A 56,273-nucleotide genomic window follows, 5' to 3' on the forward strand; every position below is an offset into this window, starting at 1 on the left:
CGACACCATGGCTTTCGGCGCCATGATCAGCGTGCTGGTGACCTGGTGGATGCAGTCGCATGGCATTCACCTTGGTCCTCTGCCAACCGCGCTTCTGGCGCTGCCTTTCGGCATTCTGGGTTGCATGGCACTGGTTTTGGTCACCGACCGCGCGGTCTATCGCTTTTACCGCGAACAAAAGGCAAAACCGGTGATCCTGGTCATCGTGTCGATGGGCGTCATGTTCATCATGAACGGGCTGGTGCGCTTCGTCATCGGCCCCAATGACCAGAATTTCGCCGATGGCACCCGGTTCCTGATCTCGGCCCGCGATTTCAAGAAGATGACCGGGCTGGACGAGGGGTTGGCGATCAAGACCACCCAGGCGCTGACCGTGGTTGTCGCGGTGATCTGCGTGGCGCTGCTGTTCGGGTTCCTGAACAGGACCCGCACCGGCAAATCCATGCGCGCCTATTCCGATAACGAGGATCTGGCGCTGCTCTCGGGCATCAACCCCGAGCGCGTGGTGATGTACACCTGGCTCATCGTGGCGGCGCTGGCCACCACGGCGGGTGTGCTCTATGGACTGGACAAAAGCTTCAAGCCTTTTGTCTATTTCCAATTGCTGCTGCCCATCTTTGCCTCGGCCATCGTGGGCGGTCTGGGCAGCCCGCTGGGCGCCATCGCGGGCGGTTTCGTCATCGCCTTTTCCGAGGTGACGGTGACCTATGCCTGGAAAAAGGTGCTGGGCTATCTGGCGCCCGAGGGCATGTCACCCGACGGGTTGGTGCAGCTACTCAGCACCGATTACAAATTCGCGGTCAGCTTCGTCATCCTGCTGATCGTGCTGCTGTTCAAGCCTACGGGCCTCTTCAAGGGGAAAGCGGTATGACCGAGACAGTGAAGAACACCGCCCTGTTTCTGGGCGTCGCCGTCCTGATCGTGATCACCGGTTTCATGCAAAGCTGGAACTCGGCCATCCTGATCGTGAACATGGGGCTGATCTCGGCCATCATGGCGATCGGGGTGAACCTGCAATGGGGCTTTGCGGGCCTCTTCAACGTGGGTGTGATGGGCTTTGTCGCGCTGGGCGGTCTTGCCGTGGTGCTTGTGGCCGAGCCGCTTTCGCCCGAGGCGTGGAGCGCGGGCGGCTTCGGCATCGTGCTGGCGCTGCTGTTGGGGGCTGCCACCGTGGTGGCCGCCGTGCTGGTATCGCGCCACATGCCCAAGGGACGCGGGCGTAACCTGGCCATGCTGGCTGTGCTGGTTCTGGGCTTTGTGATCTATCGCGCGGTGTTTGATCCCAACGTGATGGCGGTCGAGGCGATCAACCCGGCCGCGGCGGGCAATATCGGCGGCCTGGGCCTGCCGGTGCTGCTGGCCTGGCCCGCCGGTGGCCTTCTGGCCGCGGGTGCCGCCTGGCTGATCGGCAAGACGGCGCTGGGCCTGCGCTCGGACTATCTGGCGATTGCCACGCTGGGTATCGCCGAGATCATCATCGCGGTGATGAAGAACGAGGACTGGCTGGCGCGCGGGGTCAAGAACGTGATCGGCCTGCCCCGCCCGGTGCCTTACGAGATCGACCTGCAAAACGATGCCGGATTCGTCGAAAGCGCCGCGTCGCTGGGCATCGATCCGGTCACCGCCTCCACGCTTTATGTGAAACTGGGCTATTCGGTCCTGTTCATGGTGGTGCTGCTGGTCCTTCTCTGGATGGCGCAGATGGCACTGAAAAGCCCCTGGGGCCGGATGATGCGCGCCATCCGCGACAACGAGGTTGCGGCCGAGGCGATGGGCAAGGACGTCACCCGCAGACACCTGCAAATCTTCGTGCTGGGATCGGCGGTCTGTGGCATCGCCGGTGCGATGATGACCACGCTCGACGGGCAGCTGACACCGGGCACCTATCAGCCGCTGCGCTTCACCTTCCTGATCTGGGTGATGGTGATCGTGGGCGGCTCGGGCAACAATTTTGGCGCCGTGCTGGGTGCGATGCTGATCTGGTTCCTCTGGGTTCAGGTCGAGCCGCTTGGCCTTTTCCTGATGCAGGTGATTACCAGCGGCATGGCCGAGGGCAGCGCGCTGAAATCGCACCTGATCGACAGCGCCGCCCATATGCGGCTCCTGACCATGGGGATCATCCTGCTCCTGGTGCTCAGGTTCAGCCCACGCGGGTTGATCCCGGAAAAGTAACATCCAGTAAGGCCGCGCCCCACCCGGACGCGGCCTTTCTTCTCTGGCGCGACGCGCCCCTTCCTCTTGCTCCAAATATCCCCGCCGGAGGCATGGGCGTCAGCCCATATCCCGCGTCAAGACACTCACCGCCCCTTGAACAAGCTGCCCAGAATGCCACGCACGATGCGGCGGCCGGTGGTGCCTTTCAGTTCCTTGATCACCGCCTCGCCCATGGCACTGGTCAGCGTGTCCTCGCTGCGGCGCCGGCTGCTGGTCTGGCGCGCGGTCGATCGGCCCACCCTGCTGCCGGAATAGCGGCGGGCCGAGTTGTATTCCCGTTCCCACGGACTGGCCTCCTCGGCGCGTTCCTCGGCCTGTTCGGCCTCTTTCGCGGCCTCCTCGGCCCGTTTCGCCAGGATCTCGAAGGCCGACCTGCGGTCCAGCGGGGTGTCGTACTTCCCCGCCATCTCCGACATGGTCAGGATCGCCTTGCGCTCGGCCTTGGTAATCGGGCCCAGTTGCGACGAGGGTGGGCGGATCAGGGTGCGTTCCACCACTCCCGGCACGCCCTTCTTCATCAGCATCGAGGTCACCGCCTCGCCCACGCCCACCTCGCGGATCGCTTCTTCGGTGTCGAATGCGGGATTCTCGCGATAGGTTTCAGCGGCCAGTCGCAGGTTCTTGCGGTCGCGCGCGGTAAAGGCGCGCAGCGCGTGCTGGATGCGGTTGCCCAGCTGACCCAGCACATCCTCGGGCACATCCGCCGGGTTCTGGGTGATGAAATAGACCCCCACCCCCTTGGACCGGATCAGGCGGGCCACCTGTTCCACCTTGTCGACCAGCGCCTTGGGCGCGTCGTCGAACAACAGATGCGCCTCGTCAAAGAAGAACACCAGTTTCGGCTTGTCGGGGTCGCCCACCTCGGGCAGTTCCTCGAACAGTTCACTGAGCAGCCAGAGCAGGAAGGTCGAGTAAAGCCGCGGCGAGGCCATCAGCGTATCGGCGGCCAGGATGTTGACCATGCCCCGCCCCTGGTCATCCACCCGCATCATGTCGGCCAGATCGAGCGCCGGTTCGCCGAACAGGCGCGCGCCGCCCTGGTTCTCGATCACAAGCAGTCGACGTTGGATCGCGCCCACCGAGGCGGTCGAGATATTGCCATATCGGAGCGACAGTGACTTGCCATTCTCGCCGATCCAGACCAGCAATGCCTGCAAATCCTTGAGATCGAGCAGCGGCAGCCCCTCTTCGTCCGACAGGCGGAAGGCGATGTTCAGGATACCCTCCTGCGCCTCGCTCAGCTCCAGCAACTGCGATAGCAACAGTGGCCCCATCTCGGCCACGGTGGTGCGTACAGGGTGACCCTGTTCGCCGAACAGGTCCCAGAAAGTTACTGGACAGGCACGATATTCATAGTCGGTCAGACCGATCTTTTCGGCGCGCGAGGTAAAGGCCTCATGCAGCTTGTGATCTGCCGATCCCGGTTTGGCCATGCCAGACAGGTCACCTTTGACATCGGCCAGAAATACCGGCACGCCCGCCTCGGCAAAACCCTGGGCCAGGATTTGCAGCGTCACCGTCTTGCCGGTGCCGGTGGCCCCCGCGATCAGCCCGTGCCGGTTGGCATATTTCAGGTCCAGCCCCTGCGCCACACCGTAATCCGGGCCGCCGCCGCCCAGGAAAATCTTTCCATCCATTTGGTTTACGCCTCGAAATTCATCGTTCCACCGCAACCATACAAAGTTAACCTTTGCCTGCGATAGTCCTTATTGCCCCTTAGGCATCTGGTGCTGCGGGGGCACTTCCTCCCTGTCAGACTGGCCGTGCCTTCGGGCACGGCATTTTTCGACCTGACGGTCAAAAATCGAGCATCGCCAATCAATTGCTCCCGAGAGACGAAAAAACCTGCGATAGCTGTTGACCCATTGGCGCACCTCTCGTAACGTCTGCTCACAATACTAAGTCGGCCAGTCCGACGGGGAGACAGATAAGAGGGAATCCGGTTACACGGGTTCCCTTTTTCGTTCCGCTCCGCCCTTATCAAATCGCCGCTGATGCGCCGCTTTGTCCCTGACAGCGCCGAACACTCGTGATAGACGGGCGCGAGCAGCTCATCTTTTGACGAGGCATTCATGACCAAGACCCTGATTACCCTGTCCGCCGCCGCCCTGCTGGCCCTGACCGGCGCCGCGACGGCACAGGACACGACCACACCGGCCGAAACGGCCCCGGCGCAGGAAGAGCAGAAGACGGCCGACCAGATTCTTGATCTGGGCACGCCGGCCGATGGTTCGCCGCAACTGGGCCAGCGTTACTCCAAAGAGAAGATCGGCGATTGGGACATGGCCTGCATCAAGACAGAGGGTGAAACTGACCCCTGTTCGATGCTCCAGATCCTGACCGACGCCCAGGGCAACCCGATGGCCGAGTTCTCGATGTTCCGGCTCGAAGAGGGCGGTGTCGCGGTTGCCGGGGCAACCGTGATCGTTCCGCTGGAAACCCTGTTGCCGGCCCAGCTGACGATCTCGATCGATGGGGCACCCGGCAAGCGGTACAACTACTCGTTCTGCAACCCGATCGGCTGCATCGCGCAAATCGGTCTGACCCAGGCCGATATCGACGCGATGAAGAAAGGTGCCAAGGCAACGGTATCGCTGGTTCCCGCCCCGGCCCCTGATCAGACCGTGTCGCTGGAATTGTCGCTGACGGGCTTCACCGCCAGCTATGACAAGGTGGACGTGGTGAGCAACTGACCGCCATTACAGATGAAGAAAGGCCGCCGGTTCGCTGAAACCTGGCGGCCTTTTCTTTTGTTTCAATGCCTTGAGAATCAAACCTTGCGCAGGGCCAGAACCGCGTTCAGCCCGCCAAAAGCAAAGGCATTGCTCAGCACCACGTCGACCTTGGCGTCGCGCGCCTCGTTCGGAACCACGTCCAACGCGCATTCGGGATCGGGTTCCTCGTAACCGATGGTGGGGGCGATCACCCCGTCGCGCAACGCCATGATACAGGCCAACAGTTCCACGGCGCCGGTGCCGCCGATCAGGTGGCCATGCATCGACTTGGTCGAGGAAATCATCAGGCTGTCGGCATGACGCCCGAACACATCGGCCACCGCGGCGCATTCGGTCTTGTCATTGGCCGCCGTGCCGGTGCCATGGGCGTTGATATACCCCACGTCACCCGGATTGATCCGCGCATCGGCCAGCGCGCCGGCCATCGCCCGCGCCGCCCCCTGTTTCGAGGGCATCACGATATCGGATGCATCCGAGGACATGGCAAAGCCCGCCACCTCGCACAGTATCTCGGCACCGCGCGCCTTGGCATGTTCCATCTCTTCGAACACGAAGATACCCGCGCCCTCGCCCTGGACCATACCGTTGCGATTGGCGCTGAACGGGCGGCAGGCATCCTTGGACATCACTCGCAGCCCTTCCCAGGCCTTGACCCCGCCGAAACACAGCATCGATTCCGATCCGCCGGTTACCATCACCGGCGCCATGCCGCTGCGCACCATGGAAAAGGCCTGCGCCATCGCATGATTCGACGAGGCGCAGGCGGTCGAGACGGTAAAGGACGGACCCTTGAGATTGTGTTCCATCGACACATGGCTGGCGGCCGCGTTGTTCATCAGCTTGGGCACGACAAACGGATGGACCCTGTTCTTGCCCTCTTCATAGACCGAACGGTAATTCTCGTCCCAGGTGCTGACGCCACCGCCTGCAGTGCCCAGCACCACACCCGATTTCGCCGCCAGTTCACCGTGAAAGTTCAGCCCCGACTGGTCGATCGCCTCTTTGGCCGCGGTCAGGGTGAACTGGGTGAAGCGATCATAGAGCGACATTTGCTGGCGGTTGAACCGGCCCTCGGCCTCGAACCCGCGCACCTGGCCGCCGATGCGGATGGCCAGCCGCTCGACATCGCGAAACTCCAGCTCGTCGATGCCGCAATGGCCCTCGCGCATGGCGTGCAGCGTCTCGGGCACCGAATGCCCCAGCGCGTTAATGGTGCCGGCTCCGGTGATGACGACCCGTTTCATGGGCGCTGTCAGACCTTTTCCGCCACCAGTTTCTCGATCCCCGCGATGATCGCGGCCACGTTCGAGATGTCGAAATCGCTCTGGCTGGGTTCGTTGGCGTTGAAGGGGATCGAGATGTCGAATTCCTCTTCGATGGCAAAGATGCTTTCCACCAGGCCCAGGCTGTCGATGCCCAGATCCTCAAGCGTGCTTTCGGGGCTGACGTCGGAGGGCTCCAGCACGGCCTGCTCGGCGATGATGGCGATGACGCGGTCGCTGATGCTCATGTCGATCCTCTGGGTTCTGTCTGGCGCTGATTTACTCGCTCACTCCCGGTTTGGAAACCGCCTTTTTCAGTGCCGCGATGTCGCGCAACAGGCGGGGTAGACGGCGCTGCGCCTTGTAGATCTCGGTGTGCTGGTCCATCTTCACTGCGGGATATCCCATGATCACCCGCCCCGCCGGCACGTTCGACAGGATCTTGGAGCCACCGCCCGCGATCACCCCGTCACCGATAAAGATATTGTCGACCACGCCTGTTTGGCCGCCCAGCACCACGTTGTTGCCGATCTCGACCGAGCCCGACACGCCAGTCTGGCCACACAGCAGACAGTCGCGCCCGACGCGCGTATTGTGGCCCACATGCACGAGGTTGTCGAGCTTGCTGCCATTGCCGATGCTGGTATTGCGGATGGTGCCGTTGTCGACGGTACAGTTTGCGCCGACCTCGACATCGTCGCCGATCTCGACCGCACCCAGCGAGTGGATGCGGGTCCACGCCTGTGCCTTGGCCTCGCCCTGATCGCCCATCGTCTTGCGGGCGTTTTCGGCGCCCGACACCTCGGGCGTGACAAACGAGAACCCGTCGCCGCCGATCCGTGCGCCGGGTTGCGCGATGAAACGGGCGCCAATGGTGGTGCGGGCACCAATGCTGACCATCTCGCGCAGGAAAGCGCCCTCGCCCAGCACAGCATCCATGCCGATCACGCAATGCGGCCCGATCACCGAGCCATCGCCGATCCTGGCCCGCGCGCCCACCACGGTCAGCGGCCCGATGCTGACATCGGCGCCGATCTCGGCGCTGGGGTCGATCACCGCGGAGGGATGGATGCCCGCCGCAACACCCTGACCGGGGTCGAGCATGGCGGTCACGCCAGCCATGGCCAGACGCGGTCGGGTGGCAAAGATCGCGGCCTCGAGCCCCATCGCCTGCCATGCGGCGCCGGGCCACAGGATCGCAGCGCGCGCGCCCCCCTGTGCCAGGGCCTCGGCATATTTCGGCGACATTGCCAGCGCCAGCTGGTCACGCCCGGCATCTCCCGGTTCCGCTGCACCGGTGACGGTCAGGTCAAGATTGCCCGCGGCCTCGGCCCCGAGGGCGTCGGCGATCTGCGAAATGGTATAGGTCATCTGGGGCCTGCTTCTTGTGGTTGGCCCCGTGGATTTAACCCTGAACCGCGCTCAGAACCACCCCTGCCCGGCTGAGCGCCTCCCAAATCTTTGCGTCACGCCCGTAAACGTCGCGCCGATAGCCGGGCTCCCCCCGGTCGTCGACCACTGCCGTGCGATAGATGATATGAACCGGCACATGGCGTTCCAGATCGACCTTGGTTTCGCGGCCGGTATTCAGCACGTTGTGAAAGAAGGCTTTCGGATCGGTCTCTTGCAGGGCCAACAGCGCATAGGCGAATTCAAAGGGTTGCGCCAGACGGATGCAGCCATGTGAATAGGCGCGGACCTCGCGGGCGAACAGGTGTTTCTGCGGCGTGTCGTGCAGGTAGATGTTGTACTTGTTCGGGAACATGAATTTCACCAGCCCCAGTGCGTTGCTCTTGCCCGGCGGCTGGCGCATGGCAAAGGGAAAGCTGCGGCTGGAGAACTGGCTGAAATCCACCGCGCCGCGATTGACCTGACGACCCCGACTGTCGGTGATCTCCAGATGCCGCACCGCATTCGGATTGGCCCGCAGCTTAGGCAGATACTCCTTGGTGATGATCGAGCGAGGCACATACCAGCTCGGGTTGATCACCATATGCTCCATCTCGTCCGAGAATTCGGGGCTGCGCCGGTCGCTGACATTCTTGCCAATGACCGAGCGGGTTTCAAAGGTGACGCGGCCATGATCCACGATCTTGGCGGTGAAATCGGTCTGGTTGACCAGGATATGCCGCTCGCCGCGATCACGCGGAAGCCAGCGCTCGCGCTCCAGCCCGACGATCACCGATTTCAACCGGTCGGCCACGGATTTGTTGATCTCGTCCAGGGTGCCGTCGCCGGCCACCCCGTCGGGCTCCAGCCCATGGGCCAGCTGAAACGCCTGAACCGCCTTTTGCAGCGTGCCATCATAGCTCGCCACCGCGCTGCGCTCCATGTATCCCATGGCGATAAGCCGGTTGCGCAGCGCCACGACCCGCGGGCCGCTGTTGCCTGGTTCCAGCTTGCCGCCCGAAACGGTCGGCCCCCAGCCACCGGTGGCCAGCGCATGTTCAAGGTCGAGCTTGAGTTTCAGCAAGGCACGGTACTGCGCCGTATCCGGCGCCAGCCCACGCATGTAGCGCGCAGGTTGGGACGCCTGCAATTCGGTGAGATACACCTCGGCGCCCCGGCGTTCGACCTCGCGCACCATGCCGTCGTCGATCTGCGAAGGTGTCAGCAGGCCGGTTTGCAGGTCACGGGCAAAGCGGGCGAATTCGCGGCTCAGTGCGACTTCGACCAGCCCCATGTCACGGGTGGTGCGCGCGGACGCCATCTGCGCCCTTAGTCCCTCGATGTCATAGCGTCCGGCGGGCAGGCCATGCACCTCGGCCATGCTCAGCGCCTCGATCAGCGCGACGCGACGGGCGGCGAATTCGGCCCCCTCTCCGGTCCAGACCGGTTGATAGCCGTTCTTGCGGTAAAACGCAGCGACCCCGTCATCGCCATAGCTTGCCTCGGCAACAGCTTGTTTATATGCGGTAACTTGCGCTTCCACCGCGCCGACTGAGCCGAACGCCGCGACACCGGCAAGCAGCAAGGCTGTCAGCGTGAGACGAAGGCGGGGGCGTTTGAGATGCGGCATGTTCGGGTCCTGGTCAAATGCGGTTAATCACGAGCAATGATGTGAATCTATGAAAAACTTCGTGAGAACCAGGGGAAAAAGTCCATTCACAATTGCATCAGGTGCCAACATGACGGCCCGGATGATGCGCAGATGCATCGCCCTTCCGCGCCGAGGGCACGTTGGCTAGCGGCGAATTGCTGCATATGCATCACCTGTTTGGGCGAAAATCTGCCGAAAATTCCCCCTTGGATGACACATTCTGAAAGAAAACTTGGCGAACGAATCCCCCTGTGCCATACCAATGCGCAACCGGGGGATGGTTATTAACAATGTACACGTAACATCGTGTGCAGGCAGGACGACGTACGGGACGAAACAGTCACATGACTCACAACACCTCGACGGGCCTTACTCGGCGCGCACTTCTTCGGGCATTCACCGCAACCGCAGTGGCCGCCGCTCCCACCTACTCGATGGCCGCAGGGTTCCTGCGTGGCGGCGGCGACATCCGCCGTATCCGCATGTATTCCGGCCGCACCGGCGAACGCATCGACATGGTGTATTGGATCGACGGCGACTACATCAAGGACGCGGTGAAGGAGATCAATTACTTCATGCGCGACTGGCGCGTCGATCAGGTCAAGACCATGGACCTGCGCACCATTGACATCATGGCCGCCGCCCACAACCTGATGGACGTGAACGAGCCCTATATGCTGCTGTCCGGCTATCGCAGCCCGCAGACCAATGCCATGCTGCGCAGCCGCTCGCGCGGGGTGGCCCGCAACTCGCTGCACATGCAGGGCCAGGCCGCCGACCTGCGGCTTGCCTCGCGTTCGGTCAGCCAGATGGCAAATGCCGCGATTTCCTGCCGCGCTGGTGGTGTCGGCAAATACTACCGTTCGAATTTCGTTCACATGGATTGCGGCGAGGTCCGCTCCTGGGGCGGCTGACCACCCCGAAAAAGGATTAAGATAGGATGTCCCCCGTGCCGCAGGCTCGGGGGATTTTGTTTTACGAGTGCATACTGGCTCTTCATTCAATCTGGCAGGATAGGCCGCGAGCCGTAGTATGGAGAGGGCCCCGAATTACCCTAAGGCTCATCCCCTTCGGAACCGCCACCCCAGTCCTTAGCATTTTCACGCTGGAACCGCCATCCACGGCACTGTCGCTCATCTCGCGCCCTGCCAACATCGCAAGGCGTTTCGCGTAGCATCTGCCGCGGAGGCTCGGAGCCGTCACGTTCCTGTTAACTCCATGCTCTAGCACGGCGCCAACCGCATCAGCGCGGGCCGGCACACGTGACCCAGGATTCTCTGTCGGGCCGGGTCGATCCGGCGCGTCGCGGGCGCTCGCGCCATGATCACGAGGTTTGGTACATGCCACCCAACATGACCGATCGGCCATCTGCGGCACCTTCCATCTCTATCGTTTCGAGGGTTGATTCCATGCAGTTGACGCAGAGCACCGGCCACGCCGCCATGACGGACAGAACCTATCGCCATCGGCGCCTGTTCTACGATCTGACCCGCAAATACTATCTGTTCGGCCGGAACCGGCTGATCGCGGAACTGGATGCCGCCCCCGGAATGCATGTGCTCGAAATTGCCTGTGGCACCGGGCGAAACCTGCGCGCGGCGGCGCGGCACTATCCCGATTGCCGCTTTTACGGAATCGACAATTCGGAACAGATGCTGGCCACCGCCCGCCGCGCCCTTGGAGGCCAAGCGCATCTGGCGCGCGGCGATGCGTGTGATTTCGATGCCGAACTGCTGTTTGGGCGCCCCCTGTTCGACCGCATCTTTATCTCATACGGGTTGTCGGAGATTCACGACTGGCGCGCGGCGATCGGCATGGCGGCCCACCACCTGGTGCCCGGCGGTCAACTGCATATCGTCGATTTTTCGGACCTAGGCGCTCTGCCTGAAGGGTTCGCCCACGCCATGCATGGCTGGCTCGGCCGGTTCCACGTCACCCCCCGCAACCAGATAGACAGTGCTCTGCACCGCACCGCGCGCGAGATTGGCGGAAGCGCATGGCATGACCAGCTATACTGGCGCTACGCCCAACACGGCGTGTTGAGGAGATAGGCGGCGCTGGCCTCTCGCTCAGTCCAGCACCTCGATCAAAGGGACTCCGGTCGCGCCCGAGGGAGGCTTGGTGCCCAGATAGGCGGCGATGGTCGGCGCCACGTCCACCGTTTCGACATGGCGAGCGATGCGCGCCGGGGGGATGCCCGGCCCGTGAAAGATCACCGGTACATGCGTGTCATAGGTCCAAGGCGACCCATGCGCCGAGGCCACTGTCAGCCCGTCGAAATCGGCAATGAACCAATGCGGTTCGAACACCACATAGATATCGCCCGACCGGTCACGATGAAAGTTGCGGCGCACGGCGTCCACCACCTTGCCCTCGCCGATCTGCCCCTCGCGCAGGCGGCGGCTGGATACCGCATAGGCGATGCCGGGCAGCAGGTCGAGTTCGCGCGCCACCGAATCCTCGACCGTGGCCGGATCGAGCCCCTTTTCGGCGATCAGCTCGCGGTTGAGATAGACATAGGGGCTGGAATAGTTACGGATCAGCGCGCGGGTCTCACCGAATTCGGCGCCCAGACGCACGAAACCGGGCTCTGTATCGACGCGCTCGAAGTCGAAAGTGCCCGCCTTGATGCCATGGGTTGCAAGGTAGCCCGGGTTCTCGGGAGAGCCATGATCGGCGGACAGCACCACCAGCACCTGATCCAGCCCGATCCGGTCATCCACGAAGTCGAGCAGATCGGCGAGCGTCCGGTCGAGGCGGCGCAGATTGTCCTCGGCCTCCAGGCTCGACGGTCCGAAGATATGCCCGACATAATCGGTCGAAGACAGCGAGACCGCCAGGTAGTCGGGCACCACGTCCTGCCCGATGCCCTCGGCCTCGATGAGCGCCTTGGCAAAATCCACGGTGATCTCGTCGCCCGCCGGGCTAAGCGTCAGGCGGGTGGTGTAATACTTGTCGTCCGCTTCCCCCCAGGCATGGGGAAAGCTGCGCCCGAAACCGGGAAATTCGGTCTCCCACGGCTGATCGTCATGGGTGCCGAACATGTAGCTTTCGGGCGCGTCCGAGAGCATCCAGCTTGTCCCGGCATACGAGGCGACCATGCCCGACCCGTTCCAGTCGCTCACCCAGCCGGGGTAGTCGTCGCGGTAAAAGGTCGAGGTTACGAACCGTCCCTCGGATTTCGAGAACCAATAGGCCTGCCCGGTATGGCCCGCCATCGAGATCGCGCCCCGGTCCTTGACCGACACGCCAAAGATCAGCGCCTCGGGGCCAAAGAACATGCCGATCTCGTCGGCGATGGTCGAACTCAGGATGTTGCCGGGCGAGCGGCCATCGGTGGTGGCGGCACGCTGGGTCGGGTCGATCTCGGTCGCCGCATCGACCCCGGCGGCGCCCACCAGCGGATAGTCGGGGTCCTGCACATTGTAGACCTGACCGCCCTCGACCCGGTCGAACCAGACATTGGCGACCATCCCGTGCACCGCTGGATCGGCACCGGTGGCCAGCGTGGTGTGGCCGACGATGGTTTCGGTATTGGCATGGCCGTGATGGGCCTGGGTGAAATGGACACCGCCCCGGATCAGGCGGCGGAACCCGTCCTCGCCAAGTCCCGCACCGAACCTCTCGATCAGGTCGCCGCGCAGTTGATCGACGGTGATCTGCAAGACCAGCTTCGGCCGTTCCTGTGCCAGGGCGGGTGCGGCGGGCGCAATGCAGGCAAGTGCCGCAACCAGCGCGGGCGCCGTCATTCTCGGGCTGCTGTTCACCATCTTGTAAATCCTCCTTGTCAACCGTCCGGACTGCACGCGCCAGCCGTTACTGGTCAGCTACCGAGCGTTTCATCTCGTTGAGCGCCGCACTATGCGGCAGTTTCTCCAACGCCTCGTCAAGCACCCCGGCCGTAGCTTCGGGCCCGTCCATCGCTGCCGCGATGCGCGCCAGCATGATCCAGGCCTCTTCGCGCTGCGGGTCCATCGCGACCACCTGCCGGAACGCACCGCGCGCAGCGGGAATGTTGCGCATGGTCAACGCCATGCCCCCCATCACCATATGGGTTTCCGGGAAATCGACCCGTGCGGCAAGTGCCGCACGCCATTCGGTCATCGCTGCCTGCATTTGCGTCTCGATGCGGGCCGGCAGCCGCGCGATGGGGGCGTCCAGCAGTGCCTTGACCGTCTCCACGCGCACCATGCGCACCGGATCCGCCAGCAGCGGGATCAGCCGCTGCACACGTGCCCGGGGAGGAGCGGCGCGTTGAACCCCGATCGCCGCCGCGCGCACCAGGGGATCGTCATCCTCAAGCAGCCCGGCCAGGAACTCGGCGCTGTTGGCATCGCCCCCCTGAGACAAGAGCCAGAGTGCCGTTGCACGCACCAGCCCGGCCTGGTCCCGATCCTGGGCCAGAATGCGCAGCCCAGGCCCCGCCGCGACCGGATCGGCCCGCCCGGCCGCCAGCACCGTGCCGTAATGCGGACGTTTGGCCGCGTCGGGATACCGCTTGGCGATTTCGGCCGCCGCCCAGCCCGCATTCTGATCCGCATGGCAATCGGTACAGGCATCGGGCCCGCCGTTCACCGCCGCCAGATCCGGGCGCGGGATGCGGAAACTGTGATCGCGCCGACCGTCTATCCCCATGTAATCGCGCTCGATCATGTGGCAGGACTTGCATTCGGCCCCGGCAGAGCCCGCGGGATGGAATGTATGGGCGGGATCGTCGTAAAGCGCTGCTTTCAGGCTGGGAAAGCGCGAGTTCGCCGCCGGGGAATGGCACTGGGTACACAGGCTGTTATCCTCGGCCCGCAGCGTCGCGCTATGCGCGTCATGACAATCCAGACAGCCGACCCCGCGCTGATACATCTTCGATTGCAGGAACGAACCATAGACATAGACCTCGTCCAGGATCTGGCCGTCGGCGTGATAGAGACCGGGCCGCAACAGCGATAGCGTATAGGCGTCGTGATAGGGCGTTCCCGGTATCGGGTTGCCCTGCCCCATCGGCTCGCGCCGGGAATGGCACCCGGCGCATTGCTGGATCATTGCTTCGGTTCCAGCGGTTGCGAAATCCATGGCAAGCCCATAGCCCTCGGGCGGCAGCAGCGGGTCCTGCGGGCTCCGCTCGCGGGCGGTTTCGGCCCAGGCGACGTGTGTCGATCCGGGGCCATGGCAGGCCTCGCAGCCCACGCCGATCTCGGCCTGTTGCGAATGGTAGCTGTCGCTTGCCGCATCGTAATTCTTTTCGAACCCGGTTGCGTGACATTCGGCGCAGCGCCCGTTCCAGTTCTTGTAGGGGCCGGTCCAGTGCAGGCCGTCGTCCGGCGGCAGGTCCTGCTCGGGATAAAGGTGATACCAGCGCGCGCCGTCGACATCCCAGACCACGTCAAAGCTTTGGAGCCGTCCCGGTTGGGTCTCGATCAGGTATTGCTGAAGCGGCGCGATCCCGGCGACCGAGTGGATATCATGGGTCTTTTCGCTGCCGTCGGCCTCGGTGATGGTGACGCGAAACTGTGCGCCCGCGCGGCTGAACCGATAGCGTACCCCGTCATGTTCGAACTGGCTGTTGTCGAAATCGGCCAGCACGGTTTCGGGCGTGGGCAGGGTCCAGGCCAGCGCGTGATGCGAGCCTTGCCAGGCCTTGGCCGCGCCCTCGTGGCAGTTGGCGCAACTGGCCGAGCCGACGTAATCGGCGCTTGCGGTCTCTGTGTCACCGGTCTGCGCCAAAGATGGCATCGCCAGGCTGATACAGGCCAGAACCGCGACAAGGAGGGTACGAAACATGGGCGACTCCGGTTTGCGCGGTCAGCGCGGATTGAGCGGGGGCAACCCGGCCAGGTGATGATGGCCCGCGCGGTCGGGACTGTAAACCGCAAGTGCCCGGTCAAGCGCACGCCAGTCCGCCATATCGCCTCTGGGTGCAGGTCCATAGAGCGCCGCGCCGAGCGCCCTGAGCGCGCTGGCGATGGCCGGATCGCGGCGCGGGTCCGGGTCGCCAAGCCGCGCCGCCCACAGATCGAGTGCGGCCAACGTCGCCGACAGATCGCGCCGCCGCGCCGCGTCGATGGTCAAGGTGCGCGCGTGCGCAGGCGAGGCAAGATAGCGGCTACGCCGGTCCGCGCGCCAGCGTTTCCAGCGCCGCAGCGCTGGCCGGACGGCAAAAGCGACGACACCCAGCGTCAGCACCAGCACCAGTGCGCCCAGGATCAGCAGCTGTGGCGAAAGCTTGGGTGTATGGCGCGCGACGGGCGCGTCCACGGTCAGATCGACCCCTGGCACCGACGCCGTTTCCACCTGACCGGTCTCGAGGTTGTACCAGTCGAGCGTGACCGGCGGTGCCGCGCCGCTGCCGCCGCTTTGCGCCAGATAGGTCACCCGCTCGACCCGGCTGCCGCCCGGTTCGCCGCGCGTTTCGGTTTCGCTCAGCACCGGTTCCGATGGATAGACGGTCAGCCCGGTGACCGGTTCGACAGGCAACAACCCCGGCAGCAGCATCGCCGGTCCGCCCTCGATCGTAGCGGTCACTTCACGGATCACGCTGTCACCGGGGCCAAGGGGCGCTGTTGCCCCACTCAGATCTTGCGTCAACGTCAGCGCGCGGGCGGCGATGAACGGGTCAAGCCCCTCGGTGCCATCGGGCAGGACGCCGGTGATCGTGATTGCCTCAATTGGCACGACCTCTTCACGGGGGGCAGAGCTGTCGGGATCGGCCCAGGTCACGAACAGTTCCTGTGGCGGGATCACGAAGCGGCCCGGCACCAGCGGCGTGATCCGATAGCGCCGCGAGACCCCGGACCAGGTGTCGCGGTCAATCCGTTCGCTGATCGGGTTTGTTGCCCGTTCGGGCAGGCGAACCATCAGGTTCGGCGCCTCGAAGGTTGGGAAAACCACCGGCTTGGGCAACCATGTGGGCACCAGCACCGTGATGCGCAGGTCAAGCGGCTGGCCCGGTATCGTCTCGGCGGTCTCAAGCTCCACCGTCACGCGGGGCGCGTCCTGCGCGCGGGCCGGTCCCGTCACGATAAGCGAGAGCACCGCGAGGATCAGGTACAGCGCGCCTCTCATTGACCCGCCCCCGATGCCTCGAACCGGAACCGATAGCGCAGGAAATCCCCCGTTCGGGTGTCGACCGTGTTCATCCACTGGTCACTGGTCAGAATCGCCTCCTCACCGCGCGGTTGCCGGTCGGTTTGGGTGTCGACGCCCCGGTTGGCCTCGTTGTCAAACACCACGTCATCGGCGCCGATGCCGGTTTCTTCGCCCGTGTCCGAGGCCTCGCGGGCATCCTCGACATAGGTCACGATGCGCCGCGCAGTTTCCAGGTTCTCTGCCGCGCCGGGAAAGTCCGGGTCGCGCTCCATCGTGGCTTCAAAAGCGCGCACGCCGTCGCGATACTGGCGGTTCTTGATATGGGCGAGCCCCTGGGTAAAGGAGGCCTCGGGCGTCTCCAGCCGGTTCAGCACCTCGATCGCCTCGTCATAGCGCCCGGCCCGATAGAGCGCGTGACCCTTCCACATCGGATCGGCAAAGAGATCGCCCGCGCCCGTGAAATCGTTCCGGTTGAAGGCGCGATAGCCCTGCTGATCCGGTGTCAGGAACCAGTCGGCCAGCCCGTCGGCCCGTGCGGCACCAGGGTTGAGACCGACCGAGGCGACAAGGCAAAGCGCGCCCCAGCGCATGGTCCAGCCCTGCCGGAACCACAACAGCGCCAGCAGCGCGGCGGGCACCGCCAGCCACCAGCCGCGATCCTCCCAGGGCTGGCTGTCATCGTCCAGCAGCGCGCGGCGGTAATCGACATTCAGGATCCTGTCCAGCCGTTGCACGTCGCTGTCATCGGTGGTTGCGCGCACCACGGGCACCGTGCCAAGCCGGTCCAACCCGATATCCGAAACGCCATCGGGCAGCATCGCCAGAACGGTCGTCGCCGGACCCTCTCCAGCGGAGGCGAAGGCCCCCACATCGGCACTGTCCAGCCCGTCCGCCACGACCAGCACGCCGCCTACCCCTTCGGCGGCAAGGATCTCTTGCGCCAAAGACAGCGCGGCAGTGGCATTTGCCCCCTCCTGCGGCATCACATCGGGCGTCAAACCTTCCAGATAGGGCAGCATCACCTGCGCATCCTCGGTAAAGGGCAAGACCCGGTGCGCCGTCCCTGCATAGGCCACAAGGGCGGTGCGCGCCCCGGCGCGAAGCTCCAGCAGGTCGCGGATCTTGAACTTGGCGCGCTCCAGCCGGCTTGGCGCCAGATCGGGCGTCGTCATCGAAGGAGTGACCTCGAGCACGATCACCACAGGTCCGGTCTGAGCCAGGAAAGGATCGGCCTGCCGGGTCCAGGACGGGCCTGCGGCGCCGATCACCGTCAATGCCAGAACCACCGAAACATGGTCGATTGGCAAGAAGCGCCGGGCCGCGCCACCGCCCACGGTCAACGCCGCCAGCAGATGCGGCGCGATCCCCTCGGGCATTGGTGGCTTGCGGGTCGCCGCGCGCCGGTTCACCCACCACAGCGCCGCCAGCGGCACGAGCAGGAGCAGGAGCAGCGGGCGCAGGAAGTGGAATGCGGCAACCACCAGCCCGAGTTCAGAGAGCACGATCTCGCTCATGCTGCCCTCTGCCCTTTGCGGGGAAGGCTCAGCAGCCCCAGCGCCCCGATCCCGAGCGCAGCCGCCAGCCCAAGCAGCCATGAGGACAGTACCCTGCGCGGACGATACGACACTTGCTCGACCAGTCGGGGGGAAAGCGCGTCTATCCGCTGATAGACCCCGGCCAGCGCCTCTACGTCCGAGGCGAAAAAGGCGCTGCCGCCGGTGCGGCTGGCGATATCGGCCAGCGTGCGGGTATCGACGCGGTTGTCGCCGCTGGCCTCCGGGTCGCCGACTGCAATCGTGTGGATCTCGACCCCGCGCGCGCGGGCGATCTCGGCCGCGTTGAGCGGGCTCATCCGGCTGCCGGTATCGGCGCCGTCCGACAACAGGATCAACAGGCGCTGCTCGACTTCGCTGATTTCAAAGGTGCGAATGGCCAGACCGATCGCGTCGCCGATGGCGGTATGCGGGCCGGCCATGCCGACCTCGGTCTGCTCGACCAGTGCAGCGATGGTGGCCAGATCCTCGGTCAGTGGTGCCTGGAGAAAGGCCTGGGTTCCGAACACGATCAACGCAATCCGGTCGCCATCGCGCTCGGCCACGAAGCGGCTCACCACCTCTTTGACCGCATCCAGACGTTGCAACCGGGTGCCATCGGGGGCGGCGAAATCGACGATGTCCATCGAGCCCGAAATGTCGATGGCCAGCACCACATCTCGGGCCGAGCGGGTCATCTCGATCGGGGCGCCCAGCCGTTCGGGCCGTGCCAGCGCCAGCACCAGCAGCACCCAGACGGCAATCGCCACCGTCATCTGGAGCCGCGTTCGCCGCAGGATGACCGCGCCCTCTCCGGGTGCCGCCTCCGCCGCGCGCACAATCAGCCGAAAGAAGGGAAACCGCAACGCCGAGACCTGCTCGCGCCGCGCCGGCAGAAAGCGCCAGACCACAAGCGGCAACGGCAGGAGCAACAGCGCAAGTGGAAAGCCAAGGGCGATCATCGCGACACCTCGCGCCGATGGCGGCGGATCCAGCGTGCGGCCAGATCGGCGAGACCGGCGGGCGCGGTACTGCCCGACCGATAAGGGGCGCTGGCCAGTACCTGCCCCGGTCCTTGGGTGAATGCAGTGCCGCCGTCGTCAGTCTGGTCCAGAAAGGCCAGCCATTCGGTACCGCTCAGGCTGGCCACCTCGTGTCGCGGAAAGGCCACCAGCGCGGTGCGCCGAAGTACTTCGGCGATCGCCACCGGGTCGCTGCCCGCACGGTCGAGTGCCGCCAGCGCCTCGCGCCGGTAGCGATTGGCGTGATAATGGCACCACGAGCGCCAAAGCCCATAGACCACGGCAACGCCTGCAAGCACTGCCAGAACCGCCCAACCGGCGGTTTGCGGCATCATCGACACCGGCGGAGGTGGATCAGGGGGCACCAGTTGGTCAATCAGATCGACCAGCGTGACCGGCGTGTCCTGTCCCTGCTCGCTCATCTCGGGCCGAGCCCCATCAGACGTTTCATCTGGGTCAGGCTGTCCTCGGCCGAACTCAGCGGCAGTACCGGCACGCCAAAACGGCGCTGCCAGTCGAGCACCTCGGCCAGACGCCCCCGCGACATCTCGCGCAGGTCGCGGTGCACGGTCTTGTCTCCGGTGTCGATCTCGGCCTGAAGCTCGCCATCCGAGATCACCAGTTTCAACCCCTCGGGAACCTGATCAGAGACCGGGTCGGTCACCAGCCCCAGGATCAGGTCGTTATGGCGCGACAGGCCATTGACCAGCTTCTGCGTCAGCCCGTCGATCACGTCGAAATCGGAAAAGACAAGGATCAGGTGATTGCGCGGCGCGATCCGTCCCACCGCTTGCAACACGTCGTTCAGGCCGACCGGTGCCACCTTGGGGGCATCGGCCCGCAACAGCGCGTTGGCCCGCGTGATGGCCAGCAGCAACCGGTCAAGCGCGGCGCGGCTGCGCTGGGGCCGGATCTCGGCCAGGGTCTCGTCGCCAAAGACGATGCCGCCGACCCGGTCGCCCTGATCGAGAATGCGGAACGCGGCAAGTGCTGCGCATTCCGCCGCCGTCACCGATTTCATGTTCAGCACCGAACCGAAGAACATCGACATCCGCTGATCGACCACGATCAGCGTCGGGCGGTCTCGCTCTTCGGTAAAGACCCGGACATGCGGCTTGCCGGTGCGTGCCGTCACCTTCCAGTCGATCGAGCGGATATCGTCCGAAGGCAGGTAATCGCGCAACTCCTCGAAATTCAGCCCGCGCCCGCGCATCCGCGATGCGTGCCGCCCGTTCAGCGCGCTGCCGGCGGGTTGGCGTGGCAGAAAGCTGAGCGTCCGGGCGCGGCCTTCGAGCTTGCGCAGATGCACAAGATCCACATGCACGCGCGGATCGGTCTCTGGCTCTGCCGTTGGCAGGGCGGGCAGTGTACCGGTCCGTATGCGGGCGGCCCTGTCGAACATCGTGACGGTCCTAGGTCAGTGCAACTTGCGCGATCATCTCAGAAATCACCCGGTCCGGCGTGATCCCGTCGCCCATCGCCTCATAGGTCAATCCCAGCCGGTGGCGGAACACGTTGGGCGCCACCGCGCGAATATCGACGGGATCGACATAATCGCGCCCTTCCAGCCAGGCATGGGTGCGCCCGCATTTGTCAAGCGCCAGCGAGGCGCGCGGGCTGGCGCCCACCCCGATCCAGCGGCCCAGATCGGGGCCGAACCGGTCCGGGACCCGCGTCGCGTTGACCAGATCGGCCATGTAGCGTTCCATCGCGTCAGAGACGTGAATGCCAACGATCTCGCGCCGCGCCTCAAACACCGCCTCTTGCGAAATCGCGGGAGGACGTTCCTTTGCCACCTTGTCCTTGGGGGCATTGGCGGCAGCCTCTTCGCCACGCACGAGGCGGATCACCTTTACCTCGTCCTCGACAGGGGGATAGGTGATCATCACATGCATCAGGAACCGGTCCATCTGCGCCTCGGGCAAGGGATAGGTGCCCTCTTGTTCGATCGGGTTCTGGGTCGCCATCACCATGAACAGCGGCGGCATCTTGTGCGTGGTGCCGGAGACGGTCACCTGGCGCTCTTCCATTGCTTCCAGCAGCGCGGCTTGCACCTTGGCCGGGGCGCGGTTGATCTCGTCGGCCAGCACGATATTGGCAAAGATCGGTCCCGGCTCGAAGCGGAATTCCGACCCCTTGTCGGTCTGGTAATATACTTCGGTCCCGGTCACGTCCGAGGGCAACAGGTCGGGCGTGAACTGGATGCGGCTGAAATCGGTCTCGAGGTTCTTGGCCAGCGCCTTGATCGCGCGCGTCTTGGCCAGCCCCGGCAGGCCTTCGACCAGCAGGTTGCCATTCGCCAGAAGCCCGATCACCAGCATCCGGATCACGTCCTGCTGGCCGATGATCGCATCGCCCATGCGCGCAATCAGGGTGTCGATGTCATCGCGTGGCGTGCTGCCCATATACGGCTCCGTCGTTATCGGGATTCGTGGCCTTCCCCTCGCGGGGGCCGACACGGGTGGCGCCCGCCTGCCCGCCTCGGCAAGAAAAGACCGGCGGGAATACACCCGTCGGCCCTGATGGTATCAGATCAGTTCGAACTGGTGTTCGATGTCAGTTTCTCCAGCGCGGCACCCAGGTTGAAGCTGCCCGGCGACTGGCGCGGTGGGTAGTCCTTGTAGGTTTCCAGATGCTGGGTCACGAAGGCCACCGCCGGCAGCACCATGAACGCCCGGTCGAACCGCCACATGTCGTAATTGGCCGACTCATGATCCGCCCGCTCGAACGGGTCGCCCAGCAGATCGAACAGCTTGGGCAGGCGCAGTTCAAAGAACGGTTCCTGCCAGACCTCGAAGCCGTGGCCGCGCTGCTCCAGGAACACCATCTTCCAGCGGCCATAGCGCAGGTTGGCCAGATCGCCGTCATCGGTCCAGTAGAAGAACTCCTTGCGCGGGCCTTCCTCGACCTCGCCCGAGAAATAGGGCAGAAGGTTGTAGCCGTCGAGATGCACCTTGTATTCGCGCCCGATCGCGCTGTGACCAGTCAGAAGCTTGTCCTTGACATCGGTCTCGCCCACGGCCGCGAGGATGGTCGGCAGCATGTCCTCGTGCGAGAAGATGTCGTTATAGATGGTGCCCGGTTCGATGACGCCCGGCCACTTGATCAGGGTCGGCACACGATATCCGCCTTCCCAGTTCGAGTTCTTCTCGTTGCGGAAGGGGGTAGTGCCGCCATCCGGCCAGCTGAACACCTCGGCCCCGTTGTCCGAGGAATACATGATCACCGTGTTGTCAGCGATGCCCAACTCTTCGACCTTGTCGAGAACCTGGCCCACGTGACCGTCATGCTCGACCATGCCATCGGCATAGATACCCAGCCCGGTGACGCCATCGGATTCCGGCTTCAGGTGGGTGTTCACGTGCATCCGGGTGGTGTTGTACCACAGGAAGAACGGCTTGTCGGCGGCCACCGCGCGTTCCATGAAGTCGATGGCCGAGGCAGTCACCTCTTCGTCCACCGTCTCCATCCGCTTCTTGGTGAGCGGGCCGGTATCCTCGATTTGGCCATCCGAGGTTGCGCGAATGACGCCGCGCGGGCCGAAATTCTCGCGGAAACCGGGGATCTTGGGATAGTCGGGGTGTTCCGGCTCTTCCTCGGCATTCAGGTGGTAGAGATTGCCAAAGAACTCGTCAAAACCATGATTGGTCGGCAGATGCTCATCCAGGTCGCCCAGGTGGTTCTTGCCGTATTGGGCGGTCATGTAGCCGTGATTCTTGAGCAGGCCCGCGATGGTCGGGTCCTTCTCGGACAGACCTTCCTTGGCGCCCGGCAGCCCGACCTTGAGCAGACCGGTCCGCAGCGGGCTTTGCCCGGTGATGAAGGCCGCGCGCCCGGCGGTACAGCTCTGCTGGCCGTACCAATCGGTGAACAGCGCGCCCTCGGAGGCGATCCGGTCGATATTCGGCGTCCGATACCCCATCATGCCCCGGTTATAGGCTGACGTGTTCATCCAGCCCACGTCATCGCCCCAGATGATCAGGAAATTTGGTTTCTGATCCTGCGCGATCGCGAAACTTGGCGCGATCGCCATCGCTAGTGCAACTGCGGCCTGCACCGCTCGTTGCCTCATCCTCAATGTGGCAGCCACGAACCTTCTCCTTTTTGAACTGACCGGATGTCTCAAAATGGTATCAAGAAACGAATGTAGAAAAGTATCAATTGATTGCTTCGTGAAAATTCTCTCTTATTTTCTGAGGGTAACGGAACACCTCAAGGAGGGCTCATCATGCCTGTCGATCCGGCTCTCTTTGGAGACAGCGGGTGGTTCGCCGCGAGTCCCGAGAGCCTGCGCGACGCACTGGTAACAAGGGGTCAGTGGCGAAAATACGCGCCGGGGCAACGGGCCACGGGGGATGTCGAGGCGCCGCAGGCCGGTATGTTCGGTGTCTATCAGGGGACCTTCGACATCAAGACTCCGCGCGCAGACGGCGAACTGGTCACCTTTCATTCCCTTTCCCGCGGGCACTGGATCGGCGATATCTCGATCCTGTCGGAGCAAAACCAACTTGCCGTGATGGAGGCACGAGTCGCATCCGAAGTTCTGTTCGTTCCGGCCCCGGTGGTTCTCGACATCGTTGCACGGAATCCAGCCCATTATCGCGATTTCTACCGGCTGACCCGGCGCAACATGAACATCGCGATCGAGGCGCTGATCGGTCTGGTCGCCTCGGGCGCAAATCACAAGATCGCCTTTCGCCTGCTCCAGTTTGACCGCATGAATTGTGTTCCCGGCGGATGGTTCGACATGTCCCAGAATGACCTGGCCGAGATGCTTGGCCTGTCCATCGCCTCGGTCCGTCGCGGGTTGACAGAACTCGCCAGAGCAAATGCGATAGAACTGGGCTATGCCCGGATGCGTGTTCACAGGGCTAAGCTGGCTTCGTGGATCGAAACACACTGACGCCGGGGGGAACCTGTTCCAATCCGCTATACCGCCTTGCGGTTCAAGGCGTTGGCTCGGGCATCAACAAAAGGGGTTTGATATGGCGCACCCGAGAGGATTCGAACCTCTGGCCTCTGCCTTCGGAGGGCAGCGCTCTATCCAGCTGAGCTACGGGTGCCTGTGACCCGGGCTATACGGTATCGCCGCGGCCTCTGCAATCGTCAATCTGAGGATTTTTCTTGCCTTTGCCGCAACAGCTTCGCCAAATGCGCGGCATGGCTCGTACCCCCTCCCTGATGTTGCTGATCCTGCTGCAGGTCATTGTTTCCGCCGCTTCGCTGGTGGTCGAGATCGTGGCAGGCCGCATGCTGGCGCCCTATGTGGGCATGTCGCTTTATACGTGGACTTCGGTCATCGCGGTGGTGCTGGCAGGGTTTTCTTTGGGGCATTGGATCGGTGGTATCCTGGCCGAGCGTCCTGCCGCACGCGCACTGCGGCTGACTGGCTGGACACTTGTCGCAGCCGCCCTCACCACCGCCGTTGCGACGCTTCTTTTGCGCAGTCTTTCGGAGCCGGTGCTGGAACTGGTCGCACATCCGGTCTGGGGCATCGCGGCGCTGACGCTGGCAGTGTTCTTTCTGCCCTCCTGCTTTGCCGGGGTGCCCGCACCGGTATTGGCCGCGCTGTCGGTGCAGCGCAGCTCGGGCGCGGGCCGCGCCCTGGGGGCGATGTTTGCCGCCGGGGCCATCGGCGCCATTGCCGGAACCTTGCTGGCGGGGTTCGTTTTCATCTCCTGGCTTGGTTCGTCGCTCACGCTTATGGCGGTGACGGCGGTTTATGCCCTGTCGGCGCTGCTCTGTTTCCGCATCGGCGGCGGGCGATGGCTGGCACCTCTCGTGGCGCTGGGGTTGGTTCTGGCGTTAGCCGTGGCGGCGCTGGCTGCGCCCGATCCCTGCAGCCGCGAAAGCCGCTATTACTGTATTCGCGTCATCGAGTTGGGCACGCCCGAGGCGCCCGAGCGCCTGATGGTGATCGACCATCTGGGCCACGGGATCAGCGCCCGCGATGCGCCGCTGACCATGTATACCGACCATGCCGCCATGCTGGATGCGCTGGCCCGTATCCGGGCGCCGCGCCCCGATTTCTCGTCCTTCTTCATCGGCGGCGGGTCCTACTCGATCCCGCGCGCCTTTGCGCTGCGCGGTACCGGCCCGCGCGTGGTGGCCGAGATCGACCCCGAGGTGACACGCACTGCCGCCGAACAATTCTGGTTTGATCCGGCGAGCGCCGAGATTCTGCATGAGGACGCCCGCCGGGCGCTGCTGACCCGGACCGAGCGGCGCTATGACGTGATCCTGGGCGATGCCTTTACCGATGTGGCGGTGCCCGCCCATCTGGTGACGCGTGAATTCTTCGAACTGGCGCGCGACAGGCTGACCCCCGAAGGCACCTATCTGATGAACGTGATCGACTATCAGGATCGTTTGCAGGCACTGGCCGCGCTGGTGCATACGCTGGGCACAGCCTTTCCCATGGTCGAGGTCTGGACCAGCACCACCCCACCGCCACCGGGCGAGCGTGCGGTCTTTGTCCTGGTCGCGGGCAGCAACCCCACCCCGCATTCCCGTTTCGTCACCCGCGCCCCCGAGCCCACCGAATATGGCGCGCTCGCCCCGGACTGGGTGGCTCAACTGGCCACCATGGGCACGCTGCTGACTGACGACTTCGCGCCGATCGACCGGCTGATCGGCCGCCCCGACTAAGCCCCTTCATTCCGCCGAAAATACTCCGGGGGGAGGTGACAAAATTCGACGAATTTTGTCAGCGGGGGCAGAGCCCCCCGAGCACCCTTGCCAATCGACGATCAGGCAAACAATTCATGCGCAAGTTCCAGAGCCTCGATCAACGTGTCCACCTCGGCGCGGGTATTGTAGAGGCCAAAGCTCGCCCGGCAGGTCGCGGTCACACCCAGATGTTCCATCAGCGGACCCGCGCAGTGATGGCCCGCGCGCACTGCGACACCCTTCTTGTCGAGGATGGTCGAAATGTCATGGGCATGTGCCGCTCCGTCCAGCGTGAAGGAAAAGATCGCCGCCTTGCCCGGCGCATGGCCCTGCACGTTCAGCCAGTTCAGCCCGGCAAAGCGGCTGGCCGCATAGTCGCGCAACCCGGCCTCATGGGCGGCGATGTTCTCCATCCCCAGCGCCATCATGTAGTCCAGCGCCACACCCATGCCGATGGTCTGTACGATGCCGGGCGTGCCGGCCTCGAACTTCATCGGCGGGTCGTTATAGATCACCGTATCCTTGGTGACCTCCTTGATCATGTCGCCGCCGCCCAGGAACGGGCGCATCTCGGCCAGTCGCTCGGCCCGGGCATAGATCGCGCCCGACCCCGAAGGACCATAGAGCTTGTGCCCGGTGATGGCGTAGAAATCGCAACCCAGATCCTGCACATCGACCGGCATATGCACCGCGCCCTGCGACCCATCGACCAGAACCGGGACGCCCTTGGCCCGGGCGCCCGCGCAGATGGATTTTACATCGACAACGGTGCCCAACACGTTGGAACACTGGGTGATCGCCACCAGTTTTGTCCGAGGGCCGATCGCGTCCAGCACCGCCTGAGGATCCAGCGACCCGTCGGCTTCCGGGTCGACCCATTTCAACACCACACCCTGCCGTTCGCGCAGGAAATGCCAGGGCACGATATTGGCGTGATGTTCCATGGTCGACAGCACGATCTCGTCACCGGCCTGCATAAGCGGCATCGCCCAGCCATAGGCGACCATATTGATCCCCTCGGTGGTGCCCGAGTTCAGCACGATCTCGTCCTCGGAACCCGCGTTCAGGAACCGCGCAACGATGCCGCGCACCGCCTCGTATTTCTCGGTCGCGAGATTGGACAGGAAATGCAACCCGCGATGCACATTGGCATATTCCTCGGCATAGCCACGGGTCACCGCGTCGATCACCGCCTGCGGTTTCTGGGCCGAGGCGCCGTTGTCGAGATAGGTCAGCGGCTTGCCGTTCACCTGGCGGGACAGGATCGGAAAATCGGCGCGGATACGGTCGACATCATACATAGGGGGTCGCTCCGGGGATTGGCCCTCCGACGAAGGACAACAGGACAAGTACGCCAACGGCGATGGCCAGAACCGACAGGATCAGCACCGCCGCCGCACGCATGAGGGAGTTCAGGCGATGCGCCTGATCGATGAAATGCAGGGTGACATACAGCGCCACCAGATTGGCAGCCAGCGCCAGAAATGCCGACAACAGCGGTACGGTCAGCGCCAAGAGCAGGGTGGCGGCCTGCACCACCACCAGCACCAGCTGGATCCAAACCATAACCGCCATCACGTCCCAGAAAGAGCCCTCGCCACCCAGCAGCCGCCCAATCCGGTGGATCGCCGCGATGGTCAGCACCAGCCCGCCGCCCATCAGCGCGCCGTAGCCCACCACGGATTGCGGAATGCCGGGCATGGCCATCGCGCCAAAGGCCATGTTGGACAGCCCATGCATCAGGCTGGCCAGCGCGACCGAGAGGGCCAGCGAAAGCCACAACACTTCGCGTCCGGGCTCGCGGTCCAGAATCACCCGCGCCGCATTGGCCGGATCGGTCACGGTAAGGGCGGCCAGCGACCGCAGCTCGGCAGATGTCATGGGGTGGGCCTCTGAGCTTCTCTGAGATTGGTTAGCCAGAACCAGGCAAAGACCGCAACCCATATCAGGCCGACCACGCTCAAAGCAGGGCCGGGCCCGATGAACCCGGCCACCAAACCGTTCAACAGCACCAGCGGGGTCGAGGCCAAGAGCGACCAGAACAGCGCCAGCCGCGCGCCATAGGCACTACCCTGCCCGCCCAGCACGCGCGCGACCCAATGGGACACAAGTGCGATGACATAGAAAAGCAGCGGTAGCAGGAACACACTGCCCAGCAGCGCGCCGCCCATCAGCATGTTCAGATCCGCCTGTTCCAGATGCGCCCGCCGCGCCAGCGCCGGCATTTGCGCGACAAAGGCGATGACGCAGAACGCCATCACAAAGGCCAGCGCGCGATCCTCGCGCTGGCCCATGTCCAGCAGGTGACGCATCACCCGCGCCGGCCCGCGATAGCTGGCCGCGATATCGCTGGTGACCGGCATCAGGCCCGCCGCGCCAGCCAGCCTTCGAGTCGTGAGACGATATCGGCGGCCAGAGCCTCGTCCTCGATCTCTTCGACGGCCTCTGCCAGAAAGGCGAGCGTCAGCAGATCGGTGGCCTCTTTTTGAGGCACGCCGCGCGAGCGCAGGTAGAACAGCGCGGTATCGTCGATGGCGCCACTGGTCGAGCCATGCGAACAGGCGACGTCATCGGCATAGATCTCCAGCTCGGGCTTGGCCAGGAACTGGCTGTCATCGTCCAAGAGCAGCGATTGGCTGATCTGATAGCCGTCGGTCTTCTGTGCGCCGGGCTGAACCAGGATCTTGCCCTGGAACACGCCGGTGGCGCCATTGCGCAGCACCTTCTTGAACACCTGGCGGCTTTCGCAATTCACCGCGTCATGGGTCACGAACACGGTATCGTCATGGTGGAAGTCACCATCGCCCACGCAGGCGCCGGCCACATGGGCCACGCCCTCGTCTCCGGTCAGCTCGACCACCTGCTCGTTGCGAGTCAGCACGCCGTTCACGGTCAGGGTAAAGGACTTGTAGACCGAGGCAGCGCCCAGCCGGGTGAACATATGCGTCACCGCGCGGCGTTCATGGTCGCGCCCCTGGGCGCGCACGTGATGCAGGGTGCCGCCATCGGCGATGTCGATCTCCATGCATTTGTTGAACCGCGAGGCGGCCGGGCCGTTTTCCAGGATCGTCACCTCGGCACCGCTTTCCACCCGGATCACGTGATGCAGCAGCGCATCCGAACTTTCCGAGGCATGCTTGTAGATCAGGCTGATCGGTTTCGACGGTTTGCCGGTCACGTGAATGGCGATGCCATCAGCGGCAAAGGCGGTGTTCAGCGCCGCCAACGGACGCGGTACAGGGGTCTGGCCGCGTTCTTCAAGAACGCCGTACAAGTCCTTGGCCCAATGGATATCCTTGCAACAGATATCCTCGATGCGCTCGATCTGGACACCGTCCATCTCCAGCGCATCCGACGCCTCGGCATCGAAAACCCCGTCGACAAAGACGATCTTGAGCCGATCGATGGCGTCGAACATCATCGGCTCGTCGGTGTGGAAGGTCGCGGCGCGCGGCGCCTCGGGCGCGATCAGCGTATCTGGACGGGTGTATTTCCAGTACTCGTCGCGCCGCCCGGGCACGCCCATTTCACGCAGCCGCGCCAAAGCGGCCTCGCGCGCGGACTGAGTGCAGCCGGCGGTGGGCAGCGTCAGCGTCGCCAGCAACGCCTCGGTCGCGGTCTGTTTCTGTGCAGGCACCCCCATCAGTTCACCTCGGCCAGGATATCGGCATAACCGTTGTTCTCGACCTCCAGCGCCAGCTCGGGACCGCCAGATTTCACGATGCGGCCATCGGCCATGATATGCACGACATCGGGTTTGATATGGTCCAGCAGGCGCTGATAATGGGTGATCACCAGAAAGCCGCGCCCGGCATCGCGCAGCGCGTTCACGCCCTCGGCCACCAGTTTCATCGCATCCACGTCAAGGCCCGAGTCGGTTTCGTCCAGGATGCACATCTTGGGTTCCAGCATGGCCATCTGCAGGATCTCGTTGCGCTTTTTCTCACCACCCGAAAAGCCCACGTTAACCGGACGTTTCAGCATATCGGCGTCGATCTTCAGCGCCTTGGCCTTGGCGCGGACTTCCTTCAGGAAGTCGGCGGCGCTCAGCTCGTCTTCGCCGCGCGCCTTACGTTGGGCGTTCACCGCGGTACGCAGAAACGTCATGTTGCCCACGCCGGGGATCTCGACCGGGTATTGAAAAGCCAGGAACAGGCCCGCGGCGGCGCGTTCCTCGGGCTCCATTTCCAGCAGATCGGCGCCCGACAGGGTGGCGGCGCCCTCGGTCACCTCATACCCGTCGCGGCCGGACAGAACATAGCTGAGCGTCGATTTGCCCGACCCGTTCGGCCCCATGATCGCATGCACCTTGCCCGCCTCGACGGTCAGGTCCACACCTTTGAGGATCTGCTTGTCCTCTTCTTCAAGTTTCACGTGCAGGTTTTTGATTTCAAGCATGATTTCCTCGTCTCATTTCGGTTCCGCCGCAGTGGCGGAGGCAGGGGTTTGGGCGCGCATATGCGCCGGGAAAGTGGTCAGCAGATCGGCGCGGGCGCGGGCGATGCCCTCGGCCCAGGCCAGTCCGTCGTCGTCTTTGAGGCCGCGCAGATGGGCGGATACCTCGTCCAGCGTCAGCGGCATGTCCAGCGGACGGCCCACCGAGGCGGCATAGTCGTAGTATTTCAGATGCTGCTGCCCGCCCGGCATCAGCCAGGTCGAAGGCACACCGCAGGCATCGGCCACGATCAACCCGTGCAGGCTGGCCGAGATCACATGCCGACAAGATGCAATGCGGCGGCAGACCTCAAGCGCGTCACCCGCGACGTCGATCAGTTCCAACGCCGGTTCTGCGTCCAGCAGTGCCGCCAGCGCCGGATCGGCCAGCATCGAGTGATGCGGCACCAGCGCGATCCGGTCATCGCGCGCGGGCAGCTCGCCCAACAGGTCGCCTACCAGCAGGCCGGGATCGCCAAAGGCGCGCATTCTCAGCCCCAAAAGATCGGCGCTGAGCGGTCCACGCAGCAACGCCACCTCGACATTCTCAAGAAACCCGATGGAGCCCACCGGATGTAACAGCCCCGCGCCCCAGATCACCGGCCGGCGCCCGTCGGGTGCCGGGTCGCCATAGTTGCGGCGCATCACCTGGATCAGCGAGCCGATGGCCAGCATCTCGCAGCCCTTGGGCCCGGCATGGCGCACCGCGCGGCCCGACACATGCGCCACCACCAGCGCCGACAGGGCGTCGCCGAAATTCGGCACGCCCTTCCACCAATAGAGGCGGATCGGATCCGATGAGACAGCGTTCACCCTAGTTCCCCTTCAGCATCCAGGCGGGCAGTGTGTCGACGAACTGCCCGGGCACCTCGGGTGCCGTCAGACCGCGTCGCACCAGCTCGTCCAGGCAGAACACGGTCAGGTCGAAACTGCCGAATACGCAGGCGGACACCACGGCCAGTTGCCGGACCTGCTCTGCCGTCCAATCCTCGATCGTTTCCGGGTCGCGGATATAGATCGCATCGCCATCCATCATCTGGCTGCGGATGGTCTTGTAGGGCAAGCGCGCGCTTTGCGAGTTGATCACCTGCCGTGACTTTGTGAACTGGAAGGTATGAAAGCGAAACCCCTGGTCGTGCAATTCCACATCCAGCGGCCCGAACAGCGGCTCGTCCTCGTAGATGCGATAGAACCGCACCTCGGGAATGATACAGATCGCCTCGGACAGTTTCTGGCGGCCGGTGCGGATCACGTCCAACTCGCCCCCCTGAATGTCGATCTTGAGCACATCCGGACGCGGCAGAGCCTCGTCGTCGAGATCGTCAAGCGCGATCAGTTCCATGTCAATCGGTTCGCGCCGCGAGTCGTGCCACTGCGGCTTGCCCAGATAGGTGACCGATTCCTTACGGATCGGAAACAGCGACCCCAGACCACTCAGCCGATGCGGATGGAACCGGCCCGGACCGGTCACCCCCACCGCCTGTTTCAGGTAATGGGTACCCGGACGCGGATCGGCCATCAGCGCATCGAACGAGGCCTGATCGGGTTCAAAGCCCCAGACCTCGCACCCGCCGAGGGTCAGCAACCGGTCATAGTCGGGCACATTGATCGGGTTGGCCCCCACATCTGTGATGCGCAGCGGCCGTTCGGGCGCGATGGCATCGGCCAGGAACGCATAGCGGCGCGCCAGCATCTGGTCTGCGCGGCTCAGCTGCGCGGCGGGTGCGATGTCTTCGGTACTCACGTCAATCCTCCCACAATCAGTCCAGCACGACGGCGGTGCCCGAAGCCGAGACCATCAGCATCGACTGGCCCACCACCTCGTAATCCAGATCGACGCCAACGACCGCATTGGCCCCCAGCGCGGCGGCGCGGCCCTCCAGCTCGGACAGCGCGGTTTCGCGGGCGTCCTGCAACTTGCTTTCATAGGCGCCAGAGCGGCCACCGACGATATCGGTGATCGAGGCAAAGACGTCGCGCACCACATTTGCGCCCATGATCGCCTCGCCCACCACGATGCCCTTGTAGGCGGTGATGCGGTGGCCTTCGACATTTGGGGTGGTGGTCACGATCATGGGTCGGGTCCTCGTTACGGTGTCACGTCAGGGGCTGGTCATGGTGCGGATCACCCGCAACAGCGCCGCGGGCGGGATCGGCTGCGGCTCGACCTGAAAGGCGGCCAGACGCCCGATCATCAGCGGCGCACCAAGGAAGTCCTCGACCTGATGTTGCCAGCGTCGCTGGCTGTAATCGTCAAAGAGCAGAGTCACGGGTCGGGTGATCGAAAAGGCGGTGGCCAGCGCACAACCGACCCGGAACCGCCCGTCCACCAGAACCACATCGGGATGCCGGAACCCGTCGGCGCGCCAGACCGCCAGCGGATAGTCGGGATAGCTGCGCCATTTGCTGTCCGAAACCGGATGCCCCCAGTCGCCGGTCGGGCCAATGTCGGTCCAGACGATGTTGACCTCGGTCCCCTCGGCGGGCGGGTTGGCGGCCAGCCAGGCCTTCATCATGCGGGCCCAGGTGCGGTCGCTTTCGACCGAGGTGACATGTTTGCCCGGCAGTTCGGCTGCGACCACGGTCGAGCCGCCCGACCCGTATTCCAGGATCACCTCGGCCTCTTTATAGGCCGTGCGCAACGCCTCTGCCTCTGCCGGGGGCATGGTCAGCTCTGGCCGCATCTGTTCGCCGGTCTGGTCGTCCACTGGCCTGATCCCTGCCGCAACGGTCCCCGTCGGGGGCCTTAGCCCACCGAGCCTTCGAGGCTGATCGCCACCAGCTGCTGCGCCTCCATGGCAAATTCCATCGGCAGCGCCTGCAACACGTCCTTGCAGAACCCGTTCACCACCAGTGCAACGGCCTCTTCCTCGTCCATCCCGCGCGAGCGGCAATAGAACAGCTGATCCTCGTCCACCTTGGACGTGGTCGCCTCGTGCTCGCAGCGCGACGAGTTGTTCTTGACCTCGATATAGGGCACCGTATGCGCCCCGCATTTGTCGCCGATCAGCAGGCTGTCGCACTGGGTATAGTTGCGACTGTTCCTGGCCTTGGGGTGCATCGAGACAAGGCCCCGATAGGTGTTCTGGGCCTTGCCCGCACTGATCCCCTTGGAGACGATGCGCGATTTGGTGTTCTTGCCCAGATGGATCATCTTGGTGCCGGTATCGGCCTGCTGCATGTTGTTGGCGATGGCGATGGAATAGAACTCGCCCTGACTGTCATCGCCGCGAAGGATGCAGGAGGGGTATTTCCAGGTCACAGCGGAACCGGTTTCCACCTGGGTCCACATCACCTTGGACCGGTCACCCCGGCAATCGGCGCGCTTGGTGACAAAGTTGTAGATGCCACCCTTGCCGTTCTCGTCGCCCGGATACCAGTTCTGGACGGTCGAGTATTTCACCTCGGCGTCTTCCTCGACGATGATCTCGACCACGGCGGCATGCAGCTGTGCGGTGTCGCGCTGGGGTGCGGTGCAGCCTTCGAGATAGCTGACATAGCTGCCCTTGTCGGCGATGATCAGGGTGCGTTCGAACTGGCCGGTATTCTCGGCGTTGATGCGGAAATAGGTGCTCAGCTCCATCGGGCAGCGCACGCCGGGCGGCACATAGACAAACGAGCCGTCCGAGAACACTGCAGAGTTCAACGTGGCATAGAAATTGTCGCTGACCGGCACCACGGTGCCCAGGTATTTCTTCACCAGTTCGGGGTGTTCGCGGATCGCCTCGGAGATCGAGCAGAAGATCACACCCGCCTTTTTCAGCTCGGCCTGAAACGTGGTGCCGACCGAAACGGAATCGAACACCGCGTCCACGGCGACCTTGCGACCCTCGGCGGGCGCGTTTTCAGCGCCTTCAACACCGGCGAGGATCATCTGTTCTTTCAGCGGGATGCCCAGCTTTTCATAGGTCGCCAGCAGCTTGGGGTCGACATCATCCAGCGATTTGGGCTTTTCGGTCATGCTCTTGGGGCGGGCATAGTAATACTGATCCTGAAAGTCGATTTCGGGATAGTTGACCATCGCCCATTTCGGCTCGGTCATGCCGGTCCAGCGCTCGAAGGCGGCCAGCCGCCATTCGGTCATCCATTCGGGCTCTTCATTCTTGCCCGAGATCAGGCGCACGATGTCAGGATTCACGCCCTTGGGGGCGTATTCCATCTCGATCTCGGTTTCCCAGCCGTATTTGTAGGTGCCCGCCTCGCGGACGGCATCCACCGTCTCCTGATCGACGCCTTCTTTTACCTGGGTCTGGTCCATTACGGCCATGAGAGCCCTCCTTCGCGCTGAGCGCGCTGTTTGTTCTGGTTCACGCGGCGCGCGCGCGGTGTTTCTTTTCTTTGTCCAGCCACGCTTCGGCAAAGCGCAGCACATCCGTTTCGGTCGTCTCGAGCCCCAGCGACACGCGGATCGCGCTTGTCGCCGTTGCCTCGTCAAACCCCATCGCCTGCAGCACCGCGCTGGCGCGGACCTTGCCGCTGGAACAGGCGCTGCCGGCGCTGATGGCAAATCCGGCCAGGTCCATCTGCATCACCTGCGTCTCGCCCTTCCAACCCGGCGTGGCCAGGCACAGGGTGTTCGGCAGGCGGGGCCGACCTTTCCCGACAAAAATAGTAGATTTAGCTCCGGCCTCAAGAGCATTTTCTAGAATATTTCTAAGTTTCTCGACGCGCTCCCAGACCCCGTCCGCCAGATTGCGCGCGGCGGCCTCGGCAGCGGCGCCAAAACCGGCGATGCCGATCACGTTCTCGGTGCCCGAGCGGCGCCCCATTTCCTGCCCGCCGCCCTTGATCTGCGCCGCAAGATCGGTGCCGCGCCGCATTACCAAAGCGCCGATCCCCTTGGGGCCGCCCAGCTTGTGCGCCGAGATCAGCGCCATTTCTGCCCCCAGCCAGTTGAAGGCGACGGGCAACTTGCCAAACCCCTGCGTCGCATCGGTCACCGCCAGTCCCTGCGGCAGGTCCTGAAGGAGACCGGTCTCGGAATTGGCCAGTTGCAGGGTCGATCGCGCAGGTTCCGCAACCGCAACAAAACCGTCGGCGGACACGGGTAAATCCTCTTTTATCCATGCTCTTACGGCATCATGTTCAAGCGCGCACCCATGCAAATCCCGGTTCTTGAGCGCCAGCGCGGCGGCCTCTGTCGCACCCGAAGTAAAGACGATGTCCGCCCCATCGGCGCCAAAGGCTGCCGCGATCTGCGCCCGCGCCTTTTCCACCACCGCCTTGGCCGCACGCCCCTCGGCATGGACCGAAGACGGGTTGCCACAGACATCCATCGCCGCGATCATCGCCGCCCGCGCCTCGGCGCGCAGCGGTGTGGTGGCATTGTGATCGAGGTAAACGCGCATCAGAGAGTCATCATTTCTTGGCGGTTGGGTCCAGATAGACTGACCCGGAAAAAATGGCAATCAAGGGTTCAGACAGGGCTAGTCGTCAACGACCGAAAACAGATTGGGCACCGCCGGACACGGCGCCAGATCGTTCTTCACCACATCCGACAGCCGCGTCTGGTGCAGGAACACATATACGTGCGCGCTCAACCCCTCCCACAGGCGGTTGGTCAGCGATTGTGCGCGACTGCCCGAGGAGGCGCCCGAGGCGCCCGCCCCCTTGTGCATGGCATTCACGGTCTCGTCCACGGCGGCGAGGATCTCGACCACACGGATCTCCGAGGCCGGGCGCGCCAGACGATAACCGCCGCCCGGACCGCGCACCGAGGCGACCAGATCGGCGCGCCGTAGCTTGACGAACAACTGCTCCAGATAAGGCAGCGAGATGTCCTGACGCTCGGAAATGTCGCCCAGCGTGACCAGTTTGTCCGCCGGTTGCAGCGCGATATCGGTCAACGCCACCATCGCATAGCGCCCCTTTGTCGATAGCTTCACGCTCCTGCCCTCCTCAACCGCGCCCAGATGCGCGAAATCATTGACCTTATCGCCCTCAGTGCGTATCTCCCACTGACAGCGTTGCCGGCACGCGGCACGTTACTTAGAACCATTCTAAGATGCCCGAGGGAATTCGTCAAGTTTAGCCCGGCATCTCAGACCGCGAGACAGGACGAAAGCACATATGCCCGAGGTGATTTTTCCCGGACCCGAAGGCCGCCTGGAAGGCCGCTACCACCCGCAAAAGGAAAAAGACGCACCCATTGCCATCGTGCTGCACCCGCATCCGCAATTTGGCGGCACCATGAACAACAAGGTCGTCTATAACCTTCATTACGCCTTTTACAATCTGGGTTTCACCGTGCTGCGGTTCAATTTCCGCGGGGTCGGGCGCAGCCAGGGCGAATATGATCAGGGCATCGGCGAGCTGAGCGATGCGGCCTCGGCGCTGGATTATCTGCAGTCGATGAACAACAACTCGAAACATTGCTGGGTCGCGGGCTTCTCCTTTGGCGCCTGGATCGGCATGCAGCTGCTGATGCGCCGCCCCGAGATCACCGGATTCATCAGCGTGGCGCCGCCGGCGAATATGTATGATTTTTCGTTCCTGGCGCCCTGCCCGTCTTCGGGCCTGATCATCAACGGCACCTCGGACCGCGTGGCGCCGCCCGCCGATACCCGCTCGCTGGTCAACAAGCTGCATGAACAAAAAGGCATCACCATCACCCATACCGAGGTCGAAGGCGCCGATCACTTCTTCCAGAACCAGCACATGGACACGATGATCACCAGCGTGACCGATTATGTGAAGCGTCGCCTGACCGAGACCTCGCGCTGATGGCGGGGACGATCGAGACGCTGGCCGCCAAACTGGCCGAGGACACGCTCAAGGCGATGGACCAGACCGGCGACGAGCGGCTCTATATGGAGATCGGCACGCAACTGGCTGCCTCCTCGCAGTCGCTGGAAGAGGCGTTTCTGACCGAGGTGCGCGTGCGGCTGGCCGAACGCGGCGCCCGCCGGGTGCTGGCGCGCCGCCTGGCCGAGTTGAAGGGCAAGGCGAAGGACAGTGAATGAGCGCGCGGCTTGACGCCCAGATCGCCTTTCTGAAACAGGCCGACAGGCTGAAAACGGTCGAGCGGGCCAATGTGCTACTCGATCTGTCGCGGCCTGAAAATTCCGCCGAACACAGTTGGCATCTGGCTCTCTGGGCACTGGTATTGGCGCCCTTTGCGGCACCGGATGTGGATGTGGACCGCGCCATTCGCATGCTGCTGCTGCATGATCTGGTCGAGATCGAGACCGGCGATCACCCGATCCACGAGGTGACAGACTGGCAGGCGGTGGAACGGGCCGAACGGGCGGCGGCGCGCAAACTGTTTAGCCTGTTGCCTCCCGATCAGGCGGCGGATTTCCATGCGCTCTGGACCGAATTCGAGGCCGATGAAACCGCCGATGCCCGCTATGCCAAGATGCTGGACCGCTGCCAGCCGATGTTTCAGGTGCTTTGCGCTGATACGCCCCGGCCTGACCATGTCGAGGTGGTGCGCGAGAATCTGAGCAGCGGGCGCGCGGCCTATCTGGCCCATGCTTTCCCCGAGGCGCATGCGCACGCGCGGGCTTTGCTTGACGGGGACCCGCCCGCGACGGGTGGTTTTGCCGACCGGCTGGAGTTTCTGGCCGAGGCGGATCAGCTGAAAACCGTGCTGCGCGCCTCGCGTCTGATGGATGACAGCCGGTTCGAAAACTCGGCCGAACACAGCTGGCACATCATGCTGTATGCTTGGGTTTTGGGGGAACATGCAGCCGCACCGGTCGATATCGACCGGGTGCTGCGCATGCTGCTGCTCCACGATCTGGTCGAGATCGACGCCGGCGACAACCCGATCCACGGCGATGTGGACCATGCCGCGCAAGAGGCCCTGGAGGCTGCCGCCGCCGAACGCCTATTTGGCCTGCTGCCCCGTGACCAGGGGGCCGGGCTGTGCGCGATCTGGCAGGAATTCGAAGCCGCCCAAAGCGCCGATGCCCTGTTCAGCAAGGCGGTGGACCGGGTGCAGACGCCAATCGCCAATCTGGAGAACGGTGGCGGCTCCTGGGTGACCTATGATGTCAGCCTGCCACAGTTGGTGGCGCGGGTCGGCACCCCGGTCAGCCGGGGCGCCCCGGGCCTATGGGACTGGTTGCTTCCGCAGCTCAGCGATTGCTTCACCCGCCTGGGCCTTCGGCTCTGACCGGATCAGACGCCGCGTGCGGGCCGGGGCTGCTCCAGTTCGGCGGCGGGAAGGGTCACATCGGCGCGCGGGGCAAAACCCAGACCGACCCCGACAACCAGCAATGCGGCAATGACGATGGCTTTCGCAAATGGTGTAAGCATGATGAACCTGAAAAAATAGGTGTGGTTGGAATAAGGTCAGGCTAACCCGCCCTGATCCATCGCACCAGTCAGGTTTTCATCACCCTAGGCCGCCCGGCCAAGATCCGCCGGTGCAAAATCACATTCCTGCACGCCTGAGGCGCCGATGCTCAGCATCCGCCCCGGACGCAGTTCGGTCCAGTCGCCTTCGTCCTGCTCCAACGGCTCCGAGACCACCGCCCAGCCCTGCCGGGCATTGCTGTAGCGGTAATAGACCGACGGCGCGATATGGTCCGAGGAGTAGCGCGCGGCATAAAGCGTCTGACCGTCGCTGAAGGCCGCCGACAGGCGCATATGCGGCGTGGTTCCATGAGCCCGGCTCAACGTTTCGAGACGCGCCACTGCGCGCGCCAGCGCGCCATGCGGATCGCTTTCCAGCCCCTCGCTCAGCGCCAGCAGGAACAGCACTTCGGAATCGGTGCTGCCCTTACGATAGGTATAGAACTCGTCAGCGATGGCCATGTCCGCCTGTTTGCGGAATGCCTCGAACCCGCCGACCTGGCCGTTATGCATGAACGACCACCGCCGCGCGGCAAAGGGATGGCAGTTGTTGCGGCTGATACACGACCCGGTCGAGGCGCGCACATGGCTGAGAAAGAGCCCCGAGCGCACGTGATGGGCCACCGCCCGCAGGTTCGGGTCGGACCAGGCCGGATAGACATCGCGATACAGCCCCGGTTCGGGCCGGGCGTCATACCAGGCCACGCCGAAACCGTCTCCATTGGTGGCGGTCTTGCATTCCTCGGCATGAGCGCTTTGCGCGATCAGCGAATGCCCCGGACGGGAAATGACATCTTCGAGAAAGATCGGGGTTCCATGATAGGCGGCCCAACGGCACATGGTTCGCTCTCCGGCTGGGGCGACTGCTCCCGCGCCCCACGGGTCCGGGGCAGCGGCCCCGTCTGATCGCTCTCATTATCCTGAGCGCGCCTTTCCGTCGAGTGAATCACCGCACAAGTACCTGTTCGAATATCCTCTATTTCCCTCCTCTGTCCCGACGCCGGAAATTGCGCTAGGTCGGGATCAGGGGCCGATGTCCCGCGAATCCCCGACATGGAGACCGCTCATGCCGATGCATTACATCTATCTGATCCTAGCGGTCGCAGCCGAGACCGTGGGAACCACCGCGCTACAGGCCAGCCAGCAATTCACCCGACTGGTGCCCTCGCTGATCGTGGTGGGGGGCTATGGCATCGCCTTTTTCCTGTTGTCGCTGACCCTGCGCCACATGCCGGTGGGTATTGTCTACGCGATCTGGTCAGGGTTGGGCATCGTGTTCATTGCCATCATCGGTCTGGTCGTGTTCGGCCAACGGCTGGATTTGCCCGCCATTCTGGGGATCTCGATGATCATGGCCGGCATCCTTGTCATCCACCTGTTCTCGGGCGCCTCGCCGCATTGATGCCGCGCCGCGGCGTATATCAGCGGAAAAGATGCATTTCCTCTGGCCTTTGGCCGGATCTCGGGCTATGCGCCGGGCCAACTCCCTTACAAAGGCGGACCTCATGGACCTGCGCAACATTGCGATCATCGCTCACGTGGACCACGGCAAGACGACGCTGGTGGATGAACTGCTGAAACAATCCGGTGCCTTTCGCGAGAACCAGGCCGTAGCCGAACGCGCCATGGACAGCAATGACCTGGAACGCGAGCGCGGGATCACCATTCTGGCCAAGGCGACCTCGGTCGAGTGGCGGGGCACCCGCATCAACATCGTCGACACCCCCGGCCACGCCGATTTCGGCGGCGAAGTCGAGCGCATCCTGAGCATGGTCGACGGCGTGGTTCTTCTGGTCGACGCCGCCGAAGGCCCGATGCCGCAGACCAAGTTCGTGACATCCAAGGCGCTGGCGCTGGGCCTGCGCCCTATCGTGGTGCTGAACAAGGTCGACAAGCCCGATGCCGAACCCGACCGGGCGCTGGACGAATGTTTCGACCTGTTCGCCAATCTGGGTGCCAATGACGAACAGCTTGATTTCCCGCATCTCTATGCCTCAGGGCGTTCGGGCTGGGCCGACACGGATCTGGACGGACCGCGCAAGGATCTGACGGCGCTGTTCGAACTGGTGGTGCGCCATGTGCCCGCCCCGGCACAGATCGCCCGCAAGGACGAGCCGTTCCGCATGCTGGCCACCACGCTGGGCAGCGACCCGTTCATCGGCCGCATCCTGACCGGCCGTGTGGAAAGCGGCACGCTCAAGGCGGGCGAGAGCCTGAAAGCGCTCAGCCGCGACGGCACCCAGATCGAAAGCTTCCGCGCCTCCAAGATCCTGGCCTTTCGCGGCCTGGGCCAACAGCCCATCGACGTGGCCGAAGCGGGCGATATCGTCACAATCGCCGGGATGAGCAAGGCCACCGTGGCCGACAGCCTGGTCAATCCTCAGGTGACCGAGGCCCTGCCCGCCCAGCCGATCGACCCGCCGACCATCTCGGTCACTTTCGGTATCAACGACAGCCCGCTGGCGGGCCGGGACGGAAAGAAGGTGCAAAGCCGGGTGATCCGCGACCGCCTGATGAAAGAGGCGGAATCGAATGTCGCCATCCGCGTCACCGACACGCCCGGCGGCGAGGCCTTCGAGGTCGCGGGCCGGGGTGAATTGCAGATGGGCGTGCTGATCGAGAACATGCGCCGCGAAGGGTTCGAACTCAGCATCTCGCGCCCGCAGGTCCTGTTCCGCGAGGAAGACGGCCAGCGACTGGAACCGGTCGAGGAAGTCACCATCGACGTGGATGACGAATATACCGGCGCGGTGATCGAAAAGGTGACCGGCCCCCGCAAGGGTGAACTGGTCGAGATGAAACCGGCGGGCGCCGGCAAGACGCGGATCATCGCGCATGTGCCCTCGCGCGGGCTCATTGGCTATCATGGCGAGTTCCTGACCGATACGCGCGGTACCGGCGTGCTGAACCGGGTGTTCCACGGCTGGACCCCGCACAAGGGCGCCATCCCGGGCCGGCGCGCAGGCGTGCTGATCTCGATGGAAAACGGCCAGTCGGTCGCCTATGCGCTGTGGAACCTCGAAGAGCGCGGCCGCATGTTCATCGGCCCGCAGACCGATGTCTACGAGGGGATGATCATCGGAGAACACAGCCGCGACAATGACCTGGAAGTGAACCCGCTCAAGGGCAAGAAACTGACCAACGTGCGTGCCTCGGGCACCGATGACGCGGTGCGGCTGACCCCGCATATCCAGTTCAGCCTGGAAGAGGCGATTGCCTATATCGACGATGACGAACTGGTCGAGGTGACCCCGACCACCATCCGCCTGCGCAAACGCTATCTCGACCCGCATGAACGCAAACGCATGGCCAAGGCAGCCAGCTGATAAAAAAAAGGGCGCCCGACAGGGCGCCCCTTTTTTGGTCTTGGTCCGGTCTGAGATTATTCGACGAATAATCTCGGACCCCGAAAATTCGCAGAATTTTCTTACTCGCTGGTCTCGACAACCATCAGTTCGCGTTCCGATGCGCCGCGCGCATGGTCCAGCGCCGCCTGGTATTCGGGCGAGTTGTAACAATCCACCGCCGCCTCGACGCTGGGAAATCTGGCGACCACGTTACGCGGACGCTCCTTGCCCTCAAGCTGAACGAAACGGCCACCCCGCGCGACAAATGTGCCGCCGTGTTTGGCAATGGCGGGCCCGGCCAGTTCGGCATATTTTCCATATGCTTCGGCGTCGGTCACCGTCACATGTGCAATCCAGAGTGCGCCCATCGTCTTATCCTCCCAATACCTGTTCCGCGGCCCTGATCGCCGCATCCGCGTTGCCTGCATCCTGACCGCCGCCCTGCGCCATGTCCGGGCGGCCACCACCGCCCTTGCCGCCAAGCGCCACGACCGCCGCCTTGACCAGATCCACAGCAGAAACACGGCCCGTCAGATCCTCGGTCACACCAGCCGCAACCGCCGCCTTGCCACCAGTATCGGCGATCAGCAGCACCGCGCCCGAACCCAAACGGTCCTTATGCTCGTCAATCAGAGCTGGCAGATCCTTGCCCGACACGCCGGTCAGCACCTGCGCCAGGAAGGGCACACCACCCACATCGCGCGCCACAGCGCCACCACCCTGCCCGGCCCCTCCGGCCATGGCGAGATCGCGGCGCAGTTGCGCCACCTCGTTCTGCAGGGTTTTGCGCTCGTCCAACAGCGCCCGCACCCGCTCGGCCACCTCGGCCGGTTGCGCCTTGAGCATCGCTGTCACCTCGGACAGACGACCAACCTCCTGCGACAGGTGTTCGAACGCGGCCTGCCCGGTCAGCGCCTCGATACGTCGCACCCCGGCGCTTGACGCGCTGTCGCCCAGAAGCACGAACATGCCGATATCGCCGGTCTGCGCCACATGGGTGCCGCCGCACAGCTCGATCGACCAGGTCTTGCCATCGCTGCCCTTGCCGGTCTCGGCCCGGCCCATCGACACCACCCGCACCTCGTCTCCGTATTTCTCGCCAAACAGCGCCTGCGCGCCGATGGCGCGGGCATCGTCGGGCGTCATGATCCGCGTCTCAACACGCGAGTTCTGCCGGATGAACCGGTTCACCTCGGTCCCGACCTGGGTCAGTTCCGCCTCGCTCAGCGCCTTGGCATGGCTGAAGTCGAACCGCAGCCGGTCGGCGGCGTTCAGCGAGCCGCGCTGGGCCACATGATCGCCCAATGCCTCGCGCAGCGCCTCGTGCAACAGGTGCGTGGCCGAGTGGTTGGCCCGGATCGCGCTGCGGCGGGCATGATCCACTTCCAGTTCGACCGCATCGCCCTTGGCCAGCGCGCCGCGCTCCATGGTCACCTTATGGGCATAGACCTTGCCATCGGCGAACTTGCGCGTGTCCTCGACCAACGCCACGTGGTCGCGGTTTTCCAGCCGCCGGATCACGCCTGTATCGCCGACCTGGCCACCGGATTCGCCATAAAAAGGCGTCTGGTTGGTCACCACCCAGCCACTGCCGCCCTCGGCGATCTTGTCACTCAGCGCGCCATCAACTACCAGGGCCAGCGCCTGGCCCTCGGCCTTTTCGGTGTCATAGCCCAGGAAATCGGTCGCGCCCGCGATATCCAGCACATCGAACCAGACCGCGTTATCCGCCGCCTCGCCCGAGCCCGCCCAGGCGGCGCGCGCCTTGGCCTTCTGCTCGGCCATGGCCGCATCGAACCCGTCGGTATCGACCTTGCGGCCCTTTTCGCGCAGCGCATCCTGCGTCAGGTCCAGCGGAAAGCCATAAGTGTCATACAGCTTGAACGCCGCCTCGCCCGGCAGCGGCGCCTCTTCGGGCAGTGCGGCCAACTCGTCATCCAGCAGTTTCAGACCACGGTCCAGCGTCTGCTTGAACCGGGTCTCTTCCAGCAAGAGCGTTTCCTCGATCAGCGCCTGCGCCCGGCCCAACTCTGGATAGGCCGCGCCCATCTGGCCGACCAGCGTGCGCACCAACCGGTGCATCACCGGTTCCTTGGCGCCCAGCAGATGCGCATGCCGCATCGCCCGCCGCATGATCCGGCGCAGGACATAGCCACGCCCGTCATTGCTAGGCATCACGCCATCCGCGATCAGGAACGAGGTCGAACGCAGGTGATCGGCGATCACCCGGTGATGCACGTTCTGGTCGCCATAGGGATCGACACTGGTGGCATCGGCCGAGGCCTCGATCAATGCCTTGAACAGGTCGGTGTCATAGTTGTCATGGCTGCCCTGAAGCAGCGCGCCGATCCGCTCCAGCCCCATGCCCGTGTCGATCGACTGCATGTCGAGATCGACCATCGAACCGTCCTCGAACTTCTCGTTCTGCATGAAAACGATGTTCCAGATCTCGATGAACCGGTCGCCATCCTCTTCCGGGCTGCCCGGAGGGCCGCCCCAGATATGGTCGCCATGATCATAGAAAATCTCGGTGCAAGGGCCGCAGGGGCCGGTCGGACCCATCTGCCAGAAATTGTCCGAGGTGGCGATGCGGATGATCCGGTCCTCGGGCACGCCCACCTTCTTCCAGATCTCGAAGGCCTCGTCATCGGTGTGATAGACCGTGGTATATAGCTTGTCCTTGGGAATGTCGAAATCGCGGGTGATCAGTTCCCAGGCAAAAGGGATCGCCTCGGATTTGAAGTAGTCGCCAAAGGAGAAGTTGCCGAGCATTTCGAAAAACGTGTGATGCCGGGCGGTATAACCCACATTGTCGAGGTCATTGTGCTTGCCGCCCGCCCGCACGCATTTCTGTGCGGTGGTGGCGCGGACATAGTCACGCTTGTCTACCCCGGTAAAGCAGTTCTTGAACTGCACCATGCCCGAGTTGGTGAACATCAGCGTCGGGTCGTTGCGCGGCACCAGCGGGCTGGACGGGACGATCGTATGCCCCTGCTTCGCGAAATAGTTCAGAAAGGTCGATCGGATATCGTTCAGGCTGGGCATTCTGGCTCTCTCGGCGCGAATTCGACAAGGTCTGAGCCGGTTTAGCCGCAGCGTAAGCGATAGTCCACTCCTCGCAGCCGCAGCGCAGAAAAATGGGGCGCCCGCCATTGGACGCCCCTGTTGTCAGATTGCCGTGCCGCGGGTCCGGTCAGGCTTCGAGGATATCCTCGCTATCCTCGGTCATGTCGAACTCCAGCCCGTGCGCGGCGCGGATCTTGTCTTCGATCGCCAGCGCAATCGACTGGTTTTCCTTGAGAAAGGTCTTGGCGTTCTCGCGGCCCTGGCCGATCCGCTCATCCCCGTAAGAGAACCAGCTGCCGGATTTCTCGACCACGCCGGCCTTGACGCCCAGATCCAGCAACTCACCGGTCTTCGAGATACCCTCACCATACATGATGTCGAACTCGACCTGCTTGAAGGGCGGTGCCACCTTGTTCTTGACCACCTTGACGCGGGTGGCGTTGCCCACCACCTCGTCGCGATCCTTGATGGCGCCGATACGGCGGATATCCAGGCGGACCGAGCTATAGAATTTCAGCGCGTTGCCACCGGTGGTGGTTTCCGGGCTGCCGAACATCACGCCGATCTTCATCCGGATCTGGTTGATAAAGATCACCATGCATTTCGAGCGGCTGATCGAGCCGGTCAGCTTGCGCATGGCCTGGCTCATCAGGCGGGCCTGCACGCCGACGCTGGAATCGCCCATGTCGCCTTCAAGTTCCGATTTCGGGGTCAGCGCGGCGACCGAATCGACCACGACCATGTTGACCGCGCCCGAGCGCACCAGCGTATCGGTGATCTCCAGCGCCTGTTCACCGGTGTCGGGCTGGCTGATCAACAGCTCGTTCAGATCGACGCCCAACTTGCGCGCGTATTGCGGGTCGAGCGCGTGTTCGGCATCGACAAAGGCGCAAACACCGCCGCGCTTTTGCTGCTCTGCAATGCAATGCAGGGTCAGCGTGGTCTTGCCCGAGCTTTCCGGCCCGTAAATCTCGACAATCCGTCCCATCGGCAGACCACCGATTCCCAGCGCGATATCCAACCCCAGCGAGCCGGTCGAACTTGCCTCGATCTCCTGAATGGCGTTCTCACCGCCAAGTTTCATGATCGAGCCTTTGCCGAACTGCCGTTCGATCTGGGCCAGGGCACTGTCCAGCGCCTTTTGCTTGTCCGCGTTCTGTTTGCTGCTCATCGTCAGAAGATCCGCCATTATCCTGTCCCCTTCCTTTTGTCACACGCCGTCACGGGCGGCAATCGGGTCTTTGTTCACCTCTTGTTCCTTATGAGATCAAAAGAAGAACATTTCAAACAAAATCTTTCTTATTCACTCTTTTCCAATTGTGTTAAGGAGTGGTTTACGTTGGACAGGTTTCATGTGTCATGCAGCAGGGACGGAGAGCAGATGCTTGTTTTCTTTAAGGAAAGACTTGTGCTCCTCTCTGTCCCCAAGACCGGAACCACCGCTTATCAGACCGCGCTGCGTGCCCGCGCTGACATTGTCGTGTCCGACCCGCCCGAGTTGAAACATGCGCCCATTTACCGCTATGACCGGTTCTTTCGGCCGATTTTCGAGAAGATGTTCGGGGTCGAGATGGAGATCATGGCGGTGGTGCGCGAGCCGGTCGAGTGGCTCGGCAGCTGGTATCGCTATCGCCAGCGCCCTTTCATGCAGGGCAAACCGAACGCGACCCATGGCATCAGCTTCGATGAATTCGTGACCGCCTATATGCAGGGCAAGCGCCCAGGGTTTGCCAATGTCGGCTCCCAGGCGCGGTTTCTGACACCGCGTCCCAATGGCTGTACCGTCAGCCATCTGTTCAGATACGAGAACCAGCCGGGCATTCGCACCTTTCTGCAAGACCGCTTGCAGACCGAGATCGCTCCAGCCCGTGAAAACGTCTCGCCCGATCTGCCGCTTGAGCTATCCCCCGACATCGCCGAGCGGCTGCGACGCAAATGCGCCGACGAGTTCGAGTTGCACGCGCGCGCGATCTGATCTGCCTCAATGAAGCTGCTGGTGCACCGTTTCGGTCAGTTGTGTCAGCGAGAAGGGTTTCGGCAGAAAGACCGAATTCGGCAACGCGCTGTCTGTTTCGCCAAACGCGCCCTCGGAATAGCCCGAAACAAACACCACCCGCACGTCGGGACGCTCTTCGCGCGCCTTGCGCACCCAGGTCGGCCCGTCCAGGCCCGGCATCACCACATCGGTGACAAAGACATCGACGGCCAGATCGGGGTCCTCAAGCAGGCGGAGCGCCTCTTCGGCCGAATCCGCCTCGATCACCGTATAGCCGCGCAGTCGCAGTGCGCGCGAGGCAAAGGCGCGCACCGGTGCCTCATCCTCGACCAGCAACACCACGCCCGCGCCATGTGTGGCCATACGTTTCTCGGTGAGAAGCGGCGCCTGTCGCACCTCGTTCGCCACCGCCTGATAAGCAGGCAGATAGAGGGTAAATTCGGTTCCTTTGCCTAACACGCTGTCAACAAAAATGAACCCGCCGGTCTGTTTGACGATCCCATAGACGGTTGAAAGGCCCAGACCAGTGCCCTCACCAGTGCGCTTGGTGGTATAAAAAGGTTCGAAAATCTTTTGCAGCTTGTCCGGCTCGATCCCCATCCCCTCGTCGCGCACCTTGACGGAGACATACTCGCCGATCGGCAGCGTGGCGCGGTCGCGCTCCAATGGTTCATCCAGCGTCAAGACCTCGGTCTCGATGCGAATCTCGCCACCCTGGGGCATCGCATCGCGGGCGTTGACCACGAGATTCATCAATACCTGTTCCAGCTGCCGTTTATCGGCGCGCACCGATTTCAATACCGGATCGTGACTGAGTGTCAGCGTCACCTTTTCCCCCACCAGCCGGTTCAGCAGGTGGATCAGATCAGCAAGCGTGTCACGCAGGTCCAGCACCTCTGGGCGCAGGGTCTGTTTTCGGGAAAAGGCGAGCAACTGGCTGACCAGTGCCGCAGCGCGATTGGCGTTCTGGTTGATCTGCACCAGATCGCCATAGTCCGGGTCACCCTGATCGTGCCGCAGCAACAGCAGATCGCAATGGCCCGAGATCGCCGTCAGCAGATTGTTGAAATCATGCGCCACACCACCAGCAAGCTGGCCCACCGCCTGCATCTTCTGGCTTTGTACGAACTGAGCCTCAAGCGTTTTCAATTCGGTCGCGTCGTTCAGGACCGCGATCAACCCGGTCTGGCCACCCTCATTGATCGGGCTCAGCGTCACCTGCACGAACATCTCGCTGTCGCGCCCGCTGAGCCGGAGAAACTCTGACCGGGGCGCCCCCGCCTCTTCGACCGTTTGCCGCAGCCAGTCGGGGATCGGTCGTCCAAGGCCCAGCATCAACTGGTCCAGCATCGTATCCGGTTCAACCGGACCGCCCAGCAAGTCCTGCGCCAAGCGGTTGACCTCCAGCACCTTGCCCGATGCCGTCAGACGCATCATCGCGACCGGCAAAGTGGCAAAATCAGGCGCCTTGCCCTGCCCCATCTCGCCCTTGACCGGGATCAGGAACAGTTCTTGCCGGCCCGGACTGTTTGAGATCTCGACCACGATCGCGGGCGCGCTGCCCGCGCCCGTGCTGACATGATTGATTTCACCGGGCCTGTAAGGCAGCTGCAGGAACAACCGGTCGAGCGATTTCACCCGCGAGCCGATAAACGCGCGCGCCGCTTCGTTCATGAACAGCACCGCGCCCGAGCGCCCGATGGTCAGCATCGGAAATGGCAGGTTGTCGGCGCGGCTGCTGGCGGCGGTGCGATCAGTGATATCCTCGACTCGCCAAAGAAATCCAACGTCGCCCAGCACATGCACCGACAGGCGGATATGGCCGCGCCGGGTCACCACGTCCTCACGTGCGTTGCCGTCGACCCGCGCCCTGCACTGCAAACGGTACAGCACCGCCGAGGGGTTGCCAAAGATCGACCGCAGCGTTGCAGCAAGCGTTTCATCGCTGGCGCCCGAAAACCGGATTGAGGCCGCGGCATTTCGCGCCTGAATGGCTCCCTCGTCATCGGTGACAAAGCTGGGAGTTGCGTCCTTATCGATAAACCCCGCCAACATCTGGCGCATCTGTCCTTCGACCCCACGGGCATGGCTGCTTTGGTAGAGCAGCAATCCGGTGACCAGGATCGAGGAGCCCCCCGCGGCGAACAGCGCCTTTTGCACGAAACCAGACAGGTCCCAGAACACCGCCGCACCAAAGGCCGCCAGCGCCAGCAGCAGCATCGCCGCCACCCGCGCGCGGGTACTGCGCGGGTTGTTCTGCGCAGGTGAGATCGAGGCGGTGAATTCGGTCACATTCCGGCTCCGGCATCTGAGTCGTCAGGACTTTGTCACCCATCAAGAGTTAAGCCGGCTTTAACACGACCAAAATCTTTACGCCCCAACTATACCTATAGTTGCTAAAGCTCGAACTCCAATCTCGTCAAGAGTGTAAGAAAAAATCCATCCGTCCCTGACAACACGTTCCAGCGCTGGCTTTTGACCACCTGCCAGCCCCCCGCTCGCAGGAACGCATCGACCGCTCCTTCGTTTTCCTCGTCCAGCATCGAGCAGGTGGCATAGGCCAGTACCCCGCCCGGCGCGGTCAGCGCAGCGGCGCGATGCAGGATCTCGCGCTGCACCGTCAGTAAGGCGGTGAATTTCTCTTCGGTCAGGTCCCACTTGCCAGCAGGCGCCCTGCGCCAAGAGCCGCTGCCCGAACAGGGCGCATCGGCCAGCACCAGGTCGAAAGGCGCCGCATTTGTCGCCTCGTCAGTATCGAGCAGGCGCACCGGCGCACCGGCCCGGGCCGCGCGCGTCGGCAGGTCGCGCATGCGCTGCGGGGCGGCGTCATGGGCGAACACCTCGATCCCCGGAACCGCCGCCAGCGCCAACGTCTTGCCCCCGCCCCCGGCGCAATAGTCAAGCACGCGCATGCCCGGTGCCAGCGGCAGCGTAGCCACGATGGCCTGGCTGGCGGCATCCTGCAACTCGACCAACCCGTCCAGATAGGCGGTCGAGCGGGCGATACCACGGGCGCCTTCGGTCACTTCAAGCGCGGTTTCGCAGGCGGGATGCGGCTGGGCGATGATCCCCTCACCTGCCAATGCCGCGATGGCGCTGGCGCGGTCGGTGCGGGCGGTATTGACCCGCAGATGCACCGGAGCGCGGCTCTGCATGACTTCGCCCGCCTGTTGCGCCTGTGCGCCCAGGCTGGCCTGGAACCGGGGCCAGAGCCAGTCGGGTATATCCGCCGCTTCGGCCCCCGGCGCGGGGTCGCGTCCACCGGCCTGTTCCTCGGGTGTCAGCGGCGCGGGTGCATGGCCTATACCGGTAAACAGATCCGCAACCGCCAAGCCCTGCGCCCGGCACAGGCCCAGGATCAGGCCGCGCCCGGTCTTGGCCCCGCCACGCGCCGCAAAGGAGCGTCGGGCGCGCAGCGCGTCGAACACATGGTCACGCAGCGCCGCGCGATCCTTGGACCCGGCAAACCGTGAGCGCCGCGCCCAGCCGGTCAACGCCTGTTCGGCGGGCTTGCCGGCCAGGATCTCGTCCAGAACCTCGATCGCGGCCTGAAGCCGGGCGGCGGGGGTCATCTCTCAGGTCTCCAGTTTCGCAAAGCCGTCACCAGCGCGATCTAACCGAGCGAATTTGGCACCGATCAGGTGACTGCCCGACCAGACGAGGTTGCGCTCGGCAATCTCTGCCAGTGCCGCGCTCCGGCTGGCGAGGGCCTGCGCCGGGTCCACGTCGAATTGGGTGGCGTTTGCTGGATCGGGCAATTGCAGCGCCTCGGAATGCAGGATGTCACCGGCCAGCACCAGATCGTCGCCGATCCGCAGACCGAAATGACCGGGCGTGTGCCCCGGCAAGGCCCAGACCCGGACATCCGCACCCAGATCCGCATCCGAGCCGACCAGCCGGAGGCGGTCGGCGCAGGCCGTTAGCACCTGGGCACCGGGAGCCTCTGTGTCGCGCCAATGCGCAGCCTCAGCGGGATGCAGCAGGATCTCGGCATCGGAAAACAGCGCCGCGCCCGGCCCCAGGAGCCCGCCGCAATGATCGGCATGCAGATGGGTCAGGATCAACCGGCTGATATCGCCCGGCGCGAGTCCGGCCTGGGCCAGAAGCGTGGGCAATTGTCCACCCTCGGGCCCGCAAATGGTGCCGCAACCGGTATCGACCAGCCAGATGCGACCATCGTCATGGCGCATCAGATAGGCGTTGAACTCGGTCACTGCCGCGCTCAGGCCCGCCGCGCCCAGCAACTCGGCCTGCCGGGCGGGGGCGACATTGGCAAACACATCTGTGCTAAAGGTCATGCCGCCATCGACCAGACAGTCAACCCGCCACGGGCCGCTGCGGACGCTGTCCACCGGATCCATCATCCGATCCGGTAGTTCGGGCTTTCGCGGGTGATCTGCACGTCGTGCACATGGCTTTCCTTGAGCCCCGCGCCGGTGATCTTCACGAACTGGCAGTTCTGGCGCATCTCACCCACGGTGGCGCAGCCGGTATAGCCCATCGCGGCACGCAACCCGCCCACCAGCTGGTGGATCACCGCACTGGCCGAACCCTTGTAGGGTACCTGCCCCTCGATCCCTTCGGGCACCAACTTGTCGCTGGCCGCGTCCTTCTGGAAATAGCGGTCGGCCGAGCCGCGCGCCATTGCGCCAAGGCTGCCCATGCCACGATAGCTTTTGAAGCTACGCCCTTGATACAGAATGACTTCTCCCGGGCTTTCATCGGTGCCCGCGATCATCGAACCGACCATGGCACAGGATGCGCCCGCCGCGATCGCCTTGGCGAAATCGCCCGAGAACTTGATACCGCCATCAGCGATCACAGGCACGTCGCCCGCCGCCTGGGCGCAATCCATGATCGCAGTCAGCTGCGGCACGCCGACACCGGCCACCATCCGCGTGGTACAGATCGAGCCCGGCCCGATGCCCACCTTGACCGCATCCGCACCGGCGTCGATCAGCGCCTTGGTGGCGTCTGCCGTGGCGACGTTGCCCGCGATCACCTGTACCATGTTCGACTGTTGCTTGATCCGGCGCACCGCGTCGATCACACCCGCCGAATGCCCATGCGCGGTGTCGACCACCACGATATCGACGCCCGCGTCGATCAGCGCCTCGGAGCGGGCAAAGCCGCTGTCGCCGACCGAGCTGGCCGCCGCCACCCGCAGACGGCCCAGATGGTCCTTGCAGGCGGTCGGGTTCAGCACCGCCTGTTCGGTGTCTTTCAGCGTCAGCAGGCCGGTCAGCCGCCCCTGCCCGTCATGCACCAGCAGTTTCTCGATCCGGCGCGCGCGCATCAGGCTTTTGGCCTCGTCCAGATCGGCAGGTTCGGCCAGCATTGCTAGGTCGTTTGTGGTCATCACCGCGCTGACCGGCATGTCATCGCTGGTGGCAAAGCGCATGTCACGGTTGGTGACGATGCCGACGATATGGCCACGGTCGTCCGTGACCGGGAAGCCGGTGAAATTATAGCGCTCCACCAAGGCCTTGGCGTCGGCAATGGTCTGATCCGGGCGCAGGGTGACGGGGTTGTAGACAATGCCGCTCTCGAACCGTTTGACCCGGCGCACTTCGCGTGCCTGCTCATCCACGCTCAGGTTCTTGTGGATCACGCCCATGCCACCGGCCTGGGCCATGGCAATGGCCATGCGCGCCTCGGTCACCGTGTCCATGGCCGAACTCAGAAGCGGTATGTTCAGCTTGATCTCGCGCGTCACGCGGGTTCTGGTGTCGGCGGTCGACGGCAGCACCGACGAGGCCGCCGGAACCAGTAGAACATCGTCAAAGGTGAGAGCCTCACGAATCTGCATTTGCGGTCCCCATGCATAATCCCGTTTGGCGGTGACCCTATGGCACAGTTATCCACCGGGTAAAAGGGCCAGCGCGCAGAAAACGGACGCGCCCGACCCTGATCTGTGTCAAGGCATCGTCACGCGGGCGCGCTAACCCTGCAACACGCGCGAATTGAGAAAGGAAACGCCCATGTCCGGCCCCCTCAGCGGAACCCTTGTTCTGGACCTGACCCATGTTCTGGCGGGGCCATTTGCCAGCATGACACTGGCCGATCTGGGTGCCCGCGTAATCAAGGTCGAACGCCCCGGACAGGGCGACGACACCCGCGCCTTTCCCCCCTTCAAAGACGGCAAGAGCGCCTATTTCGCCACCATCAACCATGGCAAGGAAAGCATGGCGTTGGACCTCAAGGCGCCCGAGGACCGGGCCATTTTCGACCGGTTGCTGGCGCGGGCCGATATCCTTCTGGAAAACTACCGCCCCGGCGTGATGGAGCGGCTGGGTTACGGCTGGGAGGCGCTGCATGAACGCTTTCCAAAGCTGATATATGGCGCCGTCTCGGGCTTTGGCCATACCGGCCCCGAGGCGCAGCGCCCAGCCTATGACATGGTGGTACAGGCGCGCGGCGGCGTGATGTCGATCACCGGCGAGCGTGACCGCGAACCGGTGCGCGTCGGCGCCTCGATCGGCGATATCGTGGCGGGCATGTATCTGGTGCAGGGGGTGATGGCCGCCCTGTTGCAGGTGGAACGCGGCGGCGCAGGACAAAAGATCGACGTGGCGATGCTCGACAGCCAGCTGGCGCTTCTGGAACATGCCATCGCCATCACCAGCGTCACCGGCGAGCCGCCGCGCCCCTCGGGCGCGCGGCATCCCTCGATCACCCCGTTCGAGACCTTTCACGCCGAGGATGGGCTTTTCGTCATCGCCGCCGGCAATGACGGCCTGTTTGCCCGGCTCTGCGACGCGCTGGACCTGCCGCTGGCGGATGATCCGCGCTTTGCCACCAACCCGGCCCGCTGCCAGAATGCGCGGCTTTTGAAACGGCTGATCGAGGCGGTGACCCTCGACCGGCCCAAGGCGCATTGGATCGACACCTTGACCCGCGCGGGCATTCCCACCGGCCCGATCCAGAACGTGGCCGAGGTGCTGAACGATCCGCAGATCCGCGCCCGCAACATGGTGGTCGATGTGCTGGGACCCGATGGCGCCCCGGCCTATACCGCTGCTGGCAACCCGATCAAGATGACCGACTTGCCCGACCCGGCCACCCGCGCCCCGGCGCCGGATCTGGATGCGGATCGGGCCGCGATTCTGGATTGGCTCGACAAAGACGCAGCCGACTGAACCCACATCCAGGCCACATCTTTTTGCGGTAAATGCCGCCACCGGACAGGAAAATGCCGCGCGTCGCCTTTCCGTTGGCTCAAAACACAATATTGTCGCGCACAATCGGTACTCCGGAAGGCAGAAAGTCATGAGCAGCGATCCCCTCGTCGTATTCACCCCCTCGGGCAAGCGCGGGCACTTTCCCGTCGGCACTCCCATTCTGACTGCGGCGCGGCAGTTGGGGGTCGATCTCGATTCGGTCTGCGGCGGGCGCGGCATCTGTTCTAAATGCCAGATCACCCCGTCCTATGGTGAATTTCCCAAACATGGTGTCACCGTGCGTGACGGCGCACTTAGCGAATGGAACGCGGTCGAGCAGCGCTACAAGGACAAGCGCGGGCTGATCGACGGGCGCCGGCTGGGTTGTCAGGCCACTGTACAGGGCGATGTGGTGATCGACGTGCCGCCTGAAAGCCAGGTCCACCGCCAGGTGGTGCGCAAGCGGGCCGAGGCGCGAAAGATCACCATGAACCCTTCGACCCGGCTGTTCTATGTCGAGGTCGAAGAACCCGACATGCACAAGCCAACCGGCGACATGGAACGCCTGATCGCGGCGCTTTCCGAGCAATGGCAGCTGACCGGCGTGCAGACCGACCTGCATATCCTGCACCAGTTGCAGCCGGTGCTGCGCAAAGGCGGCTGGAAAGTCACCGTGGCGGTGCATCTGGGCGATGCCAGCCACCCGCCCAAGATCATGCATATCTGGCCCGGTTATTACGACGGCACCGTCTATGGGCTGGCGGTCGATCTCGGATCGACCACCATCGCCGCGCATCTGTGCGACCTGCACAGCGGCGAGGTTGTGGCCTCGTCGGGCATCATGAACCCGCAGATCCGCTTTGGCGAAGATCTGATGAGCCGGGTCAGCTATTCGATGATGAACAAGGGCGGCGACCAGGAGATGACCCGTGCGGTGCGCGAGGGGATGAACGCGCTGTTCACCCAGATCGCCGCAGAGGCCGGGATCGACAAGGCGCTGATCGTGGATGCGGTGTTTGTCTGCAACCCGGTCATGCATCACCTGTTCCTGGGGATAGACCCGTTCGAACTGGGCCAGGCGCCCTTTGCGCTGGCCACCTCGGACGCTCTGTCGCTGCGGGCCTGGGAACTGGATCTGAACATCCACCCCGCCGCGCGGGTCTATATCCTGCCCTGTATCGCGGGCCATGTGGGCGCCGATGCCGCCGCCGTCGCCCTGTCCGAGGCGCCCGACAAGTCCGAGGATCTGGTGCTGGTGGTCGATGTGGGCACCAATGCCGAGATCCTGCTGGGCAACAAGGACAAGGTGCTGGCCTGCTCCTCGCCCACCGGCCCGGCCTTTGAAGGCGCACAGATCTCCAGCGGCCAGCGCGCCGCCCCCGGCGCCATCGAACGGGTCGAGATCGACCCGATCACCAAGGAACCGCGTTTCCGCGTGATCGGTTCGGAAATCTGGTCCGATCAGGAAGGTTTTGCCGAAGCGATCGCAACCACCGGCATCACCGGCATCTGCGGCTCGGGCATCATCGAGGTGGTGGCCGAGATGCGCATGGCGGGTATTCTGGACGCCTCGGGCCTGATTGGCTCGGCCGAACAGACCGGCTCGGCCCGCTGCATTCAGGACGGACGCACCAATGCCTACCTGCTTTGGGACGGCTCAGCCGATGGCGGCCCGACCATCACCGTCACCAACCCCGATGTACGCGCCATCCAGATGGCCAAGGCGGCGCTCTACTCGGGTGCCCGCCTGCTGATGGACAAGCTGGAGGTCGACAAGGTGGACCGGGTGGTGCTGGCCGGGGCGTTTGGCGCCCATATCTCGGCCAAGCACGCGATGGTGCTGGGCATGATCCCCGATTGCCCGCTGGACAAAGTCACCAGCGCAGGCAACGCGGCGGGCACCGGCGCGCGGATCGCTCTGTTGAACACTGACGCCCGGACCGAGATCGAGGCCACCGTGCGCGCCATCGAAAAGGTGGAAACCGCGGTCGAACGCCGGTTCCAGGAGCATTTCGTAAATGCCTCGGCGATCCCGAACTCGGTGGAACCCTTCCCGGAACTGGCCAAGGTCCTGACCCTGCCCAAGGTCTCGTTCAACACCGGGGGTGGTGACGACGAGGGGTCTGGCCGCCGTCGCCGCCGCAGGGCATGATACCTTCCCAAAGGGAGGTATCATGACAGAGACAAACCAGGATCAGGCCGAGTATTGGGGCAAATCCGCCTCGGGCATGAAATGGCTGACCTTCGAGGAGCAGATCGCGGCCTCCTTCGCGCCGGTCGTCGATCTTCTGCTTGATCGCGCGGAGTTGAAGCCGGGCCAGCGCGTTCTGGATATCGGTTGCGGTCTGGGTGACGTCACCCTGGCCGCGTCGCGCGCGGTCGGGCCGGCGGGTCATGTGCTGGGTGTCGATATCT

At 63.8% G+C, this 56,273-nt stretch carries 51 protein-coding genes and 1 tRNA gene (2 of these 52 running past the window's edge); 16 read left to right on the forward strand and 36 right to left on the reverse strand.

Annotated features, from left to right (window positions below):
• A protein-coding gene (locus AC2FNA_RS00550) for a branched-chain amino acid ABC transporter permease (RefSeq protein WP_496823611.1) crosses the window boundary here: on the forward strand, positions 1–871 show its 3' portion. It extends 140 nt beyond the left edge of the window; 871 of the gene's 1,011 nt are visible here — the last part of the coding sequence; its start codon lies off the left edge, out of view; its stop codon occupies positions 869–871.
• Positions 868–2,172: a branched-chain amino acid ABC transporter permease gene (locus AC2FNA_RS00555; RefSeq protein ID WP_496823613.1), complete on the forward strand. Its 1,305-nt coding sequence runs from the start codon at positions 868–870 to the stop codon at positions 2,170–2,172. Before AC2FNA_RS00550 ends, AC2FNA_RS00555 begins: the two co-directional genes overlap by 4 nt.
• Before the next feature lie 125 nt (positions 2,173–2,297).
• On the opposite strand, the gene AC2FNA_RS00560 is transcribed toward AC2FNA_RS00555, so the two are convergent.
• Entirely contained in the window at positions 2,298–3,851 is a 1,554-nt protein-coding gene (locus AC2FNA_RS00560; protein WP_496823614.1) for a helicase HerA-like domain-containing protein, read from the reverse strand.
• A gap of 435 nt (positions 3,852–4,286) precedes the next feature.
• On the opposite strand from AC2FNA_RS00560, the gene AC2FNA_RS00565 reads away from it, so the two are divergent.
• Entirely contained in the window at positions 4,287–4,907 is a 621-nt protein-coding gene (locus tag AC2FNA_RS00565; RefSeq protein WP_496823616.1) for an invasion associated locus B family protein, read from the forward strand.
• A 77-nt stretch (positions 4,908–4,984) separates the two neighbouring features.
• On the opposite strand, the gene AC2FNA_RS00570 is transcribed toward AC2FNA_RS00565, so the two are convergent.
• The 4 genes from AC2FNA_RS00570 to AC2FNA_RS00585 are packed head-to-tail and all read right to left on the reverse strand — an operon-like array spanning position 4,985 to position 9,230.
• Complete coding sequence (locus AC2FNA_RS00570) at positions 4,985–6,193, reverse strand: beta-ketoacyl-[acyl-carrier-protein] synthase family protein (protein WP_496823618.1); 1,209 nt, start codon at positions 6,191–6,193, stop codon at positions 4,985–4,987.
• Between the two features lie 8 nt (positions 6,194–6,201).
• The gene (locus tag AC2FNA_RS00575) at positions 6,202–6,459 is read right to left on the reverse strand and encodes an acyl carrier protein (protein ID WP_234144262.1); all 258 of its coding nucleotides are present in this window, start codon (positions 6,457–6,459) and stop codon (positions 6,202–6,204) included.
• Between the two features lie 31 nt (positions 6,460–6,490).
• A complete protein-coding gene (lpxD, locus tag AC2FNA_RS00580; RefSeq protein ID WP_496823620.1) occupies positions 6,491–7,582 on the reverse strand; it encodes a UDP-3-O-(3-hydroxymyristoyl)glucosamine N-acyltransferase in 1,092 nt (363 codons plus the stop codon).
• Positions 7,583–7,616: 34 nt separating this feature from the next.
• On the reverse strand, positions 7,617–9,230 hold the full coding sequence (locus AC2FNA_RS00585; protein ID WP_496823622.1) for a L,D-transpeptidase family protein: 1,614 nt from the start codon (positions 9,228–9,230) through the stop codon (positions 7,617–7,619).
• A gap of 365 nt (positions 9,231–9,595) precedes the next feature.
• Between AC2FNA_RS00585 and mepK the strand changes: the two genes are divergently transcribed.
• Together mepK and AC2FNA_RS00595 are read left to right on the forward strand one after the other, a co-directional pair.
• Positions 9,596–10,165: a peptidoglycan L,D-endopeptidase MepK gene (gene mepK / locus AC2FNA_RS00590; protein ID WP_234144265.1), complete on the forward strand. Its 570-nt coding sequence runs from the start codon at positions 9,596–9,598 to the stop codon at positions 10,163–10,165.
• A gap of 495 nt (positions 10,166–10,660) precedes the next feature.
• Positions 10,661–11,302, forward strand: a complete 642-nt coding sequence (locus AC2FNA_RS00595) for a class I SAM-dependent methyltransferase (protein ID WP_496823624.1) — start codon at positions 10,661–10,663, stop codon at positions 11,300–11,302.
• Positions 11,303–11,320: 18 nt separating this feature from the next.
• Here the strand turns inward: AC2FNA_RS00595 and AC2FNA_RS00600 are convergent, their stop codons facing one another.
• The 9 genes from AC2FNA_RS00600 to AC2FNA_RS00640 all read right to left on the reverse strand — a co-directional run bounded on the left by AC2FNA_RS00600 (position 11,321) and on the right by AC2FNA_RS00640 (position 22,918).
• Positions 11,321–13,021: an alkaline phosphatase family protein gene (locus AC2FNA_RS00600; protein WP_496823626.1), complete on the reverse strand. Its 1,701-nt coding sequence runs from the start codon at positions 13,019–13,021 to the stop codon at positions 11,321–11,323.
• A gap of 46 nt (positions 13,022–13,067) precedes the next feature.
• The gene (locus AC2FNA_RS00605; RefSeq protein ID WP_496823628.1) at positions 13,068–15,026 is read right to left on the reverse strand and encodes a multiheme c-type cytochrome; all 1,959 of its coding nucleotides are present in this window, start codon (positions 15,024–15,026) and stop codon (positions 13,068–13,070) included.
• Positions 15,027–15,047: 21 nt separating this feature from the next.
• Positions 15,048–16,307 carry a hypothetical protein gene (locus tag AC2FNA_RS00610; protein ID WP_496823629.1) on the reverse strand — a complete coding sequence of 420 codons (1,260 nt, stop codon included), beginning with the start codon at positions 16,305–16,307 and terminating at the stop codon, positions 15,048–15,050.
• A complete protein-coding gene (locus AC2FNA_RS00615) occupies positions 16,304–17,845 on the reverse strand; it encodes a VWA domain-containing protein (protein ID WP_496823631.1) in 1,542 nt (513 codons plus the stop codon). Before AC2FNA_RS00615 ends, AC2FNA_RS00610 begins: the two co-directional genes overlap by 4 nt.
• Positions 17,842–18,825, reverse strand: coding sequence for a VWA domain-containing protein (locus AC2FNA_RS00620; RefSeq protein WP_496823632.1), 984 nt, complete (start codon positions 18,823–18,825; stop codon positions 17,842–17,844). The genes AC2FNA_RS00615 and AC2FNA_RS00620 overlap by 4 nt, the downstream gene beginning before the upstream one ends.
• Entirely contained in the window at positions 18,822–19,307 is a 486-nt protein-coding gene (locus tag AC2FNA_RS00625) for a DUF4381 domain-containing protein (protein WP_496823633.1), read from the reverse strand. Before AC2FNA_RS00625 ends, AC2FNA_RS00620 begins: the two co-directional genes overlap by 4 nt.
• Positions 19,304–20,287, reverse strand: coding sequence for a DUF58 domain-containing protein (locus tag AC2FNA_RS00630; RefSeq protein ID WP_496823635.1), 984 nt, complete (start codon positions 20,285–20,287; stop codon positions 19,304–19,306). Before AC2FNA_RS00630 ends, AC2FNA_RS00625 begins: the two co-directional genes overlap by 4 nt.
• Before the next feature lie 10 nt (positions 20,288–20,297).
• Positions 20,298–21,290, reverse strand: coding sequence for an AAA family ATPase (locus AC2FNA_RS00635; protein WP_496823637.1), 993 nt, complete (start codon positions 21,288–21,290; stop codon positions 20,298–20,300).
• Between the two features lie 128 nt (positions 21,291–21,418).
• Complete coding sequence (locus AC2FNA_RS00640; protein ID WP_496823639.1) at positions 21,419–22,918, reverse strand: arylsulfatase; 1,500 nt, start codon at positions 22,916–22,918, stop codon at positions 21,419–21,421.
• A gap of 195 nt (positions 22,919–23,113) precedes the next feature.
• On the opposite strand from AC2FNA_RS00640, the gene AC2FNA_RS00645 reads away from it, so the two are divergent.
• The gene (locus tag AC2FNA_RS00645) at positions 23,114–23,788 is read left to right on the forward strand and encodes a Crp/Fnr family transcriptional regulator (RefSeq protein ID WP_496823641.1); all 675 of its coding nucleotides are present in this window, start codon (positions 23,114–23,116) and stop codon (positions 23,786–23,788) included.
• Positions 23,789–23,871: 83 nt separating this feature from the next.
• Here AC2FNA_RS00645 and AC2FNA_RS00650 read toward each other — a convergent pair.
• A tRNA-Arg gene (locus AC2FNA_RS00650) sits at positions 23,872–23,948 on the reverse strand.
• Between the two features lie 97 nt (positions 23,949–24,045).
• On the opposite strand from AC2FNA_RS00650, the gene AC2FNA_RS00655 reads away from it, so the two are divergent.
• Positions 24,046–25,533: a fused MFS/spermidine synthase gene (locus AC2FNA_RS00655; RefSeq protein ID WP_496823643.1), complete on the forward strand. Its 1,488-nt coding sequence runs from the start codon at positions 24,046–24,048 to the stop codon at positions 25,531–25,533.
• A gap of 101 nt (positions 25,534–25,634) precedes the next feature.
• Here AC2FNA_RS00655 and AC2FNA_RS00660 read toward each other — a convergent pair whose 3' ends face one another.
• The 12 genes from AC2FNA_RS00660 to iscR form a co-directional block, all read right to left on the reverse strand.
• Entirely contained in the window at positions 25,635–26,855 is a 1,221-nt protein-coding gene (locus AC2FNA_RS00660) for a cysteine desulfurase (RefSeq protein ID WP_496823645.1), read from the reverse strand.
• On the reverse strand, positions 26,848–27,435 hold the full coding sequence (locus AC2FNA_RS00665) for a Yip1 family protein (RefSeq protein ID WP_496823647.1): 588 nt from the start codon (positions 27,433–27,435) through the stop codon (positions 26,848–26,850). Before AC2FNA_RS00665 ends, AC2FNA_RS00660 begins: the two co-directional genes overlap by 8 nt.
• The gene (locus tag AC2FNA_RS00670) at positions 27,432–27,917 is read right to left on the reverse strand and encodes a YIP1 family protein (protein WP_496823649.1); all 486 of its coding nucleotides are present in this window, start codon (positions 27,915–27,917) and stop codon (positions 27,432–27,434) included. The genes AC2FNA_RS00665 and AC2FNA_RS00670 overlap by 4 nt, the downstream gene beginning before the upstream one ends.
• Complete coding sequence (sufD, locus tag AC2FNA_RS00675) at positions 27,917–29,197, reverse strand: Fe-S cluster assembly protein SufD (protein WP_496823651.1); 1,281 nt, start codon at positions 29,195–29,197, stop codon at positions 27,917–27,919. Before sufD ends, AC2FNA_RS00670 begins: the two co-directional genes overlap by 1 nt.
• Positions 29,197–29,952, reverse strand: a complete 756-nt coding sequence (gene sufC, locus AC2FNA_RS00680) for a Fe-S cluster assembly ATPase SufC (RefSeq protein ID WP_234218022.1) — start codon at positions 29,950–29,952, stop codon at positions 29,197–29,199. Before sufC ends, sufD begins: the two co-directional genes overlap by 1 nt.
• A gap of 12 nt (positions 29,953–29,964) precedes the next feature.
• Complete coding sequence (locus AC2FNA_RS00685) at positions 29,965–30,801, reverse strand: polysaccharide pyruvyl transferase family protein (RefSeq protein ID WP_496823653.1); 837 nt, start codon at positions 30,799–30,801, stop codon at positions 29,965–29,967.
• A gap of 1 nt (position 30,802) precedes the next feature.
• Positions 30,803–31,732 carry an FkbM family methyltransferase gene (locus AC2FNA_RS00690; RefSeq protein WP_496823655.1) on the reverse strand — a complete coding sequence of 310 codons (930 nt, stop codon included), beginning with the start codon at positions 31,730–31,732 and terminating at the stop codon, positions 30,803–30,805.
• 16 nt (positions 31,733–31,748) lie between these two features.
• The gene (locus tag AC2FNA_RS00695; RefSeq protein ID WP_234170100.1) at positions 31,749–32,063 is read right to left on the reverse strand and encodes a heavy metal-binding domain-containing protein; all 315 of its coding nucleotides are present in this window, start codon (positions 32,061–32,063) and stop codon (positions 31,749–31,751) included.
• A gap of 27 nt (positions 32,064–32,090) precedes the next feature.
• Positions 32,091–32,696 carry a hypothetical protein gene (locus tag AC2FNA_RS00700; protein WP_496823657.1) on the reverse strand — a complete coding sequence of 202 codons (606 nt, stop codon included), beginning with the start codon at positions 32,694–32,696 and terminating at the stop codon, positions 32,091–32,093.
• A 38-nt stretch (positions 32,697–32,734) separates the two neighbouring features.
• Entirely contained in the window at positions 32,735–34,255 is a 1,521-nt protein-coding gene (gene sufB, locus AC2FNA_RS00705) for a Fe-S cluster assembly protein SufB (RefSeq protein ID WP_496823658.1), read from the reverse strand.
• Positions 34,256–34,295: 40 nt separating this feature from the next.
• A complete protein-coding gene (locus AC2FNA_RS00710; protein ID WP_496824297.1) occupies positions 34,296–35,339 on the reverse strand; it encodes a cysteine desulfurase family protein in 1,044 nt (347 codons plus the stop codon).
• Positions 35,340–35,414: 75 nt separating this feature from the next.
• Entirely contained in the window at positions 35,415–35,873 is a 459-nt protein-coding gene (gene iscR / locus AC2FNA_RS00715) for a Fe-S cluster assembly transcriptional regulator IscR (RefSeq protein ID WP_496823660.1), read from the reverse strand.
• A 184-nt stretch (positions 35,874–36,057) separates the two neighbouring features.
• Here iscR and AC2FNA_RS00720 point away from each other — a divergent pair, with 184 nt between their 5' ends.
• Genes AC2FNA_RS00720 through AC2FNA_RS00730 form a run of 3 tightly spaced genes read left to right on the forward strand, consistent with a single transcriptional unit; the run spans position 36,058 to position 38,107 of the window.
• Positions 36,058–36,711, forward strand: coding sequence for an alpha/beta hydrolase (locus AC2FNA_RS00720; RefSeq protein WP_011047753.1), 654 nt, complete (start codon positions 36,058–36,060; stop codon positions 36,709–36,711).
• Entirely contained in the window at positions 36,711–36,950 is a 240-nt protein-coding gene (locus AC2FNA_RS00725; RefSeq protein ID WP_496823662.1) for a hypothetical protein, read from the forward strand. Before AC2FNA_RS00720 ends, AC2FNA_RS00725 begins: the two co-directional genes overlap by 1 nt.
• Positions 36,947–38,107, forward strand: a complete 1,161-nt coding sequence (locus tag AC2FNA_RS00730) for an HD domain-containing protein (protein WP_496823663.1) — start codon at positions 36,947–36,949, stop codon at positions 38,105–38,107. The genes AC2FNA_RS00725 and AC2FNA_RS00730 overlap by 4 nt, the downstream gene beginning before the upstream one ends.
• A gap of 5 nt (positions 38,108–38,112) precedes the next feature.
• Here AC2FNA_RS00730 and AC2FNA_RS00735 read toward each other — a convergent pair whose 3' ends face one another.
• Positions 38,113–38,250, reverse strand: a complete 138-nt coding sequence (locus tag AC2FNA_RS00735; RefSeq protein ID WP_234170105.1) for a hypothetical protein — start codon at positions 38,248–38,250, stop codon at positions 38,113–38,115.
• Between the two features lie 84 nt (positions 38,251–38,334).
• Positions 38,335–39,129: a class II glutamine amidotransferase gene (locus tag AC2FNA_RS00740; RefSeq protein WP_496823665.1), complete on the reverse strand. Its 795-nt coding sequence runs from the start codon at positions 39,127–39,129 to the stop codon at positions 38,335–38,337.
• Between the two features lie 226 nt (positions 39,130–39,355).
• On the opposite strand from AC2FNA_RS00740, the gene AC2FNA_RS00745 reads away from it, so the two are divergent.
• On the forward strand, positions 39,356–39,691 hold the full coding sequence (locus AC2FNA_RS00745; RefSeq protein WP_496823667.1) for a DMT family transporter: 336 nt from the start codon (positions 39,356–39,358) through the stop codon (positions 39,689–39,691).
• Between the two features lie 103 nt (positions 39,692–39,794).
• Entirely contained in the window at positions 39,795–41,615 is a 1,821-nt protein-coding gene (typA, locus tag AC2FNA_RS00750; protein WP_496823669.1) for a translational GTPase TypA, read from the forward strand.
• A 101-nt stretch (positions 41,616–41,716) separates the two neighbouring features.
• Here typA and AC2FNA_RS00755 read toward each other — a convergent pair whose 3' ends face one another.
• The 3 genes from AC2FNA_RS00755 to recA all read right to left on the reverse strand — a co-directional run bounded on the left by AC2FNA_RS00755 (position 41,717) and on the right by recA (position 45,891).
• The gene (locus tag AC2FNA_RS00755) at positions 41,717–42,004 is read right to left on the reverse strand and encodes a DUF1330 domain-containing protein (protein ID WP_496823671.1); all 288 of its coding nucleotides are present in this window, start codon (positions 42,002–42,004) and stop codon (positions 41,717–41,719) included.
• A 4-nt stretch (positions 42,005–42,008) separates the two neighbouring features.
• A complete protein-coding gene (alaS, locus tag AC2FNA_RS00760; RefSeq protein ID WP_496823673.1) occupies positions 42,009–44,681 on the reverse strand; it encodes an alanine--tRNA ligase in 2,673 nt (890 codons plus the stop codon).
• 148 nt (positions 44,682–44,829) lie between these two features.
• Positions 44,830–45,891 (reverse strand): recombinase RecA, encoded by a 1,062-nt coding sequence (gene recA / locus AC2FNA_RS00765; RefSeq protein WP_496823675.1) that lies wholly within the window; start codon positions 45,889–45,891, stop codon positions 44,830–44,832.
• Between the two features lie 192 nt (positions 45,892–46,083).
• Between recA and AC2FNA_RS00770 the strand changes: the two genes are divergently transcribed.
• Complete coding sequence (locus AC2FNA_RS00770; protein ID WP_496823677.1) at positions 46,084–46,677, forward strand: gamma-glutamyl kinase; 594 nt, start codon at positions 46,084–46,086, stop codon at positions 46,675–46,677.
• A gap of 6 nt (positions 46,678–46,683) precedes the next feature.
• Here the strand turns inward: AC2FNA_RS00770 and AC2FNA_RS00775 are convergent, their stop codons facing one another.
• From AC2FNA_RS00775 to guaB, 4 genes are all read right to left on the reverse strand, one after another.
• Positions 46,684–48,918 carry a hybrid sensor histidine kinase/response regulator gene (locus AC2FNA_RS00775; RefSeq protein ID WP_496824299.1) on the reverse strand — a complete coding sequence of 745 codons (2,235 nt, stop codon included), beginning with the start codon at positions 48,916–48,918 and terminating at the stop codon, positions 46,684–46,686.
• A gap of 176 nt (positions 48,919–49,094) precedes the next feature.
• Positions 49,095–50,270 (reverse strand): RsmB/NOP family class I SAM-dependent RNA methyltransferase, encoded by a 1,176-nt coding sequence (locus tag AC2FNA_RS00780; protein ID WP_496823679.1) that lies wholly within the window; start codon positions 50,268–50,270, stop codon positions 49,095–49,097.
• Positions 50,271–50,273: 3 nt separating this feature from the next.
• Positions 50,274–51,062, reverse strand: a complete 789-nt coding sequence (locus tag AC2FNA_RS00785; protein WP_496823681.1) for an MBL fold metallo-hydrolase — start codon at positions 51,060–51,062, stop codon at positions 50,274–50,276.
• Positions 51,059–52,507, reverse strand: coding sequence for an IMP dehydrogenase (gene guaB, locus AC2FNA_RS00790; RefSeq protein ID WP_234218008.1), 1,449 nt, complete (start codon positions 52,505–52,507; stop codon positions 51,059–51,061). Before guaB ends, AC2FNA_RS00785 begins: the two co-directional genes overlap by 4 nt.
• A 172-nt stretch (positions 52,508–52,679) precedes the next feature.
• Here guaB and AC2FNA_RS00795 point away from each other — a divergent pair, with 172 nt between their 5' ends.
• The 3 genes from AC2FNA_RS00795 to AC2FNA_RS00805 form a co-directional block, all read left to right on the forward strand.
• On the forward strand, positions 52,680–53,837 hold the full coding sequence (locus AC2FNA_RS00795) for a CaiB/BaiF CoA transferase family protein (RefSeq protein WP_496823683.1): 1,158 nt from the start codon (positions 52,680–52,682) through the stop codon (positions 53,835–53,837).
• Between the two features lie 130 nt (positions 53,838–53,967).
• Complete coding sequence (locus AC2FNA_RS00800; RefSeq protein ID WP_496823685.1) at positions 53,968–56,010, forward strand: ASKHA domain-containing protein; 2,043 nt, start codon at positions 53,968–53,970, stop codon at positions 56,008–56,010.
• A gap of 22 nt (positions 56,011–56,032) precedes the next feature.
• Positions 56,033–56,273, forward strand: partial view of a class I SAM-dependent methyltransferase gene (locus AC2FNA_RS00805; protein WP_496823687.1) — the beginning only. It continues 617 nt past the right edge of the window; 241 of the gene's 858 nt are visible here — the first part of the coding sequence; it begins with the start codon at positions 56,033–56,035; its stop codon lies beyond the right edge, outside the window.

Source organism: Ruegeria sp. YKSD163, assembly GCF_059612905.1.

What these genes read in the sequence shown, in the direction of transcription:
- AC2FNA_RS00555 (WP_496823613.1), top strand. Translation starts at nt 868, where the DNA reads ATGACCGAGACAGTGAAGAACACCGCCCTGTTTCTGGGCGTCGCCGTC.
- AC2FNA_RS00560 (WP_496823614.1), bottom strand. Translation starts at nt 3,851, where the DNA reads ATGGATGGAAAGATTTTCCTGGGCGGCGGCGGCCCGGATTACGGTGTG.
- AC2FNA_RS00565 (WP_496823616.1), top strand. Translation starts at nt 4,287, where the DNA reads ATGACCAAGACCCTGATTACCCTGTCCGCCGCCGCCCTGCTGGCCCTG.
- AC2FNA_RS00570 (WP_496823618.1), bottom strand. Translation starts at nt 6,193, where the DNA reads ATGAAACGGGTCGTCATCACCGGAGCCGGCACCATTAACGCGCTGGGG.
- AC2FNA_RS00575 (WP_234144262.1), bottom strand. Translation starts at nt 6,459, where the DNA reads ATGAGCATCAGCGACCGCGTCATCGCCATCATCGCCGAGCAGGCCGTG.
- lpxD (WP_496823620.1), bottom strand. Translation starts at nt 7,582, where the DNA reads ATGACCTATACCATTTCGCAGATCGCCGACGCCCTCGGGGCCGAGGCC.
- AC2FNA_RS00585 (WP_496823622.1), bottom strand. Translation starts at nt 9,230, where the DNA reads ATGCCGCATCTCAAACGCCCCCGCCTTCGTCTCACGCTGACAGCCTTG.
- mepK (WP_234144265.1), top strand. Translation starts at nt 9,596, where the DNA reads ATGACTCACAACACCTCGACGGGCCTTACTCGGCGCGCACTTCTTCGG.
- AC2FNA_RS00595 (WP_496823624.1), top strand. Translation starts at nt 10,661, where the DNA reads ATGCAGTTGACGCAGAGCACCGGCCACGCCGCCATGACGGACAGAACC.
- AC2FNA_RS00600 (WP_496823626.1), bottom strand. Translation starts at nt 13,021, where the DNA reads ATGGTGAACAGCAGCCCGAGAATGACGGCGCCCGCGCTGGTTGCGGCA.
- AC2FNA_RS00605 (WP_496823628.1), bottom strand. Translation starts at nt 15,026, where the DNA reads ATGTTTCGTACCCTCCTTGTCGCGGTTCTGGCCTGTATCAGCCTGGCG.
- AC2FNA_RS00610 (WP_496823629.1), bottom strand. Translation starts at nt 16,307, where the DNA reads ATGAGAGGCGCGCTGTACCTGATCCTCGCGGTGCTCTCGCTTATCGTG.
- AC2FNA_RS00615 (WP_496823631.1), bottom strand. Translation starts at nt 17,845, where the DNA reads ATGAGCGAGATCGTGCTCTCTGAACTCGGGCTGGTGGTTGCCGCATTC.
- AC2FNA_RS00620 (WP_496823632.1), bottom strand. Translation starts at nt 18,825, where the DNA reads ATGATCGCCCTTGGCTTTCCACTTGCGCTGTTGCTCCTGCCGTTGCCG.
- AC2FNA_RS00625 (WP_496823633.1), bottom strand. Translation starts at nt 19,307, where the DNA reads ATGAGCGAGCAGGGACAGGACACGCCGGTCACGCTGGTCGATCTGATT.
- AC2FNA_RS00630 (WP_496823635.1), bottom strand. Translation starts at nt 20,287, where the DNA reads ATGTTCGACAGGGCCGCCCGCATACGGACCGGTACACTGCCCGCCCTG.
- AC2FNA_RS00635 (WP_496823637.1), bottom strand. Translation starts at nt 21,290, where the DNA reads ATGGGCAGCACGCCACGCGATGACATCGACACCCTGATTGCGCGCATG.
- AC2FNA_RS00640 (WP_496823639.1), bottom strand. Translation starts at nt 22,918, where the DNA reads ATGGCGATCGCGCCAAGTTTCGCGATCGCGCAGGATCAGAAACCAAAT.
- AC2FNA_RS00645 (WP_496823641.1), top strand. Translation starts at nt 23,114, where the DNA reads ATGCCTGTCGATCCGGCTCTCTTTGGAGACAGCGGGTGGTTCGCCGCG.
- AC2FNA_RS00655 (WP_496823643.1), top strand. Translation starts at nt 24,046, where the DNA reads ATGGCTCGTACCCCCTCCCTGATGTTGCTGATCCTGCTGCAGGTCATT.
- AC2FNA_RS00660 (WP_496823645.1), bottom strand. Translation starts at nt 26,855, where the DNA reads ATGTATGATGTCGACCGTATCCGCGCCGATTTTCCGATCCTGTCCCGC.
- AC2FNA_RS00665 (WP_496823647.1), bottom strand. Translation starts at nt 27,435, where the DNA reads ATGACATCTGCCGAGCTGCGGTCGCTGGCCGCCCTTACCGTGACCGAT.
- AC2FNA_RS00670 (WP_496823649.1), bottom strand. Translation starts at nt 27,917, where the DNA reads ATGCCGGTCACCAGCGATATCGCGGCCAGCTATCGCGGGCCGGCGCGG.
- sufD (WP_496823651.1), bottom strand. Translation starts at nt 29,197, where the DNA reads ATGGGGGTGCCTGCACAGAAACAGACCGCGACCGAGGCGTTGCTGGCG.
- sufC (WP_234218022.1), bottom strand. Translation starts at nt 29,952, where the DNA reads ATGCTTGAAATCAAAAACCTGCACGTGAAACTTGAAGAAGAGGACAAG.
- AC2FNA_RS00695 (WP_234170100.1), bottom strand. Translation starts at nt 32,063, where the DNA reads ATGATCGTGACCACCACCCCAAATGTCGAAGGCCACCGCATCACCGCC.
- sufB (WP_496823658.1), bottom strand. Translation starts at nt 34,255, where the DNA reads ATGGCCGTAATGGACCAGACCCAGGTAAAAGAAGGCGTCGATCAGGAG.
- AC2FNA_RS00720 (WP_011047753.1), top strand. Translation starts at nt 36,058, where the DNA reads ATGCCCGAGGTGATTTTTCCCGGACCCGAAGGCCGCCTGGAAGGCCGC.
- AC2FNA_RS00725 (WP_496823662.1), top strand. Translation starts at nt 36,711, where the DNA reads ATGGCGGGGACGATCGAGACGCTGGCCGCCAAACTGGCCGAGGACACG.
- AC2FNA_RS00730 (WP_496823663.1), top strand. Translation starts at nt 36,947, where the DNA reads ATGAGCGCGCGGCTTGACGCCCAGATCGCCTTTCTGAAACAGGCCGAC.
- AC2FNA_RS00735 (WP_234170105.1), bottom strand. Translation starts at nt 38,250, where the DNA reads ATGCTTACACCATTTGCGAAAGCCATCGTCATTGCCGCATTGCTGGTT.
- AC2FNA_RS00740 (WP_496823665.1), bottom strand. Translation starts at nt 39,129, where the DNA reads ATGTGCCGTTGGGCCGCCTATCATGGAACCCCGATCTTTCTCGAAGAT.
- AC2FNA_RS00745 (WP_496823667.1), top strand. Translation starts at nt 39,356, where the DNA reads ATGCCGATGCATTACATCTATCTGATCCTAGCGGTCGCAGCCGAGACC.
- typA (WP_496823669.1), top strand. Translation starts at nt 39,795, where the DNA reads ATGGACCTGCGCAACATTGCGATCATCGCTCACGTGGACCACGGCAAG.
- AC2FNA_RS00755 (WP_496823671.1), bottom strand. Translation starts at nt 42,004, where the DNA reads ATGGGCGCACTCTGGATTGCACATGTGACGGTGACCGACGCCGAAGCA.
- alaS (WP_496823673.1), bottom strand. Translation starts at nt 44,681, where the DNA reads ATGCCCAGCCTGAACGATATCCGATCGACCTTTCTGAACTATTTCGCG.
- recA (WP_496823675.1), bottom strand. Translation starts at nt 45,891, where the DNA reads ATGGCGGATCTTCTGACGATGAGCAGCAAACAGAACGCGGACAAGCAA.
- AC2FNA_RS00770 (WP_496823677.1), top strand. Translation starts at nt 46,084, where the DNA reads ATGCTTGTTTTCTTTAAGGAAAGACTTGTGCTCCTCTCTGTCCCCAAG.
- AC2FNA_RS00775 (WP_496824299.1), bottom strand. Translation starts at nt 48,918, where the DNA reads ATGCTGCTGCTGGCGCTGGCGGCCTTTGGTGCGGCGGTGTTCTGGGAC.
- AC2FNA_RS00780 (WP_496823679.1), bottom strand. Translation starts at nt 50,270, where the DNA reads ATGACCCCCGCCGCCCGGCTTCAGGCCGCGATCGAGGTTCTGGACGAG.
- AC2FNA_RS00785 (WP_496823681.1), bottom strand. Translation starts at nt 51,062, where the DNA reads ATGATGGATCCGGTGGACAGCGTCCGCAGCGGCCCGTGGCGGGTTGAC.
- guaB (WP_234218008.1), bottom strand. Translation starts at nt 52,507, where the DNA reads ATGCAGATTCGTGAGGCTCTCACCTTTGACGATGTTCTACTGGTTCCG.
- AC2FNA_RS00795 (WP_496823683.1), top strand. Translation starts at nt 52,680, where the DNA reads ATGTCCGGCCCCCTCAGCGGAACCCTTGTTCTGGACCTGACCCATGTT.
- AC2FNA_RS00800 (WP_496823685.1), top strand. Translation starts at nt 53,968, where the DNA reads ATGAGCAGCGATCCCCTCGTCGTATTCACCCCCTCGGGCAAGCGCGGG.